This window comes from Bacillus sp. NPDC077411 (assembly GCF_044543425.1).
Classification (GTDB): Bacteria; Bacillota; Bacilli; order Bacillales; family Bacillaceae_G; genus Bacillus_A; species Bacillus_A bruguierae.
This window is the reverse complement of record NZ_JBITWA010000003.1, coordinates 173,014-230,684: the sequence shown is the minus strand read 5'-3', so window position 1 is coordinate 230,684 and position 57,671 is coordinate 173,014. Positions and strand designations below refer to the sequence as shown.

Genomic DNA, 57,671 nt, shown 5'->3' with positions numbered 1-57,671 from the left:
CCAATTAAAATAATTGTCGTACCAAGCAGCATAATAAGGCCGAGAATTGTATCTGAAAGCGCAACAGCACGAAAGCCACCAATTAACACATAAACAAGTACAAAAAACGTAAAAAGAAATAAAGACGTTGTATAAGAAAGACCTGTTAATGATTCAATTAATCTTCCGCCGCCAACCCACTGCGCAACAGTTGCTGAAAACAAGAAAACAATAATACATAATGCCGATAAAATAACAACAACTTTACTATTATATCTTCCTTTCAAGTAATCAATTAACGTAATAGCTTCCATTTCCCTTGCAATAATCGCAAATTTCTTTCCAAGTACAGTTAATACAATGTAACCCGTTACAACTTGAATAGATGCCAATAGCACCCAACCAAGGCCAATGTTATAAGCAATTCCAGGCCCACCGATAAAGCTACTCGCACTTCCGTACGTCGCAATCATTGTCATTGCTAATAATAATCCACCAAGTTCGCGTCCACCAAGAAAATACTCTTGCAAAAATTTGTTATGCGCGGTCGCTTGAACACGTCTCGATGCGTATACACCAATTAAAAATACAACAATAAAAGATAACATCATTGGAATAATAACATACCAGTTCATTTTCATTCCTCACTCTTTTCTTCCTCGTCAAACGAAACATCTTGAAATACGAAACGAACAACAAAGACAATAAGTAAAACCATTACAACAAATCCCACTATACAACTATAAAAGAACCAGGCTGGAAATCCTAATATGTATGTATACTCTTTTGGATTGCCACTACCTAATCCATATGCAAAACCGTACCATAACAGAAAGTTGATAACAGCAAGTCCAATTCCAATCCACGCTTCACGATGTGCAATGCGAAAACGCGGATCATCATGATGTCGATTCATTTCTTTTCCCTCCTTCCACGATGTACTATTGTAACATTCTTTGTATAGTTTTTCCTACAAAAAAGCAAAATGAACAGATTTCACAAAAAACATTGGACATACATTAAAAAATTACATATTTTTAACAATTGCAACATAAATAAAGATTGAAATTTCTGATTCTTTAAGTTACGATTGAAATTAGATGTCATTCACCTAGTTTATCTAACACCTCCTCTTTTATTTGGAATAAACGCAGTATTTTGCTGCGTTTACATTATATATTTTTAAGGGGGTTATACAATGAGTCAACTAGCTGTGAACCTTCATGAAAAAGTAGAGAAATTTTTACAAGGAACAAAAAAGTTATATGTAAACGGAGACTTTATCGAAAGCGCTTCTGGAAAAACATTTAAAACACCAAATCCAGCAACTGGCGATACGTTAGCAGTTGTATATGAAGGCAGCCGTGAAGATATTCATAAAGCTGTTATAGCAGCACGCCTGGCATTTGATGAAGGTCCATGGTCTCGTATGAGCGGTGCCGATCGCAGCCGCCTCATGTACAAGCTTGCTGATTTAATGGAAAAACATAAAGACGAACTTGCACAGCTTGAAACATTAGATAATGGAAAACCAATTCAAGAAACAACGACTGCAGATCTTCCTCTTGCAATTGAACATATGCGTTATTACGCTGGATGGGCAACAAAATTAGTTGGTCAAACAATTCCTGTTTCAGGAGATTATTTTAACTATACACGCCATGAACCAGTTGGTGTTGTTGGTCAAATTATCCCTTGGAACTTCCCTCTTTTAATGGCGATGTGGAAACTGGGAGCAGCACTAGCAACTGGATGTACCGTTGTATTAAAGCCAGCAGAACAAACGCCTCTTTCCGCGCTATATTTAGCTGAATTAATTGAAGAAGCTGGATTCCCGAAAGGTGTTATTAACATTGTACCTGGATATGGTGAAACAGCTGGTCAAGCTCTTGTCAGTCACCCTCTCGTTGATAAAATTGCTTTCACAGGCTCCACTGAAGTTGGAAAACACATTATGAAAGAAGCATCTCAATCTTTAAAACGTGTGACATTAGAGCTTGGGGGCAAATCGCCAAATATTATTTTGCCTGATGCTGATTTGTCTCGTGCAATTCCAGCTGCACTTTCAGGCGTTATGTTTAATCAAGGACAAGTATGCTGCGCTGGATCTCGTTTGTTCATTCCAAAGAAAATGTATGATAATGTTGTAGCAGATCTTGCCTTATATTCAAAAAGCTTAACGCAGGGTGCTGGATTGGATCCACAAACTAACATTGGTCCCCTTGTATCAGAAGAACAACAAAATCGAGTGATGGGCTATATTGAAAAAGGAAAAAATGAAGGCGCAGAAATATTAGTTGGCGGAACGAAACCTTTCGAAAATGGTTATTACGTTTCCCCAACAATTTTCGCAGCTGTACAAGATGAAATGACGATTGCGAAAGAAGAGATTTTCGGTCCTGTCGTTGCTGCAATGCCATTCGATGACATTGATGAAGTGATTGAACGTGCTAACAAATCAGCATATGGATTAGCAGCTGGTTTGTGGACAGAGAACATGAAAAATGCCCATTATGTTGCAAATAAATTACGAGCTGGAACGGTATGGGTAAACTGTTATAACGTCTTTGATGCAGCCTCTCCATTTGGAGGTTATAAACAATCGGGTCTTGGACGCGAAATGGGTTCTTATGCTTTAAATAACTATACAGAAGTAAAAAGTGTTTGGATTAACTTAAACTAGAAAAAAGTCTTGCCAATCGGCAAGACTTTTTTCCTTATCTAAATCTAATAAGATTGATGAACGTTTTCTATCAACCGTTCACCGATGGAAGTTTTACTTTATACTTGTAATCCCCCGCTTACATTTAACACTTCTCCAGTAATATAAGAAGCAAAGTCTGATGCTAGAAAAGCCGCTGCGTTCGCAATATCTTGCGGCGTTCCGATTCGCCCAGCTGGAATCGCGGCGATCATCTTTTCCTTTACTTTGTCCGGTATAGCTTTCGTCATATGGGTATCCATAAATCCCGGACAAATTGCATTACATGTAACACCAAATCCAGCTGCTTCTTTTGATGCTGTTTTTGTTAATCCAATTACACCTGCTTTCGCAGCAGCGTAATTCGCTTGACCGATATTGCCCTGCCAACTAATCGAAGAAATATTAATAATGCGTCCATATTGTTGTTTACGCATATGTAAAAGTGCGGGTTGCATGCAGTTAAATACCCCTGTTATATTTACTTGCAGCACTTGTTCCCATGCTGTTTTTTCCATTTTATGCAGCATTGCATCTCGTGTAATCCCTGCATTATTTACTAAAATATGCAATGCACCGTATGTTTGAATGGCATACTCAATTAGTGATTTTGCATCTGTATGACTGCTTACATCACAAACATACGCTCTTACATCATATCCTTCCTGTAACAATTGAGTTGTCGCACTATTTAGAACTTCTTGATTCATATCACTTAGCAATACTTTTGCTCCTAAAGCACCAAATACACGCGCAATTTCTTTTCCAATTCCTTGCGCCGCACCAGTGACAACAGCTGTTTTCCCCTCTAAAAAATTCATTTTTCTCCCTCACTTTCTAATATATTTTCTATATATTTCGTCTTATGTATGTCATTTTCCTTTTTGTATAAAAAAGTCTATTTGTGTCACACTATAATTGCAACTTAGCATAACACAAGGAGATTGTGTAAGATGAAGAAAACGAATGTACAACAAAACAAAGTATCTGACGGTATTGATGTTGAATTTTCTAGGGAACTTGCTGATCAAGATGACTTAGAAGCAGAGGCGCGTGCAGATGCTGCAGATGCACGTCAAAAACAGCAACGAAACAAAAAATAAACCGAGAATATGTCTCGGTTTATTTTTTGTATTTTTTCACATAATGTGCCAAGGTGAGTAAAGGAAATAAACGATGATAACTATGATAACGAATATAAAACTCTCCTGGAAGTCCTGTTCCAGTCGGGTATTCAATATTATGAAAAGAATGCTCTAACAAATAATTCATTCCGTTTTGAATGCTTGCTGTCTCTGTATCATTCACAGTAATAAGTGCATCTAGAGCCCATGCAGTTTGAGAAGGTGTGCTAAAAGACGTGGAAATAAACCGTTTCTCCTTACTGCTTCTACACGATTCTCCCCACCCTCCATCGCGATGTTGAATCATTTCTAACCACCGTACTGCTTTTTCTATTGCTGGATGATTCTTTGGCAAACCATTTGCCCGCAGGCCTGTTACAGCAGCCCATGTGCCATATATGTAACAAACTCCCCATTTTCCATACCAAGAACCATTTTGTTCTTGATTGCGTAGAAGCCATTGCACCCCGCGTTGTAAATCATAACTGTTTATTTCATTCGATGCATGCGTTCCAAAAAATTCAAGTACCCTTCCTGTTATATCTGGTGTAGACGGATCGAGAATTATATCTTCTGCACTATCGAGAGGAATATGCAGAAACATATGCTTATCGACATTCTTCTCAAATGCTCCCCAGCCTCCATCTTTGTTTTGCATTCCAAGAATCCAATGTATTCCTTTATCCCAAGCTCGTTTTACTTTCTTATCTTTCTTCGCCGTAGAAGTAAGTGAACGCAGCGCTGCTGTTGTATCATCACAATCTGGTGCAATGGTATTTGTTTCGGTAAATCCCCATCCACCAGGAGGTAAAGCAGGTGCATGAACATGCCAATCCCCATAAGAAGTATGCTGTTTCTTTAATAAAAAACGATTTGCTCGTTCAATCATCGCATCATCTTCTGACACATTTGCTTCTTGCAAAGCGTAACTTAAAAGAGCAGTATCCCATACTGTTGAAGGTGAGTTTTGTAAATGAGCACCATTCTTTGTATTCCATATGTATGACTGTAACCCTGATACAGATTTCTCAATAATAGGAGAATGTATAGAATGACCGAGGGCAAGGAGGGCGTAAATCATATAAAAAGTAGCGCTTGCATAAGTGTAAAGTGTTCCATTTCCTTCTATTCGTTCTAGCATAAAACGTTCCGCTGCTTTATATCCTTTATGGTGAAGTGTATATGGATACGAAATTAGCTTTTTTCCTTCCGATAAAATTGTTTGCCAAACTGAAGAACGTTTAGAATGAAACCAATTTGTTTTATTTACACCCACTATATGATTCAAATCAGGAATATCAATTTCATCTACTACAAATTTCTTATTCAAACAAATAATCGTAGGCACGAAATGGATACGAGCAGTATTACTCACCTCATACATACTAAACGGGGATTGATCCGGTAGAAAGAAAAAAGGCATAGGAAAATGAAAAAATGGAGGATAATTGCATTGTCCATGCAATGCTAACATAAACTTCGTCATAAAATGAGCATTTGTAATTCCACCTTGTTCGCGAATAAATTGTTCTGCGCGGCGCATAATTCTGTCTTCTTTCTTATATTGCAAAGAAGCTAACAATGCAGCATAAACTTGAATGGTAGCCGAAAGATTCCCATTTGGCTCATCTTCATACAACTTCCATATTCCTTCATTTGTTTGCAAAGAAGTAAGCCTTGCTACAAATGGCTCTATTTCTTTTTCTTTTCTTAACATACGTAACAAGAAAATCATCGTGCAATCCGTAAGCGGGGATCCTTCAAAACAAAAACGCCATGTTCCATCTCTTTGCTGCATCGTACGTAACGCTGTAACTTGTCGCTCCATTTCGTTTTTTACTTTGTCATACAATAGCATATAGATATCCCCCCTTCTTCACTGAATCCATATACGATATTCAAAAACATACGTAAATATGTGTACAACAAAAAGCAAAGTAAGATTCATTCCTTACTTTGCTTACGAACAATAACAAATCGCAACAACAATTCCTAAAAGCGCCCCGATCACGACTTGATATGGTGTATGACCAACAAGTTCATTCAATTTTTTATACTCCGTTTGTCTTCCATGGAAAAAATCATTTAAAATTTTCGCTTGTTTACTGACGGCAAGTCTCACTCCGGATGCATCGTACATGACAATAATCGCAAAAATCATCGCAATAGCAAATATAGAGCTCGTCATTCCTTCTTCAATTCCAATTGCTATTGCTAATGCTGTGACGGTGGAAGAATGAGAACTCGGCATTCCGCCAGAAGCAAAAAACTGTGCAAAATCAAATTCTCTCTTTTTTACTAAAGTGATGATAACTTTTGTAAGTTGCGCTAAAAACCATGCAATGACCGCAGACATTAATGGGTTGTTATGTAAAATTGTTTCCATAATTCACACCTCACCGCTTATAATGGAATATCTTTACTTTCATTATAAAGAAAACGGCATACATAATACTATGCCGTTTTACGAAACTTTTGCAGATTTATTTTTTATAAATTTCGGCTGCTTATTTAACATAAATTTTGTTTTTGCTATTGAAAAAATAACTAACGCAATCCAAATAAAGAAAAATGCTATCATGTGTGCAGTAGTAAAATGTTCATGAAAGACGAAAATTCCTAATACAAGACTAATTGTCGGTGCGATATATTGCAAAAATCCGACCATTGATAACGGAATAAGCTTTGTACCTTTTGCAAAATATAAAAGCGGCAATGCGGTAACAATTCCCGCTCCCGCTAGAAGTAATGTCGATGTAATCGACACTGTCCCAAATGAACTAACCCCTTCGGCACCAAGCATTCCTAAATATACAAGAGCTATCGGTGTTACAAGCATCGTTTCCATTGTCAACCCAATCATTGAATCATAATCCAATAATTTCTTTGATAAACCATATAAACCAAACGTACATGCTAATGAAATGGAAATCCACGGAATCGATCCATAGCGAACGGTTAAAATTGCAACTCCAAATGCCGCTAACCCTACAGCAATGTATTGCCAAAAGTTGAGTTTCTCTTTTAAAACAAGCGTGCCAAGTAAAATACTAACAAGTGGATTAATATAGTAACCTAGACTCGCTTCAATAACATGATTATGATTAACGGCCCATATGTACACAAACCAGTTCCCGCTAATTAATATAGAAGCAATAGTTAATGACATGAATAATTTAGGACGTTTAAAAAGCTCTACAAACTCGTTCGTAAATTGGCCAAAACGTCTGCAAATAAATAAAACGAATAACATAAAAACGAATGCCCAAACAATGCGATGAGCTAAAATTTCTTCTGCCGGAACGTCGTCTATCAATTTCCAATAAAGCGGCAGGATTCCCCACATCATATATGCACTTGTCGCATATATCATCCCTTTTTTTTGCGCTTCCATTTAACTCTCCTCTTTTCTTTTTTCTTCATTATAAAATGTCCTTTTATTACTTTACAATTTTCCGCTACATAAACTCTTTATAATATTCAAAAGAAAAGAGCATGTTTTAAAAAGATTAAATAAAACATGCTCTTCTTGCGTTAAATTGAATGACTCTTATAAAAAGGACTATTCCTTTTTATTACTAATTTATACAAAATAAAAACAAAAATTCCAAAAATAAGGGTTGCAAAGGCTGGTAAAATCTTATCATTTGGCACGTATACGCTCCAAAAAGAATTAAGAAGCGCATGAAAAATGAGACACATAAAAATACTTTTAGTTGCATTATAAATTGTAGTTAGTAATAAGGATACGGCGATTATCGTAATTGTAAAGGATATAAAGTTCCTTTGAGATTGGTTCGTGCCTGGAATGAACCATAAAGGCAGGTGCCAAATAGCCCATATTATGCTCACAATCACCGTACTAAAAAATGCCGAAAACCTTTTCTGAAGGGCAGGTTGTAAGAATCCTCTCCAGCCAATTTCCTCAAGTCCGCCGCCAATGATCATTATCGGAAAACTAAGTAATGCCACGTATAATGGCTTTTGCATCGTTGCTCCATCAAATATCGTTGGCAGATAACAGCTAATAAAAGCTAGAACAATAATCAGAAAATACCATACAAAATGATGTTTAGGATTAACAATATTTTTTATAAAAACCCTAAACTCCTCTTTCGATCCATATTTTTTCTTTAGACTAATTTCAATGATCGCTGGCATGATCCCCCCGAAAACAAACAATATCATTGCTAATGGAGTTCCAAATGTAGTAATGTTCAATTTTATTAAGCTAATTAATATCCCCCAAAGTCCCCACGTAAATATGAGAGTGCATATTAAATATCGTTTAATATCATTATCCATCTACCTGCCCCCTTTGTATTAATTAGAACACAAACTAAGAAGGAATAAAATACCATACGTAAGATTAAACAAACAACTTTTCCCAAGAAACATCTATACTCAATAAACACATTTCTGGAGAATAAAGAATTCCTTAAAGCCTGCTTAACTTCTACATTTAAATGTATCTCCTTCTTGAACTAAGCTAACTGTATCAACAATAAAAAAACTGAAATCCTTTCTGTATTAAGTAAGGATTTCAGTTCATCTTTTTTCAATACGGTCAAACTTTATTTTAAATCCACACATATACCCCCGCAGCTGCAAGTAATGGAATACCAAACACAAACTTATTTTTGTGTGTTTTATGATGAAACATATACATTCCAATCCAAGCTCCCATTCCTCCCCCTGCTGCTGCAATTAAAAACAATGTACTCTCTGGTGTACGCCACTGTTTCTTCTTAGCTTTCCTTTTATCTAGTCCCATCATTATAAAAGCAAAAATATTAATAAAAACAAAATAACTCCATTTCACCATACTATGAAAACCTCTTTCATACACTTTTCAAACTATTCGTCCTACACTCACTAGGTAGTAAACTTCTTACTGACGAGAATTTCAATCTATTATACACTCATTTTGTTTTTAAATTATATAAATACAACTAAAAATTCTTTTTTAAGATGGACGAGACTATCTGGCCGTGCATCGAAACGGTCATAGCCTATTTCTTCTACATGCAAAGTTTAAAACAAAAAGAGTAGGCGACTGCAGATCACGTTGTATTCTGCATAGCAGCGAATTATATGTTGCTAAATCAACATGTATATAGTATACGAAAACATCCATGGTAATAATATTATGAATTACGTATAAACGAGTGAACAGAGATCGTTTAACTATAAGAAAACGAATAGAATAAACTACTTTATAAAACAAATAGAAATCAAAAAATGCCAAAAAAAATTGGCATTTTCTTTGACATAATCTTTTTTCAACAAAGTGAAGGGAATGGAAAAAAGTTTTCCATTCCCTTCTTTCTTTACGCTGTCTCTTCTACCTCCAAAACCGCCTTTTTCTTTGTGAATTTCCGCTTTATCATATCCATAACATAATAAGCAGTCGGTACAATAATTAACGTTAATAGTGTAGATGTTAATAAACCAGAAATAACCACAATGGCAAGAGATCGAGAGATAAGTCCTCCATCAGTAGACAACGCTAGCGGCATGAGTGCTCCAATTGTAGCAAGGGCTGTCATTAAAATCGGACGGAGCCTTGTTACCCCTGCTTCTAATACAGCTTCCTTTATAGTCATTCCTTGCTTTTCATTTTGCATAACGCGATCCATCAACACGATGGCATTCGTCACAACAATTCCAATCAACATGAGGAACCCAACAAGCGCAGGCATACCTAAAGGTTCGTTAGTCATATATAATCCAAGCAAACCACCTGTAAAAAGGAATGGTAGGGAAAATAAGATCGCAAATGGAGCTATTACATTCCCAAATGTCACTAGCATAACCATGAAGACAAGAACAACCGCGATCCCCATAGCAACAATCATATTTTGAAAGCCTTCATTCATAGCTTGCGACTGTCCCTCCGAGCGGTATTTTACTCCTTTTGGTAAATCTAGATCCTTTAAACGTTTGTCTATCTCTGCTTGAACACCAGAAACGTTATCTGTCGTAAATCTTGCGCTTACTTGTACATACTCTTGTTGATTCAAGCGATACAATGCAGTCGGTCCAGGCTCTTCAGAAAGTGTCGCTACATCCGACAACTTTACCTGCTGACCAAGAGGGCTCGTAATCTTTTGACTTGTAATACTTTCAATAGACGTAAGATTATCGCTTTTTAAGCTTACATTCACAGAAGTCGTTTTTCCATCTAATTGTACTGCTGTAATATTTTCACCAGAGATAATTCCTCTTACAAAAGCGGCAACCATCATCGGATTCAGACCTTTTTCTGCTGCTTTTTCTTCATTAATTGCTAGATTAAGTTGCGGTTTTACTGCGGATAAGTTTGTTTTCACATTGGATAAACCTTTTATATCCCTTATCTTCTCTACAATTTTATTACCGGCATTCTCCAGGTCTCTAGCATTCCCCCCATCCACAATAAGAGCAAATTGTCCTCCTCCTGTTATACCGATTGGGGTCAAAGCTGTTTCAATACCCGTCCCCAAATTTTTCATCTTTTCTTTAACGTCTTTTTCAAAAGTTGTTACTTCTTCTTTCGTCATGTTATCCTTCAGGTCAATAGATAAACGAACCCTTTCTCCTGAAACGATTGTTTGATAACTTTTTACACTCACTTGTTTACTAAGAATACTTTCTATATCCTTCGCCACACTGTTAGCTTTATCAAGTGAAGTTCCAACAGGCAAATCTGTTGTTAAATTATATGAGACCGCCTTTTCTTCAGGTAGAAAGTTTTTTGGGATCATCGGCACAAGTAATAAAGATGAAGAAAATACAACGAAAGCCAAAATAAGTGTTATGACCTTTTTCTGCATCGCCCAGCTCAGCATACGTTGATATGTTCTCTGTAACATTGTTTCTTGTGGTTCCTTATGTTCCAAACGCAATAAAAACAATTTAGCAAGAAGTGGTACAACTGTTAATGAAACAAGTAACGAGAATGCAAGTGCCACAATAATTGTAATGCCAAAAGGTGCGAAGAACTTCCCAATAATTCCTGGTACGAACGAAAGCGGACCAAATACCGCCATAGTTGTGATTGTTGAAGATGTAACTGCACCGCCAACTTCCTTAGCAGCCTTAAGAACCATGCTTTCATCACGCTGTTCACTATTTAACGTTCTTCGGTAAATGTTTTCAATCACTACGATAGAATCATCAATTACCCGACCAACTGCCACCGCAATACCTGCCAGCGTCATCATATTCAAACTGTATTGTAAATACTTCATTGTAATCATTGCCGCTAACATAGAAAGTGGAATCGATAATACCGCCACAATCGTAGCTCTCACATTACGCAAAAATACAAATGTTACGATGACAGCAAATAACGTTCCAAGCAACACTTCCTTAAGCATGCTGTTAACCGATTTTTCCACCTGTTTCGAACTATCATACAGCTTAGTCAATTTATATCCATCTGGCAGTTGTAAATCAGATAACTTTTGATTAATTTGCTTTACAACCTCAACCGCGTTCGCTCCTGGCTGTGCTTTAACTGATACAAGAACAGCAGGTGTATCCTTCAATCTTGTATATATCGTTTCTGTCTTACTTCCATACTCCACATTTGCCACATCTGATAGTTTTACTGTTCGTACTTCTGCAGGACCTGGCACCATCATTTCCACATTTTTCACGTCAGTAAGTGATTTCAGTTTGAAGTCTGCTTGAACATTTAACGTTTTTTCATTTAAATTGACCTGCCCCGCTGGAAAAGAAAAGTTGTGTGCTAAAAGTGCCTGCTTCACTACATCATAAGTAATATTTTTTTCTTTCATTTTTTCAGCATCAAGTTTAATAGATAACTGTTTTTCCGTTTCACCGGAAACATCCACCTTACCTATATTTTCAACAGTAGACAAAGCCGTTTTAATTTTTCCGTTCACGTATTGCGAAATATCAGCTTGCTTAGCATTATCTGAAGAAATGGCAAAAGTAAATACTGGCATCGGTGAAGGACTATCTTTTATAATGACAGGTTTCCCTGCCCCATCCGGTAATTTTAGAGACGCAACGGCACTTGTTACATCTTTCTCTGCCTCATCCATTTTCCGATCCATGTCAAATCCTAAAATAGCAACTACGCTATTGCTGTGGGATTCAATATATAAATTATCGAGTTTTTGAATATTAGAGAGTGCAGTTTCTAGCGGTCTCCCTATATCTTCTAACCCTTGATCTGGTGTGGCACCCATATAAGGAACCTGTATGACTATATATGGAATATCAACATTTGGCATCTGCTCCATTTTCATCGTTTTAATAGAGTATATTCCCCCAACAACGATAAAAATCATTGCAAGAAAAACAACACCTACATTTTTTAAGGAAAAGCGAATCCAAGATCCCATCTCCATTCCCCCTGTTCCCTCGTGTTTATTTATCAAACGAAACGCTCTGACTGATATAATCTCATATAAATTGCAGTCTTTTCCCCTGATTTTAAACCATACAAAAAAACAAATTTCTAGCAGGCTTTCTTAATATACGAACCTCATATTTAAGTTTCTATTTTTACTACGACTACCACGAAAATGTACAGATATAGAATATAAACCAATTTGTTTTTAATATTTCTATATTTCTGACTTTTAAAAACAGATTTATTCTCCTTCTTTACTAAATAACTTCCTGTCATTATTAGAAAAGATTATAGCTGTCATACATTTTTTTAATAACTATCGTCAGTTCCCCCCTCTTGTCCTCCTTTTTAAATTGTAAATTTTATCCTGTAAATGTCAACCTAAATATGTACACTTTCGCTTGTTTAAGAATGTACACAATTACTCTTTCTCTTCGCTAAAATGACTCTTAATTCGATATGATTGTCCCACAATGCTAACGGCAGTGGCGTGGTGTAATAATTTTGTATCTTGGAAAACTTCATCCCCCACTGATGGTTAGCCCGCCCAATCGGGCTTTTACGGGCAGTAAGACCCCCACCTTTACCATTGAATGAATCATATTTTGCTCACGTACATCAATTTCATAATTCGTTAGGTTTACCAGTGCTTCTACGAATGTATGTAGCAGTAATTTTCTTTCATCAAAAAAACATATAAAAACAAACTAAACCTATTGACTCTGATAATTATTTTGTGATATTATAATAAATTTTACTTATCATCTTATATGTGATAGAATTAAGAAGGTTACCACATATGGAGGTGGATTATTTGTTTCAAATTGGCGATAAAATTGTTTATCCAATGCATGGAGCAGGTGTGATTGAAGGTATAGAAGAAAAAGAAATTCTAGGCGAAAAACAAAAATATTATGTAATAAGAATCCCCATTAGTAATATGGAAATAATGATCCCCATGAAAAAAATGATCCAATCACGCATACGACTAATTGCCGATATCCTCACATTAGAAAATGTACTACTGATTTTTCAATACGGCGAATCAGATAACTCACTCTCATGGAAGCAGAGATATACTCAAAACATGGAAAAAATGAAGAGGGGTGAAATCCAAGAAGGCGCTGAAGTAGTACGTGACTTAATACGCAGAAATAAAGTAAGGGCACTTAATACAAGTGAAAAGCAAATGTTAGACAACGCACAAAAAATTTTAATTAGTGAATTGAGTTTAATTAAAGGAATTACTGAAGATCAGGCAATTGAGTTATTAAATACGAAAGTCGGCTAGGTAAAGAATTTCTTTTAAAACCACTTTGAACTTGATTTTTAATTATTACAAGATACCTAAAACGACAAAATAGCCTAACATCTATTTTGTTTTTTTTTGCTTTATGAATGTAAATATGATATGGTTTAAATTACGATTTGATTATAGGAACATTACCTTCTAAAAAAATTCTTTTTCCTCTAAATGAATTATTCTCACCACTTTTTATTCCCATACTTCTAAGTATACGATGAGGTTCATTTATCCAATCATTGTTTTTGGATATCCCGATTCATACTGGCGCGGTCATCGGAGCCGTAAGGACGAAAGAGAGGTAGGGCTTTCGTTGTTTTGAGGTTTCAAAAACGATAATGAACATTTACTGTTCTTATCTTCCGTTTTAACGTAAAAACGATAACAAATTTAAATATATGCTTATATTTGCTTGGTTTATATAAATAAGAGACACACCTTTAGTAATATTTTAAAGATTGTTTATATGAAAACAACCAGGACAGTACAATGGTTTAATAGTGAAAAAGGATTTGAATGCATGAAAGCATCAAATGGTAGTAATGTTAACAACAATTACATGCAAATAAGTTAACAGCAATCCAAGCTAAAAATGTTGTAAAACTATAAGAAAACGAAAAGAACATGCAGGTTAACCTGCATGTTCTTTATTATTCTTCTACAGTTTCATTTTCTTCTTTAATAATACCGTTATCAATAGATTGAGTATCTTTATTCTCCATACAAACCATTGCGTGATAAATTTCTGCATACAATCCAAACACTTGGTACACACTTCCAAGAAACGGCATAAGAATCCCTCTTTTCAAAATAATACATTCCAAAGTTAAGGATTCCCTATCTCTTCTTAAACATTCGTTTTTGTATCTTCCTCTTCGATTTGTATATTAAGAAGATGTAACCATTTCTTATATGGTGCACTGTTAGGATCTACAAATTCTTTTGCGTATGAGCGATTCCATAGTTGCTTTACAAATAAAGTTGCTTCTTTTTTTGCTGCTGATTCTGCACCAGTCCCGTAATAAGCTTTAAAATACTGTTCAATTTCATCAACAAGTAATCGCAATAACTCATCAGATGTTTCTTCTAACGTTGGATCATATTTCGCTTCCTTATCATACATCAAGATAATATCTAAAACATTATGAACATATTCCTTTCGAAGCCACCTTATATCTTGCGCACCTAATACAAATGAATGTGTATACAAATGTCCTCCATGTTGCAACGCTTTTTCCTTCTCTTCTTCAAAACGAGAAATGATATTTTCATATATAAATGGATTATGAAGCAAGGCACGGTGTAATTTATACCCTTCATTCGTTACATTTTTTCCCATCGATTGAATAAGAGAACTTCGGCCCACTCCGTTATATTGGTAAACGAACTGACCATCTACCGCCGCAAGGCTAATCCAGCGATATATATATGCATATAATAAAGCGCGATTACATTTCTCATAATCTAACTTCGTTTGCGTTGCATTTAAATCTGGCATAAACGCTGGCAAATGCCAATATTTATCGAGATGAGGCGTTAAATTTGATTTACGAATGTTTAATTTATTTACGCGGCGATAATACGCTTGAAAGTAGTCTCCCTTCTCATTCACATAACCATTTACAAGATGTCCGGACGATAACTTCGGAAAATCTTGTAACGATAACCCATAATGTGCGCGATAACATACAATTTCATACGGCGAAAAAGCTTTATCAACAGTTTCTTTTTCTTGAAACATTTCTTGGAGCGCTTCTTCATTTAATTCTTGATGAACAAATGGATGAATACCCCAATATTGTAATTCACGGTGATGCGCAACTTTTGGTATAAATGGACTTGCTAGATGTAATAAATCTTCTACTTTTTCACTGACATACTCTGTCATATTACGCCTTTGAATAGCAGCTTCTTTTCGAAGCGCTTCAATAATATTTAATTCTAGCTTATCTCTGTACCGTTCTTTTAGTTCTTTTTCACAATACGTTAAAATGTGTTTTCGGTAAAAATCTTCTACTTTTTGAGATTGCCCTTCCTCCGTCCCTGCTTCCCTGCAATACTCTCGATATAAACTCATATAAATTTCAGCAGATATCTCTTTTGGCAGCACACCATTGTTTACATGGTGATGAATATCGTTCCATATTTCTTCCTGCATTCGTTCATCTGCTAATACGTATACATTTGTTGGATTCGTTTTCCCTTCAAATTCTTTACTTCGCTTTTGAATATCTAATAATAAATTTTCACGCGTTTCTTGTAAATTATCAAAGAAACGCTCCCAATATTGAATCATTTTATCTACAGCTTGATATAAAGATTGATACACAAGTTCTAGCAACATTTCTTTTCGGTACTCATTTAACTTGTGTACATATTGGGTAGCGATATCTTGAAATTCTTTTCGGAATAAACGCTGTTCATTATGAAATACCTTTCCAATCCATCCTTGCTGCTGTGCAAGTTCAACACGTCGAACGGCTGTTACCGTTCCTTCAATATTACTTACATTAAACTTTTTATCGTAATTTTGAACGAGATTACGCTTTTGCTCATTATTTTCGTGCAAACGATTCATTTTCTCCGTTAACAATTTACGAATTTCATATAACATATACCTTGCAGCAACAGGATGAACGGGATCAGTTTTCTTCAAAAACCATGTATTTAACTGATATGACTGTCCCTCTGAACCACTTGGCGTAAAACGATCTGCTTCAATTATGTCATATACCAATGTTGTTACATGCTCATGTACACGGCTTGGGATTGCATACGCATATAACCGTACCGCATGGTCTACTCGTGCGACTTCTCCTTTCATTTGCTCGGCAATTTTCAACTTTGCAGCCGAAATTTTACACTCACGCTGCAAACGATTTAACTCTTCATCTTTTTGCACCGTACGCTGCACATAACTTTCTACTGACTCGAGAAACAATTTTGCTTTTGATATACCGATTTTTCCACCTTCTGCCCCTTCACGTGCTTCATAGTACATTTGTTTATAAAATACATGTGCTTGTTCTGGACGAGTCGCTAAATGTTCTAAATCCTCTAAGAAACTTTTCCCTCGCTCTGGTTTTTCACGTTGCATGCCGCGGCGAACATCTTGCTCATACCGACTTTTCTTCTCTAAAAAGAGTCGATCTAAATGAAGCCATGATTCATCTAGCCCTTGTACCGCCCATCTCAAAGCACAATAACGAAGAACATTTTCATATGGATAAATAAGTTTCGCGACTCCCGCCCCGCAATAACGGGCTTTACCATTTGAATCAGCAAGTTGCTGAATTTGATTATCTTCCTGCGCAAAATGACTCGTTGACATTGGACTAAATAGTTGTAAATAAATCGTATTTGTCATTTGTTCCATATAGTCAGACAAGCTATTTAAATGATGTCCATGTAAATTTTCATAATCATATAAAAAGCAATAATTATATGGTAAGTGATGTTGCATAATTGTATGATTTGTACGACCATCTTCATCCACTTGATCAGGCCTGTATTCTAACTCAATTGTAACGCCCCCGCGGCGTGATAATTCTCCTGTAGATCCTAATGTAATAGCATGCAATTCTTTTAATGATGCATAGCCGTTTGCTTGCACTGCTTCAAATTCTTTCCCGCTTATTGTGCGCGTCTTTACGAGAGCGTCAGGAAGCAAGAAAGCGCCGCGAATTAAAATGTTGTGATGTTGTAACTTTTTCCGAAGCATTTCTCGTAAATAAAGAGCGATTTGCAAAAACATCCCTGAACCTGTACCGCCAGCTAATGATGTAATAATAATAACTCGTACACCGTACTCTGTTTTATCACTAGTGACCGGAAAAATTTTCTCAATTTCCTGCCAAAACGATGTTAATTTATCCTCCTTCATTGCCGCGCGAAGTGCTAAGCGAGAAATAACTCGAAGCTGACCTGCACCTTCTGTTAATGGTTTATCTAGTATAGTTGGATCAATCGGAAACCAGTCTGGGATTGTTGGATCTTCTGCTATATATTCGCGCGGTGTTTTACTAGAACTCGTTTGCGTCACAAATTTACGAATATGCTGAAAATGACTTAACGTATTAATATCTGTATCAAAGACGTGCATCGCTACTTTTTTGCGCCGTTCTAGTGGAAGCTTTCGATAAATATCATGCGTAATCGTGCTGCCAATTCCTCCGAGTCCAATTAAAATTGTCGGCACTTGAAAATCCATGTGAACCACCTTCCTATTTATTCACATTCATACTTATATAACTCTTTTCCATATCCACGATCAATGACAACCATTTCGTTCGGATATAACGTTTTATGTTCACGTCCTGCTTCTTCATCTGTTAAAAACATACCATCGATCACCATACCTGGTACTTGAGAATCTTTCGTCACAAATATAGATTTTGAACCTTTTTTTGCAATAAACGTAACGGACTGCACGGTTTTCCGCTCTGCTCGAAATGGAATACCAAAATAATGATTCCACCATTTTGTCCGCAGCGGTTCTGGTTCAGATTTGTATAACCAATCTTCCGCAATAGATTGATCCCACTCATAATATATAAGCGCCTTCCTATGAAAACGCGGACGAACCACCCATCCAACAATAAGAGTTGCAATTATGAGTAAGATGATACTAAACGGTAAAACGAGCCCGAAAATGATCGCATAACGCTCGAAAAAAGGGACATCGATAATCGAAAGTGAAATTTGTTTACTCACTTTTTGTAATTGTGAATCTCGTAATGTGATGGTAGCTTCTACGGTGCCGGTATCTGTAAAATTAAATGTGTTGGAGTAATAAGGACGAGGATAGACGTACAGTTGATTTCTATGTTGCTTTATCTCATAGTTGATAGATTTATGAAATGTAACAGTAGCTGTTTTCAGTAATTCCTTTACTTCTGCTTCTGACATTGCTTCATCATTCAATAGCGGCTGTATGATAAATGGTTCACTATGCTTTAAATTTGTTACTTTTTCTGTATAATTCGTTGTCACAACTTGTAATGATAGTTTTGGTTTTGGAACAGATTGAATATAAAATTCTTTCGTTTGGCGATAAAATCCTTTTATATTCATGTGTACATTTCCGCGTACCGATTCTTTTCCTATCTTTGTTTCATAGTAAAAGGCTTTCCGCTCTCCACTCCATTTCATCGCATACATTTGACCATTTATTTCTATTTGTGCGGAAAAATATGAAGTATTTACTGGTACATTTGTCGGTTTTGCTTCTATAATTGCTGTTTGACCTTCATAGAATTGTTCGGTTTTCTTTTTCTGCTCTTTTTCATAAGTGGAAATCGTATAATCTAATGCTGGTTCGACAAGCACTTTCATATTTTCCTTTGAAACTACTTGATCAATTTCTACTATATATGCACCGGGTTCGATTACATCATTATTTTTAGACATAATATGTGTAATGCCACCATATAGCCCCATTCCTGCCGGTGCTTGAATCAAAAATTTTGATTGTAACTGGAGTGACCCTTTTATATTTTGAATACGATATGGCACTTTCTGAGAAGATTGATTAACAAGTGTAATTCGTTTTAATGGAAATGGTGTAGTAATTTCCATTTTATTCCCTACTATATTTGTTTTCACCGCTTCTTCTACTGCTGAAAATGGATCACGATTCGCTACCAATGCAGCCGCTTGATTAACACTGTGAATAACACCATCTTCTCCGCTTGTAGGTAGCACGCTTCCATTCGTTTGTTGTTTCCAAATCTCTTTAAAGCTGTTCATTTGTATTTGTTCTTGCGTTCCTAAATTTTCTTCCATTGTAATTAATACCGCATGTAAAGAAACTTTTTTTGCTTCCATTTCTTTTTTAAACTTACTTAGCGTTTCTGAAATTCGCTTTTTCGCACTATCATCTTGCTTTTCTAACTCATTAAAAGCACCATCCGTTAGAACAATAAGCCAAAATTCTCGATTGGCATTTACCTGAGCTTCCCTCTTCATCGATTGAATTGCCGTTTCTACCGATTGAAAAGGGGTATTAACTTGCTCATTCCATGTTTGAATCTTGTCAATCTCTCCTTGTCGCTTACTATTCTCTAAAGAAACAGGTATCTCCCCTGCTGGATGACTCATTGGCACATAAGAAAACGTATCCTTTTCATCTAGCAATGCAATCAAACTTTGCAGGGCATAATTGGCATATTTCCATCGATCGTTATTACGCATACTTCCAGAATCATCATACACAAGTGAAACGACACGCTGCCTTCCCTCTTCTCCTTTCGCTAAATTAGAAAAAGGGTTCATACATACAAATAGCAAAAACAAAATAGTTGTGGCTATGATTCGAGTGTACATGTTGAAGCTTCGCCACCTTTGTAGACAAATTCCTATGTTTAAACTTATGAGAAGAAATACAAGATATGACTTGTATTTCAAAAAACAAATGTAGTTATAATATTATTATGTCAACTGATTGTAAAGAAAAAGAGGTAAATGTCTTATTTTTGATTTCTATTTCTAAATATTTTGCTGTGTTTTCAAATCCTTATTTTCTTTTTATTATAACAACAATAAGAGTGCCCTCTATAAGCACTCTTATTGTTTCACATATACTTCTACAACCGGATTTTCTTTTCGGTCGGCATGAAGACGAATATTACTTTCTTTCGTATCATAAATAGTCGCTAGCAGTAATACTGTTAATAGGTTAGGAATTTTGCTATCTGTTCCAAATTTTCGTTCAAGTGCTTCCTTATACTCAAACGCAAGATCTCCCTGTACATATGTATACACTTCAAATCCATCCTTTAAATCACAAACAATACTATCAATAATATCGGCTCCAACTTGACGCACCATTTCTTTTCGCAGTGCATCTATTAATTCCTCCCACGACATTTCATACGTTTGAAACGTATCTGAACGATTCATTTTTTTCTCTCCTTTTCGTTTCATCTAACAGGCAACAGTTTTTTCATTACTAACATCATTCTTTCCCTATCCTTCCCATTTTTCATCACAATTATGAAGGAATAGACAAACGTACAAGCCACTGTTGTTCCTATATCATATAGTAATATCGGAAAGAGAAAGGGGAAAAATTATATGTGTTCTCATCAACATTATTACACATGTCGACGATATCACGGACGAGTCGTACGTGTTGAAGACCATGACGGCAATATTCATATTGGGAAAATTGTCGATGTAACGAATAAATCAGTATGGATTGAACCCGTTCATCAAAAACGATTTGACTACGGATTTGGCTATTCTGACTGTGGGTGTGATGTTTGCGGCGGTTTAGGCGAATGTGATAATTGCGGGTTTGGATGTGGCGGATTTGGTGCTGTTGAACTTGGTTTTGGATTCATTTTTGGCATTACATTAGCTGCTTTATTTTTCATTTAAAAAAGCCAACATGTGTTGGCTTCTTCATTTTTGGCACATAAAAATTCGATGTCCTAATCTATGCTTATATTGCTGTAAAATTTGTTCATGCGAGATCCACGCCTCATACAAATCTTGTGAAATAAAATCTGATATATCCCACTCTGGTTGTTCTATGTGTGCAGAAATCGTCTCTGCAATAGTTCCGCCTCCAAGCACACGCACTGTTGTAAATTGTGCTTCTTGAAAGAGTGCTATCCATTCCTGCTCTGTTAATAGTTGTTCCATTCCATATAAAGCTATAATCTGTTCTTCCTCATGTACTGATAGGTGTTGCTCAGTTACCACTTCACTAACAAGAAGTACCCCGCCGCGTTGTAAGACACGATAACATTCATCTATCGCTTTCCTTTTATTCGTAAAAGCAAGAACAGATTCTCCTAATACAATATGAAACACTTCATCGTGAAACGTTAGTGCCTCTATACTTCCTTTTATGAGTTCAATATTTACTCCATCTTTATTCCATCTCTTTCTTGCTTTTTGAACCATCATTTCATTCATTTCAACTGCACTTACCACCGAGCCATATTGTTTCACAATATAAGAGGCTGTCCTGCCCGTTCCGCACCCAATTTCCAATAACTTTGTATACGGCCCTAATGAAAACTGCGCTAATAACTGCTTTGTTACTGTAAAACCTCCTGGATGTGCACTGCCAACACCAAATGCGGCAAGGAAATCTAAATAAGAACATTGTTTCATAAATATCTCCTTCTATCTTATACTTGGCAATGAAATTAAACAAAATAATAAAAAATAAATCGATGAAAGTTTTGTTTTATTGTAGTACTGCATATGTATTCATCACGCTTCAAAATGTGCACAAAGAAAAAAGGTTACGAAATTATTGTTTCGAAATCATCAATGACACTACCTAGAAGGAATACAACCATTTATACATAAAAAAGTGATAGCTTCCTCATTTTCATCGAGAAAGCTATCACTTTTTAAACTATTAGGACTTTTTAGCAGACTGCTGTATTGTATCCTCTTTGTGGCTGACTTTTATTTCTTATTGTCTTTTTCAGTAACATATGCCCATTTATAGCTGAAATCGCCGCCAAAAGTGTGAGAAGCGATGTCATGTACGTACGGACGCACTAAGAAAGAATTACCACGTTGATATAACGGTGCAATTGCTGCATCTTTAAGTAAGATTTTCTCCGCTTTTCCAAGCTGTTCCCAACGAGTTTTCACATCAGTTAATAATTCTTTTTTACCTTTTTTCACGATTTCATCATACTCTTTATTTGAGTAACCCACTTGGTTATGAGAGTTTGTTGTTTCAAACATATCGATGAATGTCATTGGATCTGGATAGTCTGGTCCCCAACCACCATAAGCAACATCATAATCTTGATCTGTTTCTAACTTTAACTTTTGTTTAAACGGTTGGTTTTTCAAGTTAACTTTTAAACCTGGCAAGTTTTTCTCTAATTGTGCTTTTAAGTACTCACCGACTTTCTTCGCATTATCAGTATCATAGTTTAAAAGTTCAAGTGTAATTTCGTCTTTACCTAATTCTTTCTTTGCTTCTCCCCAAAGCTTTTTCGCTTCTTTTGCATCATATGCTACATCTTTAATAGAACCGCCGAATGTATCACGGAAATCTTTTTTATCTGGACCAGTTGTGAGCTCTGCTGGCACAAAGAAGTCCGCTGGCTTAGAACCGTCATTTAAAATAACGTTTGCTAATCCCTTTTTATCAACGCCTTTTGCAATTGCTTGACGAAGCTTCGTATTTTTCAGTGGTGTATCCTGACCGCCACGTTTTTGATTTAGGCGTAAGAAGAATGTTGACGGATCTAACTCTGTGTTGAACTCATCTTTGTTTCCTTTATATTTATCAACATATTCCGCAGCTAACACAACACGGTCAGCTTGGCCACTCTCATATAAGTTAACACGAGTAGATAGCTCTTTAACTACACTAACATTAATTTCTTCTAGCTTCACAGTTTTCTTATCCCAATATTGATCATTTTTCTTATATTTCCAACCTTGCTCATGCTTCCATTCAGCTAAAGAGAATGGCCCATTGTATACTAAGCTGTCAGCTTCTAAGGCATATTTATCGCCTTTTTCTTTTACAACTTTCTCATTTAATGGATAGAATGAAACGAATGATGTTAAGTGAATAAAATATGGAATTGGATTTTCTAACTCTACCTCTAATGTATAATCATCAATCGCTTTTGCTCCTAGCGAGTCAGCCGGTGCTTTTCCTTCATTAATTGCCTTTGCATTTTTCACATCATACATAATGAATGCATATTCAGCAGCCGTTTTTGGATCTAACAGACGTTGCCATGCAAAAACGAAATCCTTTGCTGTTACAGGATCACCGTTGGACCATTTTGCATCTTTACGAAGTGTGAATGTATATTTTTTTCCATCGTCGCTCTTTTTATGTGATTCTGCAACACCTGGAGTTGGCTTATTATCTTTATCAAGGCGGTATAAACCTTCCATTACGTTGTTTAACACAATAAGCGAAACTGCATCTGTCGATTTAGAAGAATCCATAGACGGAATTTCTTGATTTTCTAATAAATTTAATACTTGCTTGTCTGCTAACTTACCCTCTGTTTTTTTGTCTCCATTTTTCGGTTCTGTGCTTGATTTTTTGTCCCCTGCCCCGGAACATGCTGTTAGTGCCACGCTCATCGCTAGTACTGGCGCTACTACAGCTGTAATTTTTTTCATCTTTTTCATTTTGTACCCTCCCTAATTTTCATGTACGATACTACCTATGAGAAAGTTTTTGATAACTTTCTATTTCTATTCAGTTATCAGAAAATTTCTATTAATTAATATTCTACTATTTTTTTTTGTTTTGTAAAGTAATATTATTAAAAAAATCAAAAAATTATTTTATTACAGTAATATTTATAATCATTCTATGAAATAATAAAGTGAAACTTCCATTTCGTGTCGTACTGCATATGTATTCATCACGCTTCAAAATATGCACAGCGAAAAGAGGATACGATATCGCATCCTCCTCTTTTCAAATAATTATTTACCTTCTTTTTCAGTGATATATGCCCATTTGTAGCTGTATTGGCTACCAACGTTATGCTTATAAATATTGTGTACAGTAGGACGTTGTAAGAATGATCTTCCGTTTTGGAACATCGGTACGAGTGCTACTTCATCCTCAAGTAGGATTTTTTCAGCTTTCCCCATTTCTTCCCAACGTTTTTTCGGATCTGTTAGCCATTCACCTTGAGATTTCTTAATAATCTCATCATATTTCGCATTTGAATAGCTCATTTCGTTTTGTGGATTTCCCGTTTGGAACATATCTAAGAATGTCATTGGATCCGCATAATCTGGGGTCCAGCCCGCATAAGACAGATCATAATCTTGCGCTGTTTCTAATTTTAATTTTTGCTTAAACGGCTGAAGTTTTATATTAATTTTTAAACCTGGTAAGTTTTTCTCAAGCTGTTCTTTTAAGTACTCACCAATTTTCTTTGCATTATCTGTATCATAGTTTAAGAACTCAACTGTTACTTCTTCTTTACCTAATTCTTTTTTCGCTTCTTCCCAAACCTTTTTCGCTTTCTTTACATCAGTTTTGATGCCAGTAGATTTAAATGTTTCATGGTAATCTTTTCCATCTGGGCCTGCAGCAAATTTTTCTGCAATCAGGGAATCTACTGGTTTAGAACCATCATTTAATATTACATTTGCTAATGCTTTTTTATCAAATGCCATTGCAATTGCTTCACGAACTTTCTTATTCTTAAATACTGTATCTTGACCGTTACGTTTTTGGTTTAAACGTAAGAAGAACGTTGACGGTTCTAGCTGCGTTCCAAATTCATCTTTATTTGCTTTATATTTATCAACGTATTCAGCTGTTAAAAGAGCACGATCAAGTTGGCCGCTTTCATACAAGTTCACACGAGTAGATTGTTCTTTTACAACACTCCAATTAATTTCATCCAACTTAACTGTCGCTTTATCCCAATACTGATCATTCTTCTGTAATTTCCAGCCTTGTTCATGCTTCCATTCTGTCATTTTAAATGGTCCATTATAAACCATCTTATCAGCTTCCAAACCGTATTTATCTCCATGTTCTTTTACAACTTTCTCATTTAGCGGTAAGAAAGACGTAAATGCTGTTAAGCCAAGGAAATATGGAACAGGATTATCTAATTCTACTTCTAATGTGTAATCATCTACTGGTTTTACACCTAAAGAGTCAACTGGCAATTTTCCTTCGTTAATCGCTTTTCCATTTTTCAAATCATATGCAATAAATGCATATTCAGCCGCTGTTTTCGGATCTAGAAGACGCTGCCATGCAAAGACAAAGTCTTTTGCTGTTACAGGGTCTCCATTTGACCATTTTGCATCTTTACGAAGTTTAAATGTATATTTTTTACCATCATCGCTCTTTTTATAAGATTCTGCAATTCCTGGAATAGGCTTATTATCTTTATCAAGACGATATAAACCTTCCATCGTATTCCCTAAGATAAGTGAAGAAACAGTATCTGTTGATTTTGAAACATCCATTGAAGGAATTTCTTGTGCCTCTACTAAGTTTAGCACTTGTTTTGCCGCTAACTTACCCTCTGTTTTTTTGTCTCCATTTTTCGGCTCTGTACTTGATTTTTTGTCCCCTGCCCCAGAACATGCTGCTAGCGCCACACTCATCGCTAACACTGGCGCTACTACAGCTGTGATTTTTTTCATCTTTTTCATTTTGTACCCTCCCTAATTTTTATGTACAATACTCATTATTATGAATTTTCTGGTAATTTTACACCTCTATATTTATCAGAAAATTATATTAATTAATATTCTGCTGTTTTTTCTATTTCGTGAAGTTATATTATTGGAAATTATGAAAATTATTTTATTACAGTAATATTTATAATCATTCTATGAAATAAACTATAAAAAAAGTCCCCCTCACTATATGGATGCTATAACTCTTTTATTTATTACTACTTCGTTAAACTCATATAAAACAATTATTTGGGTAACATTGTATTCTTATACACATCGTCTTTTTGGCCTTCTCCTTTGTTCCTCTCATAACGCTGAAAGAACTTTCTCATATTTTATCTGACAAACTCATTTTTACTACTCACAACAATAGCAACTTCTTATTCTTTTTTTCACTTTATAAATCCATTTTAATTTTTTTGACATATAAGTCGCCGCTATGCAGAATACAACATGACCTGTATTCGCATATGGTAGGAAAAGGCACTGACCGCTTCTATGCACAGCCAGATGCTCTCGTCCTCCCCTAAATAGAAAGGTTTTTTATGTCGTTTGTTCCACTTGAATATATCATTTTAAATGAGTATTCTCAGAAACAAGCATTCCTATTTTGAAAATATAGCAGTTATTACAAGAATAACAGATCAAAAAACAACCTTATCTCAGTTGAATAGTGAAATAAGGTTGTTTGTATTTTTTATCCTGTTTACATAACATCTTTATAAAGGTAAATCTCTTCTCTTAAACAGCATAACAGCCATTGCAAAAAGAATACAAGATGCTGCAAGTAAACCAATGCTTGGTGGCCATATGTTATAAGTTCCATCCACAATTTCTTGTGGGCGATATAGGTTAAATATAGATAGATTTCTCATCCATTCCAATTTCTCACTCAATTTCCCTAGCATATCTAATCCATAAAATAATACTGTTATACCTGTAGAAATACTTAACGCTTTCTTTTCATCATTCAGTAAGCAAGAAAAGAAAAATGAATAGGCACAAATAACAAGAAATACAAGTCCGCCAAGAAAATTGAGTTTTAAAAATAGCACTTTATCAAGGGATACTTTTTCAATTAACCATTCTGCCCCAACTAAACCGCCAAGATAAGTAACCATGACGATTGTAAATAGTCCAATGATTAAGACAGATGCTTGTGTCAAAATTACCTTTGTGCGCGAAACAGATGTAGATAATAAATAAGCCATTGATCCTCTATCAACTAGATGAGCAACAAGTTGTGTTGATGCTAAAATACTATATACCATTAAGAGCAAAACAAAGATTAAACCATAATATTCTCCAGCTAAAAAGTCATTCAATTGTTCAATCCCTTTTTCGAACCCTACTGCTTTTAAAACCCCTTTAGGCATCGCTTTCATTATTTCATCTATTCCCTTTACAGATGAAAACGATGGAAAGATCCAAATGAGTAACCATAAATAAAGAACGGAACCAACTGCATAGTTCAAAATCATTTTCGCATTTGCTTTTAAACTAGCAACAAATAACGCTTTACTCATAATCGATTTTCTCCTTCCGCATCATAATAATGCATAAAGATATTTTCTAAATCCATTGTTCTCACCTGAAAACCAATTACATTATGCTGCGCCAATGTTTGAAGAAGTTCATTATAATTTCCCTGTACAATAATAGAAGCTGTATTCCCTTGCACATTCTGAATTTGCAACGCCGTTTTCTTTAATGATTGCAATTCTTCGTGCGAAGATACTGTCACATCAATAACCTGCCGTTGTTTCGCTCGCAAATCATAAATATTTTCAACCGTTAGTAATCGTCCTTCTTTAATAATCCCCACTCGATCGCATGTTCGCTCAATTTCTGTGAAAATATGGGAAGACATAAAAATGGTTTTCCCTTTTTGTTTTTCTTCTAATATAAGATCTACAAATAACTGCTGCATGAGCGGATCTAAACCTGAAGTCGGTTCATCTAAAATGAGTACCTCAGGATCATGCATAAATGCTGCTACAATCCCTACCTTTTGCTTCATTCCTTTAGACATTTTTCGAATAGGTGTTTTCACATCAAACTGAAAGCGTTCAATTAATTCATCACGGCGGCCATTATTTTTCATCCCACGCATTCCTTGCATAAGTTGTAAAAATTCCAGTCCGTTCATTCCTTCTATAAAAGAAATCTCTCCTGGTAAATAACCAACACTTCTTTGAATTTTTGCTGCTTCTTTCCAACAATCGAGTCCAAAAATCGTCGCTGTTCCAGAAGTAGGTTGTATAAAGCCCATTAAATTGCGAATTGTTGTTGATTTTCCAGCTCCATTTGGTCCCAAATAACCAAATACTTCCCCTTCTTTTACTTGAAATGAAACATCGAATAAACCTTTTCCGTTTGAAAATTGTTTCATTACATTTTGAACAATTAACATAAAATCACCCCTTTTTGAAATATTTAATATATCATATTTCAAAATTATTATACTCCTCCATCACAAAGTAATCAATATTTTTTGAAGTTTAATAAAGACTATATTTCAAAATTGTTGTTTCTATTCGTATTATCTTGTATATTTAAGTGGAGGTGATTGAATATGAACGGTTTCGAAAAGGTGAAAAAAAAGAAAAAACAAGCCATTAAAGCCGCTGCCTTAGAGTTATTTTCTAAATATGGGTATAAAGATGTAAAAATAGAAGATATTGCAAAACAAGCAAAGGTTTCGCAAGTTACAATTTATAATCATTTTGGGAGTAAAGATGCTTTATTTCGCGAACTCATTCAAGAGTTTACAATTCAAGAGGTCCATTATTATGAAGAGTTGCTAACGAGCGACTTATCTTTTCAAGAAAAAATGCATCGTATTATGACTCGAAAATTACAAAGTATAAACCGTTTACATCCTGAAATGATTGAACAAGCAATGCAAACGGATGAAGAATTGCGTAATTTTCTATTTACATATCAAAATGAAAAAGCGCTTCCCCTTTTTCTTCGCTTTATTGAAGAAGCGCAACAGAAAAAAGAAATTAATCCAAATCTTTCAAAAGATATGATTTTGTTATATATCAATGCGTTTTCTAAGGTAAGTGATCAATTCGTTACACACATAGTCGGTCAAAATCGTGAACAGCAAACAAAAGAAATCCTCACGATGTTTTTCTATGGACTTTCTAATCCAAACTAAAAACCCGGCAGATGCCGGGTTTTTTTTCATTATTTACTTATCTCCCCTTCTTGCGTTCCTGGATATTTCGCACCTTCATACTTATAAATGTAAACTTTGGCAAATTTGTTATCACCTTTATCATCGAAAGCTACTTTCGTAATAACTCCATCGTATTCTTTTATAGCCCGAACCGCATCGCGTACTTGTTCACGTGTTGGATACTTACCATCATTTTTCTTAATAGCATCTTTAATTCCTTGTAAAATAACGCCAGCTGAATCATATCCATATGCAGAGTATGCTTCCACATCTTTTTTAAACTTCTCCTTATATTCTGTTACAAATGTTTTCCCTTTCTCTGTTACTGTTGGTGCTGTCGCTACTGTTGTATAATACGTATCTTTTAATCCGTCTTTTGCAACTTCTGCCATTGTTGGAGAATCAATACCGTCACCGCCCATAATTGGCGCTGTAACTCCTTTTTCACGTGCTTGTTTTACTAAAACGGATCCTTCTGAATACATACCACCAAAATACACAAGGTCTGGCTTTTTCGCGACAACTTGGTTTAACACACCACTAAAATCTTTCTCACCAACTGTAATCCCTTCATAGCCGACAATTTTTGCGCCTAGCTTTTCTGCTTCTTTTTTAAATGCGTCGGCTAACCCTGTACCATATGCGGTTTTATCTTGAATTACAAAAATATTTTTGGCCTTTACTGTTTCAAGCGCATATTTCGCCGCTGCTGGACCTTGGAAATCATCTCTTGCAACAAGGCGTGCAACAGTTTTTAATCCACGTTCTGTTAATTCAACTGCCGTACTTGATGGTGATACCATAACAAGATTTGCTTTCTCATATGTTTCAGAAGCAGCAATAGATACACCTGACATTAAATGTCCGACAACGCCTAATACCTCTTTATCAGCCGCGACAGACTGAGCATTAGCAACCCCTTTTTTCGGGTCACCTTGATCATCTTGCGGCACAAATTGCAATTCAAAACCTAGTTTTTTAAACTCTTCTTTTTGTTTATCTACTGCAATTTGCGTTCCAAGCTTAATGGATTCTCCAAACGCAGCTGATCCACCAGAAAGAGGAGATTCAGAAGCAATTTTAATTACTTTATTTGTCCTTGCTTCATTTTTCGTAGTAGCTGAATTATCATTTCCTTTACTCGTACATCCTGTCATCATTCCCGCTAATAAAACACCCGATAACAAAAGCGATATCTTTTTCTTCACCGTACTCCCCCTAAATTCGTAATATTTTTAATATTTAAAATATTAATCTATACATAAGGGTTGCACAATAAAAATCGTTAGCGTTTTCTCGTAAAATTCTGACATGATTTGCTAACATACAAAAAGAGTCAGCGTATACACTGACTCTACCATTTTACTATCATTCCTTGCTGACTACTTTGTAAACAAGCTGTAATAACACGAATCACATTTAGAGCTTCCTCAGCTGTAACAGGTGGCATTGCTCGTTTCATTATCGCGTTTCGGACACCTTTATAATAATTCTCATAACACCCTATTTCTGTTGGAATATGAATTTCTTGTTCCTCTGTAGAAAGAACAGTATACATATGCATAGCATCTTCTCCATATCCTTCATCACCAGGTTTCTTTCCTGCCTTTAGCTGTTCTTCTTGAGAATCCATTCCATATTTAACAATCGATCCTTTTTCACCATGAATGCTAAAATGTGGCCCTGCATATTTAACGTGACTACCGCTATGAAGAATAACACGCATTTCTTCATAATGAAGAATAATATGAAAATAATCATCTATTTGCGACCCTGGACGTTGATTGACAACATCTGCATAAACAGCTTCCGGCATCCCAAATAAATGTAACGCTTGATCAATGAGATGTGAACCTAAATCAAACAGTATTCCTGATCCTGGCAATTTATGCTCTCGCCAACGATCACGAACATGCGGACGAAATCTATCAAAATGAGCTTCATACGTATAAATTTTACCAATTTTATTATCTTGTAATAGTTTTTGAATCGTCCTGAAATCGTTATCAAAGCGGCGGTTATGATATACACTTAACACAACGCCATGCTGCTTCGCTAACACAATCAACTCTTCCCCTTCTTCAACAGTAACAACAAAAGGTTTTTCAACGACAACATGTTTACCATGAAGAATTGCTTTTTTTGCATATTCAAAGTGCGTTGTATTAGGAGATGTAATAATGATAAGATCTATGTTCTCATGCATAATAAGCTCATCAATTGTTGTCACAACTTCTACATGTGGAAATGATGCTTTTACTTTCTCCTCTTGTGAAGAAACAATCGCACGAATTTCGTAGTCTTCAATTGTTTGTAGCAGTGGAATATGAAAGGTTGTACTAGAAAAGCCGTAACCTACAATACCAACACCGATTTTGTTCATAAAATACCTCCAAATTATGTATGGAATATGATGAACTTTCATTATATCAACTTATCCTTTTTCTACATAATGTTTTGCATTTTATAATGGCAACATATATAAATACAAATTAAAAAATCGACATAACAATCCTCTTTCGTTTTAGGCGGGCGAGAGCATCTGGCCATGCATAGAAGCGGGCAGGGCCTTTTTCTGCCACATGCAAGGTTTACAACAAAAGGAGAAAGCAAGTAGCGGTCATGCTGTATTCTGCATAGCAGCAAATTATATGTCGAAAAATTAAAATGGATTTATATAGATTAACATACAAAAAAGCCACCCTGCCTAGGGTAGCTCTCATATTATGCTAAATACGCTTCTTTCACAAATTCATTATGCATCAATGATTTTCCTTCTCCTACCATTTTAATTTCCCCTGTCTGAATCACATATCCACGATGTGCAATTTGCAACGCTTGATACGCATTTTGTTCAACAAGTAGAATCGTCATCCCTTCTTTATTAAGATCTGAAATAATTTCAAAGATTTGCTCAACAATAATTGGTGCAAGTCCCATTGAAGGTTCATCTAACATAAGTAAATGAGGCTGACTCATGAGCGCACGTCCAATTGCAAGCATTTGCTGTTCACCGCCACTCATCGTACCGCCCTTTTGTTCTAGCCGTTCTTTCAATTTCGGAAAATAGTGACAGGTTCGCTCCATCCGTTCCTTCACTATTCTTTTATCCTTTACTGAAAATGCTCCCATCTCCAAATTCTCTTTTACTGTGAGGCGTGAAAAAATACGTCTTCCCTCTGGTACATGAGCAATCCCCGATAAAGCAGTTACGTGCGGAGATTGTTTCGTAATTTGTTTACCCTCAAACGAAATTTCTCCTGATTTCGGTATAACAAGACCACTAATCGTCTTTAATGTCGTTGATTTTCCAGCCCCGTTGCATCCAATAAGCGTTACAATTTCGCCTTTTCCGACAGAAATATTAATACCTTTTAACGCGTGAATACCACCATAATACGCATTGATATTTGTAAGCTCTAACAAAATACTCCCCTCCTTTTTATTTTTTTCGAACAATGTTGTATCATTTTTTTACTTTATTTCGCATTACTTCTCTAACACTGCGCTTTTCCCTAAATACGCTTCAATAACTTTAGGATTGTTACGAATATCTTCCGGTCTTCCTTCTGCAATTTTTTCACCGTGATCTAATACAATGATATGCTCAGAAATCTCCATGACAAGTTTCATATCATGTTCAATTAATACAATTGTTATGTCTAGCTCTTCGCGCATTCGATAAATAAGAGCTGTTAATTCCTTCGTTTCTTTTGGATTCATTCCGGCTGCTGGCTCATCCAATAATAATACTTGCGGTTTCGCCGCGAGCGCTCTAGCAATTTCAAGGCGACGCTGTGCCCCGTACGATAAATTTTGCGCTTCTTCATTTAATAAGTGAGCTAAACCAACATATTCTAGAAGCCCATATGCTTTTTGCTGCGCTCGTTCTTCTTCTCTCTTTACCCCTGGAAAATGTAACAAAATCCCCAAAAGATTACTTTTTAAATGATTGTGAAGTCCTACCATTACATTTTCAAGTACCGTCATATTGTTAAAAAGACGAATATTTTGAAACGTACGAGCAATGCCATTCTTTGAAATATCATGCGGCTTCAAACCAGTTATCTTTTCTTCTCCAAGCAGAATGTCACCTTCATCTGGCTTATATACACCTGTTACCATATTAAAAAACGTCGTTTTTCCTGCTCCGTTCGGTCCAATTACAGCTGTAATGGATCCTTTTTTTACTTTCATGTCAACACTTTTTACTGCAACGAGTCCATCAAACCGCTTTGTAATATTTTGAACTGTTAAAATCGCCATATTCTTCCCCCTAGGCTTCAAATACTTTCTCTTTTTGTGTTTGTGACTCGATTTGTTTTATCCTATCTTTTTTCAACTGCTCTTCATTAAATTTTCGATTTTTCGCAGGTATGAGTCCTTGTGGTCGATACAAGGCAAATAAAATTAGAATTCCTCCAAAGATGAAACGTTGCATTTTAGCTGGAGAAAGTGCATCTGGGATCGTAACCGTTCCACTTAAGTTTAATTGGTTTAGCCAGTTTGTTAATTCAGTAAGTACTTGTAAATTTAAAATTGTCATAACAGCTGCTCCTAAAATAACCCCGGGCACACTCCCCATACCACCAAGCAATACCATAACAAGAATGGTAATTGACTCTAGTAATGTAAAACTTGTTGGATCGACAAAAGTTTGTTTTGCAGCAAAGACAACGCCCATCATTCCAGAAAATGAAGCACCAATTGCAAACGCTAGCAGCTTTGTTTTCACAAGCGGAATTCCCATCGCTTGGGCTGCAATTTCATTTTCACGAACTGCCTTCCAAGAACGGCCTATTTTCGAAAACTCTAGTCGTTTTACAATAAAAATTACGAGTAATAAAATACCGAGTACAATGTAATACACTTGACTCGATTGCAAAAATGTAAACCCAAATAAGGAAGGTGGTTTTACAGAAGATAAGCCCATTGCACCGTTCGTAATATTAACCGGTTTATCTAGATTATTAAAAATAATACGGATAATCTCCCCAAATCCAAGTGTCACAATCGCTAAGTAATCACCTTTCACACGCAACACCGGGATGCCAAGCAAAACTCCAAATACCGCTGCAATCAAACCACCTAGTAAAATAAACATCCAAAAGTTTTCTCCTGACAATGGGTAGTGACCAAATGGCATAAAGTTATTTGCTTGAGCTGTTGCAAAAATACCGTATGTGTAAGCTCCTATTGCAAAAAAAGCGACAAATCCTAAATCTAGCAATCCTGCAAACCCAACAACGATATTTAACCCTAGCGCCATTGCTATATAAATTCCAACTAATGTCGCCACTTCCATATAAGATTGGTAAGCAGGACCACCGCTTGCTGTGAATGGGAGTAATACAACTAACACAAATAACCCTACCAACCATTTCCATTTACTGTGTAAATTTGTATAATACAATAATAAAAGAGACAATAATAATAGTAGAAATGCCGTTACTGACTTTTGTGCAAAATATAAACTTGCAGCAGTTATCCCCATATAAAGGACTAATAGTATAAGTTGCATCTTCGTGTTTTTCCTTATCATTTCTAACCATTTTTTCATTATCATCACCTACACTTTCTCGGCAACTGCTTTGCCGAAAATGCCTTCTGGTTTAAAAATTAAAACGAGAATTAAAATTCCAAAGGCAAAAACATCCTTATATTCAGCTCCCAATATTCCAGAAGATAAAATGGATAAATTTGCAGCGGCGAACATTTCTAATAGTCCAAGCAATATACCGCCAACCATCGCACCTCGAATATTACCAATCCCCCCCAAAACAGCTGCCGTAAAAGCTTTTAATCCTAAAATAAAGCCAATGTACGGATCTATTGTTCCATATTGCACAGCAAACAGTACGCCTGTTGCTCCGCCAAGTGCGGAACCGATAAAAAACGTAAGAGAAATCACCTTATTCACATTTACTGACATTAATGAAGCAGTATCACGATCTTGTGCAACAGCACGCATCGCCATACCCCACTTTGTTTTATTGATGAAGAAGTCTAAAGAGAACATCATAATAACCGCAAGAACGAGTAGAATAAGTGAAGATGTTTTAAGCTTAGCGTTATTAAAAGAAGAGATGATTGCTGAAGCCTGTACCGTAATTTGATCATTGAATAAAGTAGGACCTGTTATAATGTAATTTCCTTTTTTTAATTCAGCGATAAAGCGAACGATATCTTGCAGTAGAAAAGAAACACCAATTGCTGTGATTAACGTAATAAGTTTCGGTGCTTTCCGAAGCGGTCGATACGCAACCCTTTCAATGCCCATCCCAAGAAAACCTGTTATAAGAGATGTTGCAACTAAAACAAGTAACAATGCTAGCAAAGCTGGCATAGCTGGCATTAGGCCAAACCCCATAAAAACAAGGAAAATTGTTGTACCAATAAAAGCACCCGTCATAAAAATTTCTCCATGAGCAAAATTGATAAGTTCTAATATTCCATATACCATCGTATATCCTAATGCGATAACCGCATACACTGCACCAAGTGTTAATCCGTCAATTAGCACTTGAGGAAGTGTATGCATTATTTCTCCGAACATAGAAATTCCTCCCCTTTATTTTTCTCTAAAAAAGGTACGGAACATAAGCACCGTACCCCTATCACCTTACTTTTTCTCTACTTCTCCTTCTTGTCTTCCTGGATATTTTTGCTCTGCAAATTTATAAATATATACTTTTGCAAATTTATTATCACCCTTGCTATCAAAACCTACGTTTGTTACCGCTCCTCCAAAATTATTTGTTTTCCGAACAGTGTCACGCACTTGTTCCCTTGTTGGCATTTTATTGTTATTTGCTTTAATCGCATCTTTCACTCCTTGCAGTAGTACACCCGCAGCGTCATATCCATAAGCCGAATATCCTTCTACCGCTTTATTAAATTTGCTCTTATAATCACCTGCAAACTTCTTTCCTTTTTCCGTTGTTTTCGGATCAGCAGCGATAGAAGTGTAATACGTATTCTCGATAGAATTACCTGCAATTTCTACCATCGTTGCTGAATCCATGCCATCACCGCCCATAAACGGAATCGTAAGACCTTTTTCACGCGCTTGCTTTACTAGCAGTCCACCTTCTGCATATAGACCACCAAAATAAATTAAATCCGGTTTTTTCGCGAGTACTTTATTTAACACACCATTAAAATCTTTCTCCCCGACCGTAATAGATTCATAACCTGCAATTGTTCCACCTAATTTTTCAACTTCTGTTTTAAACGCTTTAGCTAAACCTGTTCCATAAGCTGTTTTATCATCAATAATAAAAACGCTTTTTGCCTTCAGTGTTTTCAATGCAAACTCTGCCCCGGCAGGACCTTGAAAATCATCTCTTGTGCATATACGATTTACTACTTTTAAATTACGATCCGTTACTTCAACAGCAGTATTTGTAGGTGATACCATAACAACATTGTTTTTTTCATACACTTCAGAAGATGGAATTGCAACTCCTGAATTCATATGTCCAACGACACCGAGTATTTCTTTATCAGCACCAATAATCTGCGCGTTCGCAACACCTTTTTTCGGATCAGCTTGATCATCATATGGCACAAGCTTTAATTCATACCCTAATTTTTTAAACTCTTCTTTTTGTTCTTCTATTTTCAATTGTGCACCAAGTTTAATTGCTTCTCCTTGTGTTGCAGAACCACCAGAGAGCGGTGATTGCGTCGCAATTTTTATGACCTTTCCACCACCACCTCCCGTACTTGCTGTATCGGCATTACCATTTGTTTTACCACTGCATCCTGTTAATAAACCAAACATACACACTGCCGAAAGAACAAAAGAAAGATTCTTCTGTTTTATCACCCATATACCCCCATCTTATTTTTTCTGAACATTTAAAATATTTAGTTAAATAATAATGGAAGTGTCTTATTTATACAACTACTATTCCTCAGACAAATTTAGACAAAAACGCCCGACTCATATAATGAATCGGGCGTTTTCTTATTGTTCTTTTTTCTGCGGCCACGTTTCCACAACAAGACCAACATCGCTTACATCTATTAATAAACTTCCGTTACTATAACGATCTTTATTCCGAAGTGTTTGCGGATTAATTTCTTCTATCATTTGTTTTTCTGTCCGCATACAAACTATTTCATCATCTCGAACGACTTCCACACCGACAATACGATATGGATTCTTTTTCAATTCTTTAAAGATAACAAGACCTCGTTTTGCTCTTGTCGATTTTTCAATTTCTGCTGCTTTTAATCGTTTTACTGCGCCTCGTTGTGTAACAAGAACGAGCTGATCTTTCTCATGATTTATAGGAAGACTGCATACAACATAGTCATCTTCTTTCACATTCATTCCTTTTACACCAGCTGCCCGTACACCAACTGGACTCACTTCTTCTTCATTGAAAACAAGTGCATATGCACCGTGCGTAGCAAGAAGAATATCTTGCGTTCCATCTGTAACAAAAACATCGACGACTTCATCATCTTTCTTTACATTAACCGCAACAAATGCACGTGAATAACGCTGCACTTTATATTGATTCAATTCGGTTTTCTTAATCATGCCATTTCTAGTAACAAACGTAATAAATCGCTTCTCTTCCTCAAAATTTGGAACAACAGTTGCAAAGACGAGCGTTTCATCACGGTCAAGCGAGACAATATTCGCAACGTGCTGTCCTAAGTCTTTCCAACGAATATCTGGCATTTCGTAAACTGGAAGATAAATATAATTCCCTTTGTTTGTAAATAAGAGAATTGTTTCCGTCGTATTCGTATCAAAGCGATCTAATAATAAATCGCCTTCTTTCATACCAAAATCTTTTCCATTGGAAGCATTATGAGAACGCCAACTTGTGCGCTTTACATACCCTTCCTTCGTTACTGTCACAATCACATCTTCTTGTGGAATCATGACTTCAACGTCAATTTTAATCTCTTCAATTTCTTCTTCAATAACAGAACGGCGATCGTTACTATACGTTTTCTTAACCCTCTTCAAATCTGTTTTAATGACCTGAAGGAGCTTCTTCTCACTTTGTAGAATGGCTTGCAATTCTGTAATTTTTTTCTGTAATTCATCAGCTTCTTTTTCCAGAGCTGTAATATCTGTATTTGTTAAACGGTACAATTGAAGCGACACAATTGCTTCTGCTTGTACTTCTGTAAATGAGAATTTTGCAATTAAGTTATCTTTCGCATCACGCTTATCTTTTGAAGCACGAATTGTCGCAATGACTTCATCTAAAATAGAGAGAGCTTTCATTAAACCTTCAACAACGTGTTGACGTGTCTCTGCTTTTCTTAATTCGTACTGTGAGCGTCGTGTTACGACTTCCTTCTGATGTCCAATATAAGAATCTAAAATTTTAGGAAGTGTCATCAAGGTTGGACGGCGATTATAAATCGCTACCATATTGAAATTGTATGGTATTTGTAGTTCTGTATTTTTATATAAATAATTTAAAATACCTTCTGCATTTGCATCTTTTTTCAATTCAATGACAATTCGAAGACCTGTACGATCTGTTTCATCACGTACTTCAGCAATTCCATCCAATTTCTTATCTAAACGAAGTTCATCCATCTTCTTGACAAGATTTGCTTTATTTACTTCATAAGGAATTTCTGTAATAACAATTTGCTGTTTTCCACCGCGAATTGTTTCCACTTCTGCTTTTCCGCGAATGATGATTTTTCCTTTTCCTGTTTCATATGCCTTCTTAATACCATCAAGGCCTTGAATAATTCCGCCTGTTGGAAAATCTGGCCCTTTGATGACTGTTAATAAATCATCAACATTACAGTTTGGTTTATCAATGCGCAGCATCGTCGCATCAATAACTTCTCCAAGATGATGCGGTGGAATTTCAGTTGCATAACCAGCTGAAATTCCCGTAGATCCGTTCACTAAAAGGTTGGGAAACATAGCTGGTAATACAACTGGCTCTTCACTTGTATCATCAAAGTTTGAAACAAATTCCACTGTTTCTTTATCAATATCACGCAATAACTCAGAAGCAATCGGTGATAAACGAGCCTCTGTATAACGCATTGCTGCTGCCGGATCACCGTCAACACTACCATTATTTCCATGCATTTCAACTAATACGTTTCGTACTTTCCAATCTTGGCTTAAACGTACCATTGCTTCATACACGGAAGAATCACCGTGGGGATGATAATTACCAATTACGTTACCAACTGTTTTTGCAGATTTACGAAATGGTTTATCGTGCACGTTTCCTTCCACATACATGGAATATAAAATACGGCGTTGTACTGGTTTTAAACCGTCGCGCGCATCTGGAAGCGCACGATCTTGAATAATATATTTGCTATAACGTGCAAAGCGGTCGCCGAGCACATCTTCAAGCGGGAGGTCATGAAACTTCTCTGCCTGCATGTTATTCCACCTCCGTTGCCATAATCATTTCATTTTCTAGAATATTACCTTCTTCTTGCATACCAAACTGAACATTGCGTTCAATCCATTTGCGGCGGGGCTCTACTTTATCCCCCATCAATGTTGTCACGCGGCGTTCTGCTCTTGCAGCATCATCAATTTTCACGCGGATTAATGTGCGCGTCTCTGGATTCATCGTTGTTTCCCATAATTGATCTGCATTCATTTCACCAAGACCTTTATAACGCTGAATTGTATAACCTTTACCAACCTTCTTTATAACGCCATCTAACTCTTCATCTGACCAAGCATATTCAATGACTTCTTTCTTTCCTGTTCCTTTACTTACTTTATATAAAGGAGGAAGTGCAATGAATACTTTCCCAGCTTCAATAAGTGGTTTCATATAACGATAGAAGAATGTTAATAGCAGCACTTGAATGTGTGCTCCATCTGTATCAGCATCGGTCATAATAACAATTTTATCATAATTGATATCTTCAACTGAAAATTCTGATCCAACACCGCCGCCAATCGCATAAATAATCGTATTAATCTCTTCATTTTTGAAAATATCCGCTAGTTTTGCTTTCTCTGTATTAATTACTTTACCGCGAAGTGGCAGAACAGCTTGGAAACGACGATCACGACCTTGCTTTGCAGAACCACCTGCAGAATCGCCCTCTACTAAATATAGCTCGTTCTTTTGCGGATTACGTGATTGTGCTGGTGTCAGCTTACCACTTAATGTGCCTTCTGAACGTTTTTTCTTCTTACCGCTTCGTGCTTCTTCACGCGCCTTTCGTGCTGCCTCGCGTGCTTGCGCTGCTTTGATTGCTTTTTTCACAAGAAGCGTTGCCACATCTGGATTTTCTTCTAAAAAATATGCTAAGTGCTCTGATACAACAGCATCAACTGCTGAACGGCCTTCACTTGTTCCAAGTTTTCCTTTCGTTTGCCCTTCAAATTGAAGCAATTCTTCTGGAACACGAATAGAAACAATTGCAGCTAATCCTTCACGAATATCTGTTCCTTCTAAATTTTTATCTTTTTCTTTTAACAAAGAAACTTTACGTGCATATTCGTTAAAGACACGAGTCATCGCTGTTTTAAACCCGGCTTCGTGCGTACCGCCATCTTTCGTACGCACATTATTCACAAAGGAAAGAATGTTTTCAGAATACCCATCATTAAATTGAAAAGCTAATTCTGCTTCTATTCCGTTTTGCTCTCCAGTAAAATATACAACTGGGTGTAAAGAGTCTTTCTCTTCATTTAAATATGAAACAAACGCTTCAATTCCCGTTTCATAATGAAAAACATCTTCCAAATCGTTACGTTTGTCCTGAAGTACAATTTTCATACCTTTTAATAAAAATGCTGATTCACGTAATCTTTCACATAACGTTTCATAGTTATAATTCGTTGTGCTAAAAATTGTTCGATCTGGTTTAAAATGAATTGTTGTTCCGGCATCTTTCGCTTTTCCAATTTTCTCAAGCGTTGTAACTGGAACACCTCCATTTTCAAAGCGTTGTTCATATACGTAACCATCTCGTTTAATTGTAACAATAAGCCATTCAGACAGTGCATTTACAACTGAGGCACCAACACCATGCAAGCCACCGCTCGTTTTATAACCGCCTTGCCCAAATTTACCCCCAGCATGAAGTACAGTTAAAATAACTTCTGGTGTTGGCTTTCCAAGCTTATGCATTCCTGTCGGCATACCGCGCCCTTTATCTACTACACTTATACTATTATCTTTATGTATGATCACTTTAATTTCATCGCCAAATCCCGCTAATGCTTCATCAACGGAGTTATCTACGATCTCATATACTAAATGATGTAATCCACGGCTATCCGTACTCCCGATATACATACCCGGGCGTTTCCGAACGGCTTCAAGCCCCTCTAGCACTTGAATTGCATCTTCATCATATTGAAACTGACGCTTAGCCAAACTCCTTGCCCCTTCCTATCTAAAAATCAGAACATATGTTCTTTATTATAGAATAACGCCTTTCCCTTACTTTTGGCAAGTCACGTTATGTCTTTTATATACTATTTTCATAAGAAAAATCCTTGTTTGTCACAAGGATTCCTCTACGCTACTATTTCAGAAAAGTAATCGTTTGTCAACGAAACATGGATATGTATTCCAAAACAACTACATACTCCACCATTTTATAATCAACAAAATGATAATTATCCAAAATGGAGTGACAAGCAGCAATCCCCACAAACAACCTTTAAAAAACTTCATGATGAACACCTCGTTCATCTGCTTTTCCCTATTATTATGAATAGGAATTCAATACACTTCACAAATAAACCTTATCTTGTCATTGCATGTTCAACTTTAATGCAGCGATCCATAATGACAGTATAGCCTTTTTCTTTCAAAAAATGATATGTTTCTTCGTCTTGTAAGCCTAATTGTGCCCAAAATGTGCGCGCTTCAATCTGCACAAACTCTTTTGCAACATCCATTAAAAATTCAGAACGACGAAATACATTGACGATATCAACACGTTCTTTTATTTCCGTTAGCGATTTAACCGCCTTTTCTCCCAATACAGTATCTACCGTTGGGTTAACAGGAATAATTCGGTATCCTGCATCTTGCATCGCTTTTGACACCATATAAGAAGTACGTTCTGGATTATCGGATAATCCGACAACTGCAATCGTCTTACTATTTTTTAAAATCTCTCCAATTTCCGTACGAGTTGGATTTTCAATTGTCATATGTAATCCCTCCTGTTCATTTAGTATAGCCGATAAAGAAAGTCTCTTTCAACATGAAAGAGACTTTCTTTATTAATTCTTATTAGCATTATCAGCTAATGTAACTGTTTTCTTTATTTTCTCACCATTTCGGTACGCTGTTACTTCGATTTTATCGCCAACTTTTTTCTTCTCATATAAGTATTTACGGAATTGTACTGCATTTTCTATTTTTTGATCATCAAAGCCAACAACAATATCATATTTTTGCAATCCTGCTTTTTCTGCTGGTGATGCTGGATCAACCTGTGCTAACAGAACTCCACCTGTTACATCTTTCGGTAATTTTAATTGACTTAATGCATAGCTTGGAATTTCCTCAAGACCCCTTACTCCAACACCCATTACAGGTCGTTTTACTTCACCAAATTTTTCAAGGGAATCAATAACTGGTTTTGCCACATTGATTGGAATCGCAAAGCCAATTCCTTCTACTTCTTGCTGTGCAATTTTACTAGAGTTAATACCGATTACTTCACCATTTTGATTAAATAGTGCACCGCCGCTATTCCCTGGGTTAATCGCTGCATCCGTTTGAATTACTTGCGCTTGCCAATCAGGACGTTTGTCCCCGTTAATATCAACTGGAATTTCACGGTCTTTACTACTGATAATCCCTTCTGTTACACTTCCATCGAAGCCAAGCGGATTACCAATCGCAATTGCAGATTCTCCCGCACGGATTTTATCTGAATTTCCTAAAGTTGCAACTTTATTAATATTTTTCCCATCAATCTCAACGACAGCTAGATCTAACCATGGATCTTTCCCTACTAACTTCGCTTCAACCTTTGTTCCATTGCTTAACTTTACTTCTAATTTATTCGCACCATCTACAACGTGGTTATTCGTTACAATCAGTGCTTTATTTCCAACTTTTTTATAAATCACACCTGATCCTGATCCAGCCTCAGATTCTTGCCCTTGTGGATCAGCGGAAAATGGATCTACACTTTTTTGAAAGTTAATTACACCGACAACTACTTCTTTTGCTCCTTCAATCATACCAGGAAGGTCCGTTTCACCTTTTGTTTTATTCACAACTGGAACCGCTGTTCCCTCTATTTTAGATTGTGAAACGACACTGTTATTTGTCCAAGGCATATATGGAGCTGCAACGCTGATTGTAACAGCACCGATCACAGCACCAACAACCCCTGTGAAAAAATATCCTTTTTTACTGCGTGATTTTCCAATTTCCGTACGAGTTTCATTCGTTTCTGTTTGATCATAGTATCCCATAATTTCCTTATCCCCTCTCTGCTGAAATCGTATTTTTAGTATAAACACGATGTGTGTCCTTTCTGTGAACTCATCGTGAAATCCAAACAAAAAAATACTACCATATTCATTGTAGACACATATACAAAAAAGTGTACATGCAATGAATATAAAGTTGCTTAAATGGGAACCGATATTTTACTCTTCGAATTTATATCCTACACGGATAACTGTACTAATATGTGTTGCCTTATCGCCTAACTTATTACGAAGTTTTTTAATATGTGTGTCTACTGTACGATCATCTCCGAAATAATCATATCCCCAAAGTTGATCTAATAAATGCTGGCGAGATAATACAATTCCTTTATTCTCCATCAAATAAACAAGTAGCTCAAATTCCTTATGTGTTAATATTACTTCTTCTCCATCTACCATTACCGTACGCGACAAACGATTCACATCGATACCAGCAAGCGAGAGCATGTTTTCTTCCGCTTGGCCTACTGCACCGTCTGCACGTTTTAGCAATGTCTTGGCACGAGCAACTAAAATCTTCGGACTAAACGGTTTTGTTACATATTCATCTGCTCCTAATTCAAAACCAAGTAAAGTATCATCTTCATCTGAACGAGCTGTCAGCATAATGATTGGTACAGCTGATTCTTTTCTTACACGTCTACATACAGACCAACCGTCAATTTCTGGTAGCATTATATCTAATATAATTAAATCCACAGTGTGGTCTGCAAACAGTTCTAATGCTTGCTTGCCATCTTCCGCTTCGATCACTTCAAAGCCTTCATTACGAAAATAATCACTAACAATTTCTCGTAATCTTCTTTCATCTTCAACAAGTAAAACTGTTTTATTCAATCCTATCCCGTCCTTTTACTCTTTCAATCGAATAATACGTTGATTCGAGCTCCCACGAAACGGCAGGGTGAGATCTCGCATCTCTAGCTCAAATCTTCCATCTACTAGCACATCAGCATAGTGCAACAACTCTATCATATCATTATTTTGTGAATTCTGTATCTCTTCAAACGTATAACCTGTGTAAATCCATAAATTTTTTTGTAAATCTTTCACGTTTTTTGCTAACTCTTTTATTTCACTGGCTTGAAAAAAGGGATCCCCACCTGAAAATGTTACATCTGTAAGGGGATTTTTTTCAATCTCTTTTATTATTTCCTCTTTTGTCATCTCAGTTCCATTACCAATATTCCAAGACTGTGGATTATGACAGCCAAAACAACGATGCGGACAGCCTGCAAAAAATACGACTGTCCGCAATCCTTCTCCATCTACCACACTATCATGAATGATGTTCATTACTCTCATGAATGTTTCACCCGTTCCTTTTCTTCACTACGCTTCGCACTGTTCCACTTTGACATATCTCCTACAAGGTATCCTGTGATGCGGCGAATTCTTTCAAAATCATGTTCATTTTCATTCCCACAGCTTGGACATTCATTACTAATTATCCCGTGATAACTGCAACATTTACAGCGATCAACCGGGTGATTAATAGATCCATATCCTACGCCATACTGGGCCATTGCCTTCACAATTTGCTGTAATGCTTTTTGATTATGAATAGCCGCTCCGTCCAATTCAATATACGTAATATGACCACCATTACAAAGCGCGTGAAACGGTCCTTCTAAACGAATTTTATCAATTGCTTGAATAGGATAATAAACAGGAATATGGAATGAATTTGTATAATAATTATGATCTGTTACACCTGTAACTGTTCCAAATTCAGCTCGATCTTTTTTGACAAATTTCCCAGATAATCCTTCTGCCGGAGTTGCAATTAATGAGAAATTCAATTGATGTTCCTCTGTTGCTTGATCCATTTTCTTTCTCATATATTCGATAATTTCATAACCAAGCTTCCATGATTCTACGTCTTCTCCATGATGTTTTCCTGTTAAAGCAACTAAACATTCCGCAAGGCCAATAAAACCTATACTTAATGTACCTTGTTTTAAAATTTCAGCAACAGCATCCTCAGGTTGCAGTTTTTCACCGCCGCGCCATACTCCTTGAGAATATAAAAATTGAAAATCTCTTGCTTTTTTCGTTGCTTGATAGGAAAGTCTTTCTAACAATTGATCAATACCTAGATCAAGATAATAATTTAAAGCTTCAAAAAACGCTTCTTTTGATCCACTAATACATGCTAATTTCACTAAGTTAATAGAGGTAAACGATAAATTCCCTCTTCCAATCGCAGTTTCTTCCCCATGAATATTAGACATTACACGCGTACGACAACCCATATAACACACTTCACTTTCAGGACGCCCATCATAATACGCCGCATTAAATGGTGCATCTAAAAATGAGAAATTAGGGAATAATCGTTTCGCTGTCGTTTCTATTGCTAATTCAAACAAATCATAATTTGGATCTTTCTCTTCAAAATTTACTCCCTTTTTCAACTTGAAGATTTGAATCGGAAAAATTGGTGTTTCTCCTTTTCCTAATCCAGCTTGAGTCGCTCGTAATAATTGTTTAATTAGTAATCTTCCTTCTTTTGATGTATCTGTTCCGTAATTAATTGAAATAAACGGAACTTGCCCCCCGCCTCTGCTATGCATGCTATTCGAATTATGAATAAACGCCTCACATGCTTGATACGTATCATTTTCTGTTTCTTTCCACGCAAACTCTTCTATTTGCTCAGCTGTTAACGGATATGTTGCTAAACGTTTTTTATTCCGTTCAAACGTTTTTCTCACATATGGCGCCAAATCCACATCGAACAGCGCAAATGATTGTCCGCCATGCTGCATATTTTGATTTGCTTGAAAAATAATAGAAGAAAGCGCCAATGCACTTTTAATATCTTGCGGCTGTCGCATATGCCCGTGACCTGTATGAAACCCGTTTTGAAGCATCTGCGCTAACGGTATTTGCGAACAAGTTGTCGTACCTGTTGCATAAAAGTCTAAATCATGTGGATATAAAATATTTTGATCAATTGCTTGTTTCACTGGCTCAGAAAGTAATTGTTCTATCGCATAATATCTTGCACTCTCAGAAGCAAATTTCCCCATCATTCCCATTGGAGATCGACCATCAACATTCGCATTTTCTTGCATTAAATCTTGTTCATTTGCATGAACAATTTTCGCAAAAATCCCCTTTAGATTCTCATCATATTCACTGTTTTTTTTCATTTCTTGATTCATTCCTTAACCCCCAACAACATCTAGTTCATTTACCATCAAAATGATACAACATATAGTAAGAGTAAATCTGTGATAAATGTAACATTCTTGTGAAAGTTTTTTTAAGATCTATTGAATCTTTTTTCTCATATTTCCAAATCGAAATTTCATCTTACAAAAAATAAATGTGATCTTTACAAATGTGTGGTACAATATACGGGAAAAACTCTTTTTACCCTTTATCAACACATTTGAATAAAGGAGACTGAACTTATGCTTACATATCTTTTATTTATCGTTGCCTATTTACTTGGCTCGATTCCATCTGCACTTGTTGTTGGAAAAATTGGTTATGGAATCGATATTCGGGAACACGGCAGCGGAAATTTAGGAGGAACGAATACATTTCGTACGCTAGGGAAAAAAGCAGGTTTTATTGTTACAATTGCTGATATTTTAAAGGGGACATTGGCTACAGCGCTACCGATCATTTTCGGATTAAATATCCATCCCTTATGGTTTGGATTAGCTGCGGTACTAGGGCATGTATACCCAATCTTCGCGAAGTTCCGCGGCGGAAAAGCAGTTGCTACTTCTGCTGGTGTACTATTATGCTACGCACCACTTACCTTTTTAATATTAGCTGTGATCTTTTTCACCCTACTATTTACAACGAGATACGTTTCACTTTCTTCTATGATAACAGCTATCGCCGCTGTTATTGCATCAATTATAAACGGGGATAAAATCTTCATTGTTGCCATGTGTTTATTAGCTGGTATGGTTATTTATAGACACCGTGCAAATATTGGACGAATTATAAATAAAACAGAACCAAAAGCAAAATTAACAAAAAAACAAAAATAAGATTGTGACCCACATAACGCAAAAAGGAAACGCAAAGCATATAAATGGCGTCTTTTTGCGTTATTTTTTATACTAAAAGAAAAAGCGATTATGTTGGAGGAATACTAAATGAACATTTCAGTATCAAAAGAAGCACTAAACTGGTATAAAAACGAGCTTGGTTTACAAACAGGCGATACTCTTCGCTTTTTCGTACAATATGGTGGATGTAGTACTGTTCAAAAAGGTCTTTCATTAGGAATTCGTAAAGATGATCCAGCTACTCCTGTTGTACAATTTCAAGAAGATGGTATTACTTTCTTTATTGAAGGCGATGATGAATGGTTCTTTGATGGGCATGATTTGTCTGTTACATTTAACGCTGATGACGAGTTCCCGCAATTTCATTATGTAAAATAAAAAACGTGGCCTACGCCACGTTTTTTATTGCTTTTTAATTTTCTCGTATGCCTCATACCATTCTGGGTACAATTTTTTAAATGACACCGGACGAAAGCCCTCTTTTTTGGCACAAATATTTGTTGTAAATGCTGTAATACAACGCTCACCGTTTCCATTATAAATTTCATAGCCATATACAACACGTAGTGGGCTCACAGACTCCACCCATGTTTTCACAATAGCCTTTTCTCCGTAACGCATTGCTTTTCGGTATGTAATTTGCAAATCAAGTACAGGAGATATAATCCCATCATTCTCCATTTCAACATACGAAAACCCTAAATCTTGAATTAATTTCGTACGGCCAAGTTCTAACCATACTAAATAATTTGCGTGGTACACGACACCCATTTGATCTGTCTCTGCATAACGGATCTCAATCTCCTGTTCTGCTATAAACATCATTTTAACTCCTTCTCGCTTGCATTTCTTTCTACACCTTTAATCATAATACAGAGAATCTGAAAATAAAATAGAAGCGGCGGATCTTTTTCCTTAAAGGAGTGAGCATATGCTACAAATCATAACTGTACGAAGCGGCGATAACGTGTATAAATTAGCTAAGCAGTACGGAACAACAGCTGAAACAATTGTGAAAGACAATGGGTTAAATCCAGCTGAAACACTCGTCGTCGGGCAAGCATTAATTGTGAATACACAGGGAAATACCTACTATGTACAACCTGGCGATAGCTTATATAAAATAGCCTTAACCTACAACGTACCTCTTGCCAGCCTAGCAAAAGTGAATCATTTATCATTAAAATCTCCACTCCAAGTCGGACAGCAACTATATGTACCAAAAGGAACAAAAAAAATTATTGAATCCATTGCCTATTTACAACCATCTACAATTCCAATTAAAGAAAGCTTAATTGCTTCCACCAAAGCGATCAATTCATATTTAACCTATTTGGCCTACTTTAGCTTTGAAGCAAAACGTGATGGAACACTGAAAGAACCTACCCAAACATCTGAAATCGTCTCAATTGCAAAACAAGGGCAGACGATTCCAATGCTTGTTATTACAAATCTTGAAAATGGGAGTTTTAGCTCTGAATTAGCAAGCATTATTTTACGCAATGAAACCATTCAAAATACGTTTATTACAAACATTTTACAAACCGCTCAAAAATACGGAATGCGTGATGTCCACTTCGATTTTGAGAACTTTGCACCGGCAGACCGCGAAGCATATAATCAATTTTTACGCAAAGTAAAAACACGTCTACCAAAAGGATATACACTTAGTACAACTGTCGTCCCAAAAACAAGTTCAACTCAAAAAGGTCCAGCTGCAGCTCATGATTATAAAGCACAAGGTGAAATTGTCGATTTCATTGTCATTATGACATACGACTGGGGATGGCAAGGTGGACCGCCTCTTGCAGTATCTCCAATTGGTCCTGTAAAACAAGTTATTCAATATGCAAAATCACAAATGCCGCCGCGGAAAATTATGATGGGGCAAAACTTATACGGATTTGATTGGATTGTTCCGTTTAAACCAGGAAATCCTCCTGCAAAAGCAGTTAGTTCTATTGCTGCCGTTGCGCTTGCCCGAAAACACAATGTCCCAATTCAATACGATTTCACTTCTCAAGCTCCTCATTTCAATTATTACGATGCAAATGGAGTAAAACATGAAGTATGGTTTGAAGATGCTAGGTCTGTTCAAAGTAAGTTTAATTTAATAAAGGAACAAGGAATTCGCGGTATCAGTTATTGGAAAATCGGCTTACCTTTCCCACAAAATTGGCGTCTCCTTACTGAAAACTTTTCTATTACAAAAAAAGGCTGACAATTGTCAGCCTTCTCTTACTGATTGCGATATGCAGCTTCCTCTTTAATCTCTTTTCGCATTCCTTCGATACTTTCCATACGGCGCTCATTTTTCGCTTCAATTGCCTCGCGGTCTTTCTCATTTGAAAACTCCGCAGCTTCCCTTGCTTCATTCATATTTTCAATTGTGTTATATACCGCCTCTTGCAATTTCTCAACGTTATCACTGCGATCATCTGGGTTTGGACTTGTTTTATATTGTTCTGGCATCCTGTCTTCCTCCTTTATTGAAAATACATACAACATTAGTTTGTAAAAAAATCCTTTAATTATGTATGCAAAAAAGGGGGAGAATGATTCCATTCTCCCTCTTTCTAACCGTTATCAACAATCGGTTGTTTCCCTGATTTATCTTGCATTTGTTTTCCTTTATTACCGCCTGCTGTTCTTGATTGCATCCCAATCTGATTTGGTGCAAAATCTTGTGGTTTTTTCTTTGGATTACCCATCATATCGCCTCCTTACAACTAGTATCATTCTAGTTGCAAGAATTATTCAGCCTGTTTAAAAATACGTATTTCATATCGTTTTTCTAATTTTTCTTCAATCCGTTCAATCGCATCCCGATCACTAAGTAGTTGCCGTTTATTTTCTTTCACAAGCTCTTCAAACGATTTTCGCCGAGTTCTTCTCATACTGTTCACCCTCACTTTCGTATTACTAGTATGAACAGCAAAAAAACGCTCTAATCAGATTTGTGAGAAAATTTTATTTTCCGGACATATAATTCAACTAACTTCACTTTAAGAATGCTGCAATATTTGATTTACTTCCTCATACGCTTCAAGAATCACACTTTCAAAAGCAACTATATCTTCAGGTCCATCAATCATCATTCTTGTAAGACCCCATTCACTTTTCGTAGCAGCTTCACATATAACGTTCGGATACAATGCTACTATTTCATCTTGTCCTTTATTTGTTAATACATATTTTTTTCTGCCCTTTAGCTTAATTCTTGCAAATGAATACATTGTTTTAATGTCCAAATAATTCCCGACACTGGCGGAACGAATGGCTGTTGTATCTTTATTATGCTTTTCCAATATTTCTTTTACAATCTCATATGCTCTTTCTTCTTCCTTTGTTATACCTTTCTTTTTTTCTTCTCCAACCTTTATCTCTACACACTTTTGATATACAGCTGCACAAGTGAAACAATCATCTAATGCATTATGAGAGGCTACCTCAATTTGTAACAATCGTTTGAGAGTTTCCAATTTATGGTTTGGTGTATGTTTTATATATCGTTTTGCTAAACTAAGTGTATCAATCACGACATTTTTCGGTGTACCAAGTCTTAATCGTTCCATATTACTCTTTAAAAATCTCATATCAAAAGAAGCATTATGAGCAATAATTGTGTCTTCTCTAAGAAATGAAACGAACTCTGGTAAAATAATATCAATTGTCGGCGCAGCTGCAACATCAAAATTTCGAATCCCCGTCAACATCGTAATGCGACTTGGAATCATTTTCTCTGGGTTCACATACGAAACAAATTGATCTGTACATATATGATTTCGATATCGAATCGCAGCCATTTGAATAATGCTATCTTGATAAGGATTGAACCCAGTTGTTTCAAAATCAATTACAACATAATCTCCTGTAAATGTTTCCATAACCTTCTCCTCAGCTTTTTATTTATATTATAACTTAATATAAGAAACTCAATTATATATTTTTCTCCATCTAAGTCGCTGCTATGCAGAATACAATATGACCGCTACTGACTTACTCCTTTTGTTTTAAACCTTGCGTGTGGTAAAAAAAGGCCCTGACCGCTTCTATACACGGCCAGATGCTCTCGCCCATCTAAAAAGAAAGGAGCTTTTATGTCACTTTTTAACTCCCTTATATATAGCTTTTAAATAGAAATAGGAATGGTACACATCCCATTCCTACTCTCATCTTTTACTTTAAATTCGCAACTCTTTTCTCCATTTCCTTCACCGTCATCGGTCCAATAAATTTATCCTGGATAACACCTTTTGTATCAACAAAATATGACGTTGGAATTGTAATAACTTTATAAGTAGTTGTTACCTTTATATCTGTATCAAGAAGAACCGGGAAGGTAATCCCTTTCGCTTCTGCAAATTTTCGAACCTTCTCTTTCCCTTCAGTTCCCTCTGACACTGTATAATTTACCGCTAATATTTCTACATCCTTCTGATATTTACTATAAAACTCCTGCATATCTGGCATTTCTTGCTGACATGGACCGCACCATGTTGCCCAAAAGTTCACAATAACCTTCTTACCCTTTAAATCAGAAAGCTTTACCTTAGTACCATCGAGCTTGGACAATTCAAAATCAGGTGCTATTTTTCCAATTTCAATGCCATTTTGCGCAATTACTTCTTTTTCATCCTCTGTACTTTGCTTTTGATTATCTGCTACTTCTACTTTCTCTTTCCCAAACTGCTCATATATTGCATAACCAGCTAAACCTAATAACACAACAACAATTGCTATTTTCCTCCACATATACACCATTCCTTATGTTTTATCTTTGTCTCCTAGATTCTCAAAAAAGAAAGTTTTACTTTATTTTAGCTTATACGGAGAAAGATGGAAATATTCTCTTTGGGAAGAAAAGCATATTCTCTTGAAAATGCAGGAATTTTCTGTCAGTGAATTGTATATTAAAAGTATAATATTTCCTACAAAATTCATAAAATGAAAAGAGGCTTTCTAATGAAAAAGTGTCCAACTTGTAATGCTACATTTAGTAATAGACAGTTATTTCTAAGAAATAATTATCATAAGCTCGTTTGCAAGAACTGTAAGGAAGAACTAATCATTTCAAAATTCTCCTTATTCATGTATTCTTTTTTTTCTATTCTCATATGGGCTTTTATTTTAGAAATCTCATTTCCTTTTGAAATAAAAGTAACTATCACGATATTGTATTTTGTTCTTTTTAGTTTTATTTTGCAGCCTCTTGTTTGTTCGTATAAAGTAAGGCAATATTAAAGGAGTGGTTACCATTTCAGAGATTACACAAATATTAATTACTTGGGCTGGGTTCTTTGTCCTTATATTTCTCTTAATAAGAAGTGTAAGAGTTATACAGCGTCGTAATTGGCAAGCATTTATAACAAAACATTTCGGAAAAGATTTCATCATTTCTTTGAATATATGGATTATCTTACTGTGGATTTTTTATACAAACCTTCCAGGACAATTTACTTACATACTAGACTTCTACTCCAGAGACTCCATTCTCTTTATAGCCATGGAATCATTATTAATCGGTATGATTTGCGGAGCGGCTATTTACTTCTTCACTAAAAATAAATACGGCAGTATTTTCTTAAGTGTCCCATTTAGTGCATTATATCTTTTTCTTATATATCGTTACTCATTTCATCTATTCTTAATAGTAATTGAATTGAGTATGCAGTACCTTTTCATTAATTGGATAGAAAAGAAATACAAATAAAAATTACTATTTACGTCTATGAAAAAGAGAGCAAGTACTGCTCTCTTTTTCATAGATGTAAATCTAAAATAAACAATACAAGCAACGACTCAATTACAGCCTTCCGTTTTGAAACATGCAATTGCATTACAAGAAAATTAAATATGGCAATATCATTTTCATTACAAAGAGTGAATGGAAGCTGTCATTTTACTTAAAGCGAGGTCATCTTGTAAATGAGCATAATGTCCGCCATCTAATTCTTGAACAACAATACTAGCCCGCTTTTTCTTAATATGCATAATCTTTCTCTTAATTTTATTTTGTAATTTCATAGGCTGCTGATACCAATTTCCATAAAACAATATGCTCGGAACTTGTATTATAGAAACATAGCTCACTCATAACCAATTAATGACCCATATACGATAAAATAAGTTTTCCAATCCATATAAAAACAATTAGCCAAATACAAATGATAAAAAATGCTGTTATCCAATTCTTAGGTTTATTTATAAGCAATTTCTTTTCCATTTTCCTTTTACAATTCTCTAATACTTCTTTAGGGATAAGCTTTAACGCCAAGTACACACCTAAAGGAACAAGAATAAGATCGTCAAGATACCCTAAGATTGGAATGAAATCTGGAATTAGGTCAATAGGACTGAAAGCATAAGCAACAACAAGCATTGTAAATAACTTAGCATACCAAGGGACCCTTTCATCTCGATATGCTAAATACAGCACAAGAAGTTGTTTCTTTAAATCCCTAGCCCATTTTTTCATTTTCTGTATAATTGATAAACCTTTTTCCGTTTGTACCCGTTTATTTTGACTCAAAACAGATCCCCTTCATTTTCTTGTAATTTTATATTCACTATTAAAGATTACCCTCTTTCTTTCAATCCATTTTCAAAATCGAATAAACTAAAGCATCATTAGATTGGTTTTCTTGATAAATATAACCTCTTAACAATCCTTCTTCCTGAAACCCTAATTTTAATAACAAATGAGAAGATGCCGTATTTTCAGGATATGTAATTGCTCCAATCCGAAATAGATCAAGCTCTTGAAACCCATATGCTAACACTTCTTTTACCGCTTCAGATGCATACCCTTTTCTCCAAAAGGCTGGGTGAATATCGTAACCTATTTCAGATCGTTTACTCCAAAGTTGCAAATTATTAAATCCTACTGTACCAACAAAATCACCTGTTTCCTTTGCAACGATTCCCCAACGAATCGCACGTTTTTCTTGAAAATTTTTCGCAAAAGAATTAATCATTTGAATAGCTTGCTCTACCTTATTAAAAGGATTCATCCCATAGTAACGTGTTACCTCTTCAAGTGAAAAAATATCATATATATTTTGGCTATTGGTTTGGTTTATCTCTATTAAACGTAGACGTTCTGTTTCTAGGATTGGGAACATGATAAAGACTCTTCCTTTCAAATTGTTTTTATGAAATTAGCGTTACAAACGTATAATTAAACAATGTTTTAGACTATAGAAGAAAGAATTAAACTATTAAAAATTGATGTAGACAGAAAAGATTTTCCTTATACGAAAACACCTTTTTCTTTCCTAACTTGTGCGCTTTGAATTGAAACATTATTGTATTAATCTTCCTACTACTTCTTCTAATGCCATTCCTCTTGAACCTTTTATCAAAACCGCATCTTCTGAATTACATACAGACAGAATTTCTATAATAGCTTCGTCTTTTGTAAGAAATGCTTTCACTTTACCTTTTTTATATTTAAGTTTTGCTTCTTGTGCAATCATTTTGGCACGTTCTCCAATTGTAAAAATGTAATCTATTGTATTTGGATTTAATATTTGACCAATGTTCCGGTGATACTTTTCTTCTTCTTGCCCTAACTCCAACATGTCACCTAACACAATAATTTTCTGTTTGTATCCTACGAGTTGTTCAAATGTTTCGATTGCTGCTTTAACGGAAGAAGGACTAGCATTCCACGCATCATTAATAATCGTAATTCCTGATTTTGCTTTTAACATTTCAAATCGCATTTCTGTTATTTCTACTTGTTTTAATCCTTGCTTCATTCTCTGTTGATTTAAATTGAAGTGTTGACCAATTTTTATAGCAACTATAGCGTTGTAAACATTATGTTTTCCATGAAGAGGTATAAAATAAATTGATTCATCGTTTAATGTAAAATCTATCCCTTCTGAATGTTCCTTAATGGACACAGGATATACATCATTTAAAGAAGATTCACCAAATTTGATACATTTAATTTGATTAGCGTTAGGCAATGTTTGAACTTTTTTATTTAAAAGAGGTTCATCCCCATTGTAAATAAGTAAACTTTGTTCCTTTAAGTTCGTCACTATTTCTAGCTTTGCATCTGCTATTGCTTCCCTTGAACCCAATGTTAATATGTGCGATTGCCCAATCATTGTGATGACAGCTACATTTGGTTCAGCAATTTCTGATAAACGTTGAATTTGCCCGTGTTCACTCATCCCCATTTCTAATACTGTTATTTCACAATCCTCTTCAATCTCTAGGATTGTTAACGGTAAACCAATTTGACTATTCAAATTTCCTTTTGTTTTATGAACCTTGTAAGTTGTGCTGAGTACAGAGTTAATTAAATCTTTTGTTGTTGTCTTTCCGTTACTTCCTGTAACACCAATTACATTGACAGACAGTTGATTTCTGTAAGAACGTGCTAAGTGTTGCAAAGCTATCAACGTATCATCTACAAAAATTAATGGAATACCTTTAGGTGGGTTTGGCTGAGATTTCTCCCACAGAGAAGCAACAGCACCTTGCTGTATAGCCTCTTCCACATAATCATGACCGTTCTTTAACCTAACAATTGGGATAAATAAATTGCCAGGGCTTATCACTTTTGAATTAATAGAAACACCTGCAATAAGATGACTATGATACTCCGTCTGTAAACCTTCTCCGATTACCATTTGTTCTATTTCGAGCAATCTTCTTTGAATCAAAATAGTCACTCTCCATTTATAATTATTCCTACTATCTCGTCTACTCATTTATTTCATTAAACTAAACAAATAAGAATAAAGAAATCTAATTAGATTAAAGATGCTCAGTCTGAAATATTTTTTAATGAAACAACAAACTTTAGAATCATAGCTGTCTGAATTGTAAATAATACATAAAATCATATATTTCAAAATTATATCTTTGAGTTATTGCTGTATATGCAATGCCATCAGAACATTATCTGCATATCGTCCATCCTCAAATTTAATTTGCCGTTTCTCTCTTCCTTCTTCTTTAAAACCGATTTTTTCATATACTTTTATCGCTCTTTCGTTTGTTGAGAAAACACCTAAACAAATTTTTTCTATGCCTTCTTGTGTTTTTGACCAGTCTATTAATTGTAAAAGCAATTTTGTTCCTACACCTTGATTACGATAGTCTTCTAAAATCCCCATTCCAAATAAGCCAGTATGATTTAAGCGCTTCATTGAGTTTCTTGTAAACACTAAAAACCCAACAATCCGTTCACCGTCTTCTGCAACAAATGTTACACCGCCCTGCTGACTATTTGTAATTGTTTTCTCTCTCTGCGTTTCAACATCAACATGAAATTCTTCGTTTGTAGGAATAAAAAACTCATTTTGAGAAATAATGCTCTTTCGAATACATAAAATTTCCGCTGCATCACTTTCTGTCGCCTCTCTTATATACAACATAAAACACCCCTTGTATGTAGTACATTAGCAATACTAATTTATAACTGAAACTTTTCCTGAATGAATTTAGCAACCTCTTCTGCCCTTAAACTTTTTGAACTATATTCACTACATTCAACAATTCTTCTAAATCCTCAATAACATGTTCATCCGTAAAAGGCTGTCCCCAAAATGTATCCTTCTTCCATATTGCATGCATCCCCACATTCCTGGCTCCTATTACATCATTCTCTGGATGATCGCCTATGTATACACTTTCTTCAGGACTAACACCTAATCTTTCTAAAGCTCTTAAGAAGATTTCAGCTTCTGGCTTTTTTATCCCCTCTTGTTCGGACACTAATATAGTATCCATATACTTCTCAATCCCAAGAGCACGAATATTCAGTAATTGAAATTCGGTAAATCCATTTGTAATCATACCTAATAATAGTCCGCTATTTTTAAGCTCTTGTAAAACGTATTCCATATGAGGAAAAGGTGTACAGTGATGTTGAAAGTTGTTTATATAATCCTCTAATAATTGCCCCCAAGTTAAATTGGAAATAGCATATTCTCTAAGCAATTGCTCATATACTTTATCCTTCCAAACATAACCCTTATTATCTAATTCAATGAACCTAGTTACATATTGCTCTTCGGGTATATGCTTAAATTCATTGATATACCTTTTATATTGGTCTCTAATAAAGAGTTTAAGAGAATGATCTCTGTCTAATAGCGTTCCATCTAAATCGAAAATAATAGCTTTAATCATACATTTTCCCCTTCTATCAAAATTTTTGCGATTATTTGAAGTTATATACTTTCCTACTATATAAATACAGACAGAAAAACCCCTTTCTTTTTAGGAGAGGACGAGAGCATCTGGTCGTGCATAGAAGCGGTCAGGGCCTTTTCCTTCCACATGCGAGGTTTAAAACAAAGGGAGCAAGCAAGTGCAGGTCATGCTGT

The 57,671-nt window shown here is 35.7% G+C and carries 51 protein-coding genes and 2 pseudogenes (1 of these 53 running past the window's edge); 8 read left to right on the top strand and 45 right to left on the bottom strand.

Features of this window, described 5'->3' with window-relative positions; genetic code table 11:
* Both panF and ACIGHG_RS06750 read right to left on the bottom strand, forming a co-directional pair.
* A protein-coding gene (gene panF / locus ACIGHG_RS06755) for a sodium/pantothenate symporter (protein WP_336472547.1) crosses the window boundary here: on the bottom strand, positions 1-614 show its start. 820 nt of this gene lie to the left of the window's left edge; the window shows 614 of its 1,434 coding nt (coding positions 1-614); it begins with the start codon at positions 612-614; its stop codon lies beyond the left edge, outside the window.
* A 2-nt stretch (positions 615-616) separates the two neighbouring features.
* A complete protein-coding gene (locus ACIGHG_RS06750; protein WP_090913512.1) occupies positions 617-895 on the bottom strand; it encodes a YhdT family protein in 279 nt (92 codons plus the stop codon).
* Positions 896-1,177: 282 nt separating this feature from the next.
* Here ACIGHG_RS06750 and ACIGHG_RS06745 point away from each other — a divergent pair, with 282 nt between their 5' ends.
* The gene (locus tag ACIGHG_RS06745; RefSeq protein ID WP_090913510.1) at positions 1,178-2,662 is read left to right on the top strand and encodes an aldehyde dehydrogenase family protein; all 1,485 of its coding nucleotides are present in this window, start codon (positions 1,178-1,180) and stop codon (positions 2,660-2,662) included.
* 98 nt (positions 2,663-2,760) lie between these two features.
* Here the strand turns inward: ACIGHG_RS06745 and fabG are convergent, their stop codons facing one another.
* A complete protein-coding gene (gene fabG / locus ACIGHG_RS06740) occupies positions 2,761-3,501 on the bottom strand; it encodes a 3-oxoacyl-ACP reductase FabG (RefSeq protein ID WP_090913509.1) in 741 nt (246 codons plus the stop codon).
* 132 nt (positions 3,502-3,633) lie between these two features.
* On the opposite strand from fabG, the gene ACIGHG_RS06735 reads away from it, so the two are divergent.
* Positions 3,634-3,783 (top strand): YfhD family protein, encoded by a 150-nt coding sequence (locus ACIGHG_RS06735; protein ID WP_396547696.1) that lies wholly within the window; start codon positions 3,634-3,636, stop codon positions 3,781-3,783.
* A 19-nt stretch (positions 3,784-3,802) separates the two neighbouring features.
* Here the strand turns inward: ACIGHG_RS06735 and shc are convergent, their stop codons facing one another.
* The 7 genes and pseudogenes from shc to ACIGHG_RS06700 all read right to left on the bottom strand — a co-directional run.
* Positions 3,803-5,662 carry a squalene--hopene cyclase gene (shc, locus tag ACIGHG_RS06730; RefSeq protein WP_396547694.1) on the bottom strand — a complete coding sequence of 620 codons (1,860 nt, stop codon included), beginning with the start codon at positions 5,660-5,662 and terminating at the stop codon, positions 3,803-3,805.
* Between the two features lie 102 nt (positions 5,663-5,764).
* Positions 5,765-6,190 (bottom strand): divergent PAP2 family protein, encoded by a 426-nt coding sequence (locus ACIGHG_RS06725; protein WP_336472543.1) that lies wholly within the window; start codon positions 6,188-6,190, stop codon positions 5,765-5,767.
* 78 nt (positions 6,191-6,268) lie between these two features.
* On the bottom strand, positions 6,269-7,198 hold the full coding sequence (rarD, locus tag ACIGHG_RS06720; RefSeq protein ID WP_336472542.1) for an EamA family transporter RarD: 930 nt from the start codon (positions 7,196-7,198) through the stop codon (positions 6,269-6,271).
* Between the two features lie 140 nt (positions 7,199-7,338).
* Complete coding sequence (locus tag ACIGHG_RS06715; protein WP_396547692.1) at positions 7,339-8,109, bottom strand: CPBP family intramembrane glutamic endopeptidase; 771 nt, start codon at positions 8,107-8,109, stop codon at positions 7,339-7,341.
* 274 nt (positions 8,110-8,383) lie between these two features.
* Positions 8,384-8,626 (bottom strand): DUF1294 domain-containing protein, encoded by a 243-nt coding sequence (locus ACIGHG_RS06710; RefSeq protein WP_336472594.1) that lies wholly within the window; start codon positions 8,624-8,626, stop codon positions 8,384-8,386.
* 508 nt (positions 8,627-9,134) lie between these two features.
* Complete coding sequence (locus ACIGHG_RS06705) at positions 9,135-12,161, bottom strand: efflux RND transporter permease subunit (RefSeq protein ID WP_336472540.1); 3,027 nt, start codon at positions 12,159-12,161, stop codon at positions 9,135-9,137.
* A gap of 586 nt (positions 12,162-12,747) precedes the next feature.
* A pseudogene (locus ACIGHG_RS06700) lies at positions 12,748-12,834 on the bottom strand (IS21-like element ISCbo2 family helper ATPase IstB); the annotation flags it as partial.
* Between the two features lie 137 nt (positions 12,835-12,971).
* Here ACIGHG_RS06700 and ACIGHG_RS06695 point away from each other — a divergent pair.
* Positions 12,972-13,463 (top strand): CarD family transcriptional regulator, encoded by a 492-nt coding sequence (locus tag ACIGHG_RS06695; RefSeq protein WP_336472539.1) that lies wholly within the window; start codon positions 12,972-12,974, stop codon positions 13,461-13,463.
* Positions 13,464-14,125: 662 nt separating this feature from the next.
* Here the strand turns inward: ACIGHG_RS06695 and ACIGHG_RS06690 are convergent.
* The 4 genes from ACIGHG_RS06690 to ACIGHG_RS06675 all read right to left on the bottom strand — a co-directional run bounded on the left by ACIGHG_RS06690 (position 14,126) and on the right by ACIGHG_RS06675 (position 20,375).
* Positions 14,126-14,266 (bottom strand): phosphonate ABC transporter permease, encoded by a 141-nt coding sequence (locus ACIGHG_RS06690; RefSeq protein ID WP_336472538.1) that lies wholly within the window; start codon positions 14,264-14,266, stop codon positions 14,126-14,128.
* A 56-nt stretch (positions 14,267-14,322) separates the two neighbouring features.
* Positions 14,323-17,685, bottom strand: coding sequence for a tubulin-like doman-containing protein (locus ACIGHG_RS06685; protein ID WP_396547689.1), 3,363 nt, complete (start codon positions 17,683-17,685; stop codon positions 14,323-14,325).
* Between the two features lie 17 nt (positions 17,686-17,702).
* Positions 17,703-19,799, bottom strand: coding sequence for a vWA domain-containing protein (locus ACIGHG_RS06680; protein ID WP_396547687.1), 2,097 nt, complete (start codon positions 19,797-19,799; stop codon positions 17,703-17,705).
* A 240-nt stretch (positions 19,800-20,039) separates the two neighbouring features.
* Entirely contained in the window at positions 20,040-20,375 is a 336-nt protein-coding gene (locus tag ACIGHG_RS06675; RefSeq protein WP_090913487.1) for a hypothetical protein, read from the bottom strand.
* Positions 20,376-20,549: 174 nt separating this feature from the next.
* Here ACIGHG_RS06675 and ACIGHG_RS06670 point away from each other — a divergent pair, with 174 nt between their 5' ends.
* The gene (locus ACIGHG_RS06670; RefSeq protein WP_396547685.1) at positions 20,550-20,855 is read left to right on the top strand and encodes a hypothetical protein; all 306 of its coding nucleotides are present in this window, start codon (positions 20,550-20,552) and stop codon (positions 20,853-20,855) included.
* 24 nt (positions 20,856-20,879) lie between these two features.
* Here the strand turns inward: ACIGHG_RS06670 and ACIGHG_RS06665 are convergent, their stop codons facing one another.
* The 5 genes and pseudogenes from ACIGHG_RS06665 to ACIGHG_RS06645 all read right to left on the bottom strand — a co-directional run bounded on the left by ACIGHG_RS06665 (position 20,880) and on the right by ACIGHG_RS06645 (position 28,059).
* Positions 20,880-21,599 (bottom strand): class I SAM-dependent methyltransferase, encoded by a 720-nt coding sequence (locus ACIGHG_RS06665; protein WP_396547683.1) that lies wholly within the window; start codon positions 21,597-21,599, stop codon positions 20,880-20,882.
* A 303-nt stretch (positions 21,600-21,902) separates the two neighbouring features.
* Positions 21,903-23,612 carry a peptide ABC transporter substrate-binding protein gene (locus tag ACIGHG_RS06660; protein ID WP_396547681.1) on the bottom strand — a complete coding sequence of 570 codons (1,710 nt, stop codon included), beginning with the start codon at positions 23,610-23,612 and terminating at the stop codon, positions 21,903-21,905.
* 303 nt (positions 23,613-23,915) lie between these two features.
* Entirely contained in the window at positions 23,916-25,619 is a 1,704-nt protein-coding gene (locus ACIGHG_RS06655; protein ID WP_396547680.1) for a peptide ABC transporter substrate-binding protein, read from the bottom strand.
* 746 nt (positions 25,620-26,365) lie between these two features.
* A complete protein-coding gene (locus ACIGHG_RS06650; RefSeq protein WP_336472531.1) occupies positions 26,366-27,172 on the bottom strand; it encodes an ABC transporter permease subunit in 807 nt (268 codons plus the stop codon).
* A pseudogene (locus tag ACIGHG_RS06645) lies at positions 27,165-28,059 on the bottom strand (ABC transporter ATP-binding protein). The gene ACIGHG_RS06650 and the pseudogene ACIGHG_RS06645 overlap by 8 nt, the downstream one beginning before the upstream one ends.
* A gap of 162 nt (positions 28,060-28,221) precedes the next feature.
* Here ACIGHG_RS06645 and ACIGHG_RS06640 point away from each other — a divergent pair.
* On the top strand, positions 28,222-28,812 hold the full coding sequence (locus ACIGHG_RS06640) for a TetR/AcrR family transcriptional regulator (RefSeq protein ID WP_396547678.1): 591 nt from the start codon (positions 28,222-28,224) through the stop codon (positions 28,810-28,812).
* Between the two features lie 29 nt (positions 28,813-28,841).
* Here the strand turns inward: ACIGHG_RS06640 and ACIGHG_RS06635 are convergent, their stop codons facing one another.
* The 14 genes from ACIGHG_RS06635 to ACIGHG_RS06570 form a co-directional block, all read right to left on the bottom strand.
* On the bottom strand, positions 28,842-29,993 hold the full coding sequence (locus tag ACIGHG_RS06635; RefSeq protein WP_336472593.1) for a branched-chain amino acid ABC transporter substrate-binding protein: 1,152 nt from the start codon (positions 29,991-29,993) through the stop codon (positions 28,842-28,844).
* 194 nt (positions 29,994-30,187) lie between these two features.
* Positions 30,188-31,216, bottom strand: a complete 1,029-nt coding sequence (locus tag ACIGHG_RS06630) for an oxidoreductase (RefSeq protein WP_336472528.1) — start codon at positions 31,214-31,216, stop codon at positions 30,188-30,190.
* A gap of 341 nt (positions 31,217-31,557) precedes the next feature.
* On the bottom strand, positions 31,558-32,259 hold the full coding sequence (locus tag ACIGHG_RS06625) for an ABC transporter ATP-binding protein (protein WP_396547676.1): 702 nt from the start codon (positions 32,257-32,259) through the stop codon (positions 31,558-31,560).
* Positions 32,260-32,322: 63 nt separating this feature from the next.
* Positions 32,323-33,099: an ABC transporter ATP-binding protein gene (locus ACIGHG_RS06620; protein WP_396547674.1), complete on the bottom strand. Its 777-nt coding sequence runs from the start codon at positions 33,097-33,099 to the stop codon at positions 32,323-32,325.
* 10 nt (positions 33,100-33,109) lie between these two features.
* Positions 33,110-34,393: a branched-chain amino acid ABC transporter permease gene (locus tag ACIGHG_RS06615; protein WP_396547672.1), complete on the bottom strand. Its 1,284-nt coding sequence runs from the start codon at positions 34,391-34,393 to the stop codon at positions 33,110-33,112.
* A 9-nt stretch (positions 34,394-34,402) separates the two neighbouring features.
* Positions 34,403-35,389 (bottom strand): branched-chain amino acid ABC transporter permease, encoded by a 987-nt coding sequence (locus ACIGHG_RS06610; protein WP_336472524.1) that lies wholly within the window; start codon positions 35,387-35,389, stop codon positions 34,403-34,405.
* A 66-nt stretch (positions 35,390-35,455) separates the two neighbouring features.
* Positions 35,456-36,664 carry a branched-chain amino acid ABC transporter substrate-binding protein gene (locus ACIGHG_RS06605; protein WP_396547670.1) on the bottom strand — a complete coding sequence of 403 codons (1,209 nt, stop codon included), beginning with the start codon at positions 36,662-36,664 and terminating at the stop codon, positions 35,456-35,458.
* A gap of 141 nt (positions 36,665-36,805) precedes the next feature.
* Positions 36,806-39,229, bottom strand: coding sequence for a DNA topoisomerase IV subunit A (parC, locus tag ACIGHG_RS06600; RefSeq protein WP_396547668.1), 2,424 nt, complete (start codon positions 39,227-39,229; stop codon positions 36,806-36,808).
* 1 nt (position 39,230) lies between these two features.
* Entirely contained in the window at positions 39,231-41,195 is a 1,965-nt protein-coding gene (gene parE / locus ACIGHG_RS06595) for a DNA topoisomerase IV subunit B (RefSeq protein ID WP_336472521.1), read from the bottom strand.
* A 374-nt stretch (positions 41,196-41,569) separates the two neighbouring features.
* Positions 41,570-41,983, bottom strand: coding sequence for a CoA-binding protein (locus ACIGHG_RS06590; protein WP_336472520.1), 414 nt, complete (start codon positions 41,981-41,983; stop codon positions 41,570-41,572).
* Positions 41,984-42,055: 72 nt separating this feature from the next.
* Positions 42,056-43,264 (bottom strand): S1C family serine protease, encoded by a 1,209-nt coding sequence (locus ACIGHG_RS06585; protein ID WP_090913353.1) that lies wholly within the window; start codon positions 43,262-43,264, stop codon positions 42,056-42,058.
* A 177-nt stretch (positions 43,265-43,441) separates the two neighbouring features.
* Positions 43,442-44,119, bottom strand: a complete 678-nt coding sequence (locus tag ACIGHG_RS06580; protein ID WP_396547666.1) for a response regulator transcription factor — start codon at positions 44,117-44,119, stop codon at positions 43,442-43,444.
* A gap of 15 nt (positions 44,120-44,134) precedes the next feature.
* Positions 44,135-44,587: an anaerobic ribonucleoside-triphosphate reductase activating protein gene (gene nrdG, locus ACIGHG_RS06575; protein WP_090913349.1), complete on the bottom strand. Its 453-nt coding sequence runs from the start codon at positions 44,585-44,587 to the stop codon at positions 44,135-44,137.
* On the bottom strand, positions 44,584-46,440 hold the full coding sequence (locus ACIGHG_RS06570) for an anaerobic ribonucleoside triphosphate reductase (RefSeq protein WP_396547775.1): 1,857 nt from the start codon (positions 46,438-46,440) through the stop codon (positions 44,584-44,586). The genes nrdG and ACIGHG_RS06570 overlap by 4 nt, the downstream gene beginning before the upstream one ends.
* 264 nt (positions 46,441-46,704) lie before the next feature.
* On the opposite strand from ACIGHG_RS06570, the gene plsY reads away from it, so the two are divergent.
* Both plsY and ACIGHG_RS06560 read left to right on the top strand, forming a co-directional pair.
* Positions 46,705-47,298 (top strand): glycerol-3-phosphate 1-O-acyltransferase PlsY, encoded by a 594-nt coding sequence (gene plsY, locus ACIGHG_RS06565; RefSeq protein WP_336472518.1) that lies wholly within the window; start codon positions 46,705-46,707, stop codon positions 47,296-47,298.
* Positions 47,299-47,406: 108 nt separating this feature from the next.
* A complete protein-coding gene (locus ACIGHG_RS06560) occupies positions 47,407-47,697 on the top strand; it encodes a HesB/YadR/YfhF family protein (RefSeq protein ID WP_090913344.1) in 291 nt (96 codons plus the stop codon).
* 24 nt (positions 47,698-47,721) lie between these two features.
* Here the strand turns inward: ACIGHG_RS06560 and ACIGHG_RS06555 are convergent, their stop codons facing one another.
* Positions 47,722-48,141 carry an acyl-CoA thioesterase gene (locus tag ACIGHG_RS06555; RefSeq protein WP_090913342.1) on the bottom strand — a complete coding sequence of 140 codons (420 nt, stop codon included), beginning with the start codon at positions 48,139-48,141 and terminating at the stop codon, positions 47,722-47,724.
* Between the two features lie 109 nt (positions 48,142-48,250).
* Between ACIGHG_RS06555 and ACIGHG_RS06550 the strand changes: the two genes are divergently transcribed.
* On the top strand, positions 48,251-49,540 hold the full coding sequence (locus tag ACIGHG_RS06550) for a glycoside hydrolase family 18 protein (protein WP_396547663.1): 1,290 nt from the start codon (positions 48,251-48,253) through the stop codon (positions 49,538-49,540).
* A gap of 17 nt (positions 49,541-49,557) precedes the next feature.
* Here the strand turns inward: ACIGHG_RS06550 and tlp are convergent, their stop codons facing one another.
* From tlp to ACIGHG_RS06495, 11 genes are all read right to left on the bottom strand, one after another.
* Entirely contained in the window at positions 49,558-49,791 is a 234-nt protein-coding gene (gene tlp / locus ACIGHG_RS06545; RefSeq protein ID WP_336472515.1) for a small acid-soluble spore protein Tlp, read from the bottom strand.
* A 104-nt stretch (positions 49,792-49,895) separates the two neighbouring features.
* A complete protein-coding gene (locus tag ACIGHG_RS06540) occupies positions 49,896-50,030 on the bottom strand; it encodes an acid-soluble spore protein N (protein ID WP_020061953.1) in 135 nt (44 codons plus the stop codon).
* A 42-nt stretch (positions 50,031-50,072) separates the two neighbouring features.
* The gene (locus ACIGHG_RS06535; protein WP_336472514.1) at positions 50,073-50,216 is read right to left on the bottom strand and encodes an FbpB family small basic protein; all 144 of its coding nucleotides are present in this window, start codon (positions 50,214-50,216) and stop codon (positions 50,073-50,075) included.
* A 108-nt stretch (positions 50,217-50,324) separates the two neighbouring features.
* Positions 50,325-51,206 (bottom strand): 3'-5' exonuclease, encoded by an 882-nt coding sequence (locus tag ACIGHG_RS06530; protein WP_396547660.1) that lies wholly within the window; start codon positions 51,204-51,206, stop codon positions 50,325-50,327.
* Positions 51,207-51,498: 292 nt separating this feature from the next.
* Complete coding sequence (locus ACIGHG_RS06525) at positions 51,499-52,074, bottom strand: peroxiredoxin family protein (RefSeq protein ID WP_090913333.1); 576 nt, start codon at positions 52,072-52,074, stop codon at positions 51,499-51,501.
* Between the two features lie 1,119 nt (positions 52,075-53,193).
* On the bottom strand, positions 53,194-53,346 hold the full coding sequence (locus ACIGHG_RS06520; RefSeq protein WP_396547658.1) for a hypothetical protein: 153 nt from the start codon (positions 53,344-53,346) through the stop codon (positions 53,194-53,196).
* A 76-nt stretch (positions 53,347-53,422) separates the two neighbouring features.
* Positions 53,423-53,851 carry a YkvA family protein gene (locus tag ACIGHG_RS06515; RefSeq protein WP_396547656.1) on the bottom strand — a complete coding sequence of 143 codons (429 nt, stop codon included), beginning with the start codon at positions 53,849-53,851 and terminating at the stop codon, positions 53,423-53,425.
* 61 nt (positions 53,852-53,912) lie between these two features.
* On the bottom strand, positions 53,913-54,446 hold the full coding sequence (locus tag ACIGHG_RS06510; protein WP_396547773.1) for a GNAT family N-acetyltransferase: 534 nt from the start codon (positions 54,444-54,446) through the stop codon (positions 53,913-53,915).
* 177 nt (positions 54,447-54,623) lie between these two features.
* Positions 54,624-56,000: a UDP-N-acetylmuramoyl-tripeptide--D-alanyl-D-alanine ligase gene (locus ACIGHG_RS06505; RefSeq protein WP_396547654.1), complete on the bottom strand. Its 1,377-nt coding sequence runs from the start codon at positions 55,998-56,000 to the stop codon at positions 54,624-54,626.
* A 207-nt stretch (positions 56,001-56,207) separates the two neighbouring features.
* Positions 56,208-56,717 (bottom strand): GNAT family N-acetyltransferase, encoded by a 510-nt coding sequence (locus ACIGHG_RS06500; protein WP_336472509.1) that lies wholly within the window; start codon positions 56,715-56,717, stop codon positions 56,208-56,210.
* Positions 56,718-56,802: 85 nt separating this feature from the next.
* Positions 56,803-57,474: an HAD family hydrolase gene (locus ACIGHG_RS06495; RefSeq protein WP_336472508.1), complete on the bottom strand. Its 672-nt coding sequence runs from the start codon at positions 57,472-57,474 to the stop codon at positions 56,803-56,805.
* Positions 57,475-57,671 lie beyond the last annotated feature (197 nt).

Bases quoted from the DNA above. Each gene is read 5' to 3' on its own strand.
- ACIGHG_RS06630 (WP_336472528.1), bottom strand. From the start codon at position 31,216: ATGAACAAAATCGGTGTTGGTATTGTAGGTTACGGCTTTTCTAGTACA.
- fabG (WP_090913509.1), bottom strand. From the start codon at position 3,501: ATGAATTTTTTAGAGGGGAAAACAGCTGTTGTCACTGGTGCGGCGCAA.
- ACIGHG_RS06585 (WP_090913353.1), bottom strand. From the start codon at position 43,264: ATGGGATACTATGATCAAACAGAAACGAATGAAACTCGTACGGAAATT.
- ACIGHG_RS06535 (WP_336472514.1), bottom strand. From the start codon at position 50,216: ATGAGAAGAACTCGGCGAAAATCGTTTGAAGAGCTTGTGAAAGAAAAT.
- ACIGHG_RS06670 (WP_396547685.1), top strand. From the start codon at position 20,550: ATGTGTTCTCATCAACATTATTACACATGTCGACGATATCACGGACGA.
- ACIGHG_RS06620 (WP_396547674.1), bottom strand. From the start codon at position 33,099: ATGGCGATTTTAACAGTTCAAAATATTACAAAGCGGTTTGATGGACTC.
- ACIGHG_RS06520 (WP_396547658.1), bottom strand. From the start codon at position 53,346: ATGAAATTACAAAATAAAATTAAGAGAAAGATTATGCATATTAAGAAA.
- ACIGHG_RS06525 (WP_090913333.1), bottom strand. From the start codon at position 52,074: ATGTGGAGGAAAATAGCAATTGTTGTTGTGTTATTAGGTTTAGCTGGT.
- ACIGHG_RS06530 (WP_396547660.1), bottom strand. From the start codon at position 51,206: ATGGAAACATTTACAGGAGATTATGTTGTAATTGATTTTGAAACAACT.
- ACIGHG_RS06555 (WP_090913342.1), bottom strand. From the start codon at position 48,141: ATGTTTATAGCAGAACAGGAGATTGAGATCCGTTATGCAGAGACAGAT.
- ACIGHG_RS06705 (WP_336472540.1), bottom strand. From the start codon at position 12,161: ATGGGATCTTGGATTCGCTTTTCCTTAAAAAATGTAGGTGTTGTTTTT.
- tlp (WP_336472515.1), bottom strand. From the start codon at position 49,791: ATGCCAGAACAATATAAAACAAGTCCAAACCCAGATGATCGCAGTGAT.
- ACIGHG_RS06685 (WP_396547689.1), bottom strand. From the start codon at position 17,685: ATGGATTTTCAAGTGCCGACAATTTTAATTGGACTCGGAGGAATTGGC.
- ACIGHG_RS06610 (WP_336472524.1), bottom strand. From the start codon at position 35,389: ATGTTCGGAGAAATAATGCATACACTTCCTCAAGTGCTAATTGACGGA.
- ACIGHG_RS06560 (WP_090913344.1), top strand. From the start codon at position 47,407: ATGAACATTTCAGTATCAAAAGAAGCACTAAACTGGTATAAAAACGAG.
- ACIGHG_RS06540 (WP_020061953.1), bottom strand. From the start codon at position 50,030: ATGGGTAATCCAAAGAAAAAACCACAAGATTTTGCACCAAATCAGATT.
- ACIGHG_RS06750 (WP_090913512.1), bottom strand. From the start codon at position 895: ATGAATCGACATCATGATGATCCGCGTTTTCGCATTGCACATCGTGAA.
- ACIGHG_RS06660 (WP_396547681.1), bottom strand. From the start codon at position 23,612: ATGAAAAAGATGAAAAAAATTACAGCTGTAGTAGCGCCAGTACTAGCG.
- ACIGHG_RS06640 (WP_396547678.1), top strand. From the start codon at position 28,222: ATGAACGGTTTCGAAAAGGTGAAAAAAAAGAAAAAACAAGCCATTAAA.
- ACIGHG_RS06635 (WP_336472593.1), bottom strand. From the start codon at position 29,993: ATGATGACAGGATGTACGAGTAAAGGAAATGATAATTCAGCTACTACG.
- rarD (WP_336472542.1), bottom strand. From the start codon at position 7,198: ATGGAAGCGCAAAAAAAAGGGATGATATATGCGACAAGTGCATATATG.
- ACIGHG_RS06495 (WP_336472508.1), bottom strand. From the start codon at position 57,474: ATGATTAAAGCTATTATTTTCGATTTAGATGGAACGCTATTAGACAGA.
- ACIGHG_RS06665 (WP_396547683.1), bottom strand. From the start codon at position 21,599: ATGAAACAATGTTCTTATTTAGATTTCCTTGCCGCATTTGGTGTTGGC.
- ACIGHG_RS06615 (WP_396547672.1), bottom strand. From the start codon at position 34,393: ATGAAAAAATGGTTAGAAATGATAAGGAAAAACACGAAGATGCAACTT.
- ACIGHG_RS06715 (WP_396547692.1), bottom strand. From the start codon at position 8,109: ATGGATAATGATATTAAACGATATTTAATATGCACTCTCATATTTACG.
- plsY (WP_336472518.1), top strand. From the start codon at position 46,705: ATGCTTACATATCTTTTATTTATCGTTGCCTATTTACTTGGCTCGATT.
- ACIGHG_RS06675 (WP_090913487.1), bottom strand. From the start codon at position 20,375: ATGAATCGTTCAGATACGTTTCAAACGTATGAAATGTCGTGGGAGGAA.
- ACIGHG_RS06550 (WP_396547663.1), top strand. From the start codon at position 48,251: ATGCTACAAATCATAACTGTACGAAGCGGCGATAACGTGTATAAATTA.
- ACIGHG_RS06500 (WP_336472509.1), bottom strand. From the start codon at position 56,717: ATGTTGTATATAAGAGAGGCGACAGAAAGTGATGCAGCGGAAATTTTA.
- shc (WP_396547694.1), bottom strand. From the start codon at position 5,662: ATGCTATTGTATGACAAAGTAAAAAACGAAATGGAGCGACAAGTTACA.
- nrdG (WP_090913349.1), bottom strand. From the start codon at position 44,587: ATGAGAGTAATGAACATCATTCATGATAGTGTGGTAGATGGAGAAGGA.
- ACIGHG_RS06745 (WP_090913510.1), top strand. From the start codon at position 1,178: ATGAGTCAACTAGCTGTGAACCTTCATGAAAAAGTAGAGAAATTTTTA.
- ACIGHG_RS06590 (WP_336472520.1), bottom strand. From the start codon at position 41,983: ATGACAATTGAAAATCCAACTCGTACGGAAATTGGAGAGATTTTAAAA.
- ACIGHG_RS06695 (WP_336472539.1), top strand. From the start codon at position 12,972: ATGGAGGTGGATTATTTGTTTCAAATTGGCGATAAAATTGTTTATCCA.
- ACIGHG_RS06655 (WP_396547680.1), bottom strand. From the start codon at position 25,619: ATGAAAAAGATGAAAAAAATCACAGCTGTAGTAGCGCCAGTGTTAGCG.
- ACIGHG_RS06680 (WP_396547687.1), bottom strand. From the start codon at position 19,799: ATGTACACTCGAATCATAGCCACAACTATTTTGTTTTTGCTATTTGTA.
- ACIGHG_RS06690 (WP_336472538.1), bottom strand. From the start codon at position 14,266: ATGCCGTTTCTTGGAAGTGTGTACCAAGTGTTTGGATTGTATGCAGAA.
- ACIGHG_RS06735 (WP_396547696.1), top strand. From the start codon at position 3,634: ATGAAGAAAACGAATGTACAACAAAACAAAGTATCTGACGGTATTGAT.
- ACIGHG_RS06570 (WP_396547775.1), bottom strand. From the start codon at position 46,440: ATGAAAAAAAACAGTGAATATGATGAGAATCTAAAGGGGATTTTTGCG.
- parC (WP_396547668.1), bottom strand. From the start codon at position 39,229: ATGCAGGCAGAGAAGTTTCATGACCTCCCGCTTGAAGATGTGCTCGGC.
- ACIGHG_RS06650 (WP_336472531.1), bottom strand. From the start codon at position 27,172: ATGAGTAAAGCGTTATTTGTTGCTAGTTTAAAAGCAAATGCGAAAATG.
- ACIGHG_RS06725 (WP_336472543.1), bottom strand. From the start codon at position 6,190: ATGGAAACAATTTTACATAACAACCCATTAATGTCTGCGGTCATTGCA.